Source organism: Serratia sp. PGPR-27 (genome assembly GCF_022678525.1).
GTDB lineage: Bacteria > Pseudomonadota > Gammaproteobacteria > Enterobacterales > Enterobacteriaceae > Serratia > Serratia nematodiphila.
The window spans coordinates 115344-170461 of record NZ_JALBYS010000001.1 but is presented as its reverse complement, the minus strand read 5'-3'; the positions used below and the strand labels follow the sequence as shown (position 1 = coordinate 170461).

At 61.9% G+C, this 55118-nt stretch carries 58 protein-coding genes and 1 pseudogene (2 of these 59 cut by a window edge); 20 read left to right on the top strand and 39 right to left on the bottom strand.

All coding sequences use genetic code 11. From position 1 onward, the window contains the following. The 6 genes in view from hpaH to MMS95_RS00815 are tightly spaced (at most 50 nt apart) and all read right to left on the bottom strand, a layout consistent with a single transcriptional unit that may run on beyond the window. A protein-coding gene (gene hpaH / locus MMS95_RS00840) for a 2-oxo-hept-4-ene-1,7-dioate hydratase (protein ID WP_004933170.1) crosses the window boundary here: on the bottom strand, positions 1 to 210 show its beginning. It extends 594 nt beyond the left edge of the window; 210 of the gene's 804 nt are visible here — the first part of the coding sequence; its start codon is at positions 208 to 210; its stop codon lies off the left edge, out of view. A gap of 14 nt (positions 211 to 224) precedes the next feature. After that, positions 225 to 611, bottom strand: coding sequence for a 5-carboxymethyl-2-hydroxymuconate Delta-isomerase (locus MMS95_RS00835; protein WP_004933172.1), 387 nt, complete (start codon positions 609 to 611; stop codon positions 225 to 227). Positions 612 to 661: 50 nt separating this feature from the next. Then, the gene (gene hpaD / locus MMS95_RS00830; protein ID WP_099032679.1) at positions 662 to 1735 is read right to left on the bottom strand and encodes a 3,4-dihydroxyphenylacetate 2,3-dioxygenase; all 1074 of its coding nucleotides are present in this window, start codon (positions 1733 to 1735) and stop codon (positions 662 to 664) included. Positions 1736 to 1772: 37 nt separating this feature from the next. After that, positions 1773 to 3227: a 5-carboxymethyl-2-hydroxymuconate semialdehyde dehydrogenase gene (gene hpaE, locus MMS95_RS00825; RefSeq protein WP_033631722.1), complete on the bottom strand. Its 1455-nt coding sequence runs from the start codon at positions 3225 to 3227 to the stop codon at positions 1773 to 1775. Beyond that, positions 3224 to 3988 carry a fumarylacetoacetate hydrolase family protein gene (locus MMS95_RS00820; protein WP_004933177.1) on the bottom strand — a complete coding sequence of 255 codons (765 nt, stop codon included), beginning with the start codon at positions 3986 to 3988 and terminating at the stop codon, positions 3224 to 3226. The genes hpaE and MMS95_RS00820 overlap by 4 nt, the downstream gene beginning before the upstream one ends. Then, entirely contained in the window at positions 3985 to 4617 is a 633-nt protein-coding gene (locus tag MMS95_RS00815; protein ID WP_154870154.1) for a fumarylacetoacetate hydrolase family protein, read from the bottom strand. The genes MMS95_RS00820 and MMS95_RS00815 overlap by 4 nt, the downstream gene beginning before the upstream one ends. A gap of 328 nt (positions 4618 to 4945) precedes the next feature. On the opposite strand from MMS95_RS00815, the gene hpaR reads away from it, so the two are divergent. Beyond that, entirely contained in the window at positions 4946 to 5398 is a 453-nt protein-coding gene (gene hpaR, locus MMS95_RS00810; protein ID WP_046898065.1) for a homoprotocatechuate degradation operon regulator HpaR, read from the top strand. Positions 5399 to 5491: 93 nt separating this feature from the next. On the opposite strand, the gene MMS95_RS00805 is transcribed toward hpaR, so the two are convergent. From MMS95_RS00805 to MMS95_RS00775, 7 genes are all read right to left on the bottom strand, one after another. Beyond that, on the bottom strand, positions 5492 to 6283 hold the full coding sequence (locus MMS95_RS00805; protein ID WP_242141308.1) for an SDR family oxidoreductase: 792 nt from the start codon (positions 6281 to 6283) through the stop codon (positions 5492 to 5494). A gap of 4 nt (positions 6284 to 6287) precedes the next feature. Then, on the bottom strand, positions 6288 to 7085 hold the full coding sequence (locus tag MMS95_RS00800) for a molybdenum cofactor biosynthesis F family protein (RefSeq protein ID WP_085337473.1): 798 nt from the start codon (positions 7083 to 7085) through the stop codon (positions 6288 to 6290). An 11-nt stretch (positions 7086 to 7096) separates the two neighbouring features. Further along, positions 7097 to 7879 (bottom strand): SDR family oxidoreductase, encoded by a 783-nt coding sequence (locus tag MMS95_RS00795; protein WP_033631717.1) that lies wholly within the window; start codon positions 7877 to 7879, stop codon positions 7097 to 7099. After that, positions 7872 to 8462 carry a DUF3156 family protein gene (locus tag MMS95_RS00790; RefSeq protein WP_021505405.1) on the bottom strand — a complete coding sequence of 197 codons (591 nt, stop codon included), beginning with the start codon at positions 8460 to 8462 and terminating at the stop codon, positions 7872 to 7874. The genes MMS95_RS00795 and MMS95_RS00790 overlap by 8 nt, the downstream gene beginning before the upstream one ends. After that, complete coding sequence (locus MMS95_RS00785) at positions 8437 to 9930, bottom strand: APC family permease (protein ID WP_015376523.1); 1494 nt, start codon at positions 9928 to 9930, stop codon at positions 8437 to 8439. The genes MMS95_RS00790 and MMS95_RS00785 overlap by 26 nt, the downstream gene beginning before the upstream one ends. 129 nt (positions 9931 to 10059) lie before the next feature. Beyond that, positions 10060 to 11244, bottom strand: a complete 1185-nt coding sequence (locus MMS95_RS00780) for an anaerobic sulfatase maturase (protein ID WP_242141307.1) — start codon at positions 11242 to 11244, stop codon at positions 10060 to 10062. Beyond that, positions 11241 to 12953 (bottom strand): arylsulfatase, encoded by a 1713-nt coding sequence (locus tag MMS95_RS00775; RefSeq protein WP_242141306.1) that lies wholly within the window; start codon positions 12951 to 12953, stop codon positions 11241 to 11243. The genes MMS95_RS00780 and MMS95_RS00775 overlap by 4 nt, the downstream gene beginning before the upstream one ends. Positions 12954 to 13436: 483 nt before the next feature. Between MMS95_RS00775 and MMS95_RS00770 the strand changes: the two genes are divergently transcribed. From MMS95_RS00770 to MMS95_RS00755, 4 genes are all read left to right on the top strand, one after another. Then, positions 13437 to 14084 (top strand): LuxR family transcriptional regulator, encoded by a 648-nt coding sequence (locus MMS95_RS00770; RefSeq protein WP_004933198.1) that lies wholly within the window; start codon positions 13437 to 13439, stop codon positions 14082 to 14084. Positions 14085 to 14223: 139 nt separating this feature from the next. After that, positions 14224 to 15411, top strand: coding sequence for an MFS transporter (locus MMS95_RS00765; protein WP_015376520.1), 1188 nt, complete (start codon positions 14224 to 14226; stop codon positions 15409 to 15411). Next, positions 15408 to 16520 (top strand): class II histone deacetylase, encoded by a 1113-nt coding sequence (locus MMS95_RS00760; protein WP_088381217.1) that lies wholly within the window; start codon positions 15408 to 15410, stop codon positions 16518 to 16520. The genes MMS95_RS00765 and MMS95_RS00760 overlap by 4 nt, the downstream gene beginning before the upstream one ends. Before the next feature lie 94 nt (positions 16521 to 16614). Then, positions 16615 to 17421 (top strand): alpha/beta hydrolase, encoded by an 807-nt coding sequence (locus tag MMS95_RS00755; RefSeq protein WP_021505267.1) that lies wholly within the window; start codon positions 16615 to 16617, stop codon positions 17419 to 17421. 46 nt (positions 17422 to 17467) lie between these two features. On the opposite strand, the gene MMS95_RS00750 is transcribed toward MMS95_RS00755, so the two are convergent. The 3 genes from MMS95_RS00750 to MMS95_RS00740 form a co-directional block, all read right to left on the bottom strand. Then, on the bottom strand, positions 17468 to 17833 hold the full coding sequence (locus MMS95_RS00750; RefSeq protein WP_242141305.1) for a cupin domain-containing protein: 366 nt from the start codon (positions 17831 to 17833) through the stop codon (positions 17468 to 17470). An 18-nt stretch (positions 17834 to 17851) separates the two neighbouring features. Continuing rightward, entirely contained in the window at positions 17852 to 19153 is a 1302-nt protein-coding gene (locus tag MMS95_RS00745; RefSeq protein ID WP_015376516.1) for an FAD-binding oxidoreductase, read from the bottom strand. A 101-nt stretch (positions 19154 to 19254) separates the two neighbouring features. Then, on the bottom strand, positions 19255 to 20013 hold the full coding sequence (locus MMS95_RS00740) for a helix-turn-helix transcriptional regulator (protein WP_015376515.1): 759 nt from the start codon (positions 20011 to 20013) through the stop codon (positions 19255 to 19257). Between the two features lie 229 nt (positions 20014 to 20242). On the opposite strand from MMS95_RS00740, the gene MMS95_RS00735 reads away from it, so the two are divergent. Next, a complete protein-coding gene (locus MMS95_RS00735; protein WP_021505269.1) occupies positions 20243 to 21370 on the top strand; it encodes an iron-containing alcohol dehydrogenase in 1128 nt (375 codons plus the stop codon). A 258-nt stretch (positions 21371 to 21628) separates the two neighbouring features. Here the strand turns inward: MMS95_RS00735 and MMS95_RS00730 are convergent, their stop codons facing one another. Next, entirely contained in the window at positions 21629 to 22558 is a 930-nt protein-coding gene (locus MMS95_RS00730; protein WP_021505270.1) for a LysR family transcriptional regulator, read from the bottom strand. A gap of 135 nt (positions 22559 to 22693) precedes the next feature. Between MMS95_RS00730 and MMS95_RS00725 the strand changes: the two genes are divergently transcribed. From MMS95_RS00725 to MMS95_RS00710, 4 genes are all read left to right on the top strand, one after another. Beyond that, positions 22694 to 24034, top strand: coding sequence for an aspartate aminotransferase family protein (locus MMS95_RS00725; RefSeq protein ID WP_088381214.1), 1341 nt, complete (start codon positions 22694 to 22696; stop codon positions 24032 to 24034). A gap of 10 nt (positions 24035 to 24044) precedes the next feature. After that, positions 24045 to 25553: a CoA-acylating methylmalonate-semialdehyde dehydrogenase gene (locus tag MMS95_RS00720; protein WP_277951769.1), complete on the top strand. Its 1509-nt coding sequence runs from the start codon at positions 24045 to 24047 to the stop codon at positions 25551 to 25553. A gap of 125 nt (positions 25554 to 25678) precedes the next feature. Further along, positions 25679 to 27055, top strand: coding sequence for an amino acid permease (locus MMS95_RS00715; RefSeq protein ID WP_015376511.1), 1377 nt, complete (start codon positions 25679 to 25681; stop codon positions 27053 to 27055). 2 nt (positions 27056 to 27057) lie between these two features. Then, positions 27058 to 28167 carry a P1 family peptidase gene (locus MMS95_RS00710; protein ID WP_242141304.1) on the top strand — a complete coding sequence of 370 codons (1110 nt, stop codon included), beginning with the start codon at positions 27058 to 27060 and terminating at the stop codon, positions 28165 to 28167. A gap of 36 nt (positions 28168 to 28203) precedes the next feature. Here MMS95_RS00710 and MMS95_RS00705 read toward each other — a convergent pair whose 3' ends face one another. The 5 genes from MMS95_RS00705 to MMS95_RS00685 are packed head-to-tail and all read right to left on the bottom strand — an operon-like array spanning position 28204 to position 33588. Then, positions 28204 to 29454 carry a phospholipase D-like domain-containing protein gene (locus tag MMS95_RS00705; protein ID WP_242141303.1) on the bottom strand — a complete coding sequence of 417 codons (1251 nt, stop codon included), beginning with the start codon at positions 29452 to 29454 and terminating at the stop codon, positions 28204 to 28206. Next, positions 29447 to 30097, bottom strand: a complete 651-nt coding sequence (locus tag MMS95_RS00700) for a MotA/TolQ/ExbB proton channel family protein (RefSeq protein ID WP_016929215.1) — start codon at positions 30095 to 30097, stop codon at positions 29447 to 29449. Before MMS95_RS00700 ends, MMS95_RS00705 begins: the two co-directional genes overlap by 8 nt. A 46-nt stretch (positions 30098 to 30143) precedes the next feature. Continuing rightward, positions 30144 to 32387, bottom strand: coding sequence for a TonB-dependent receptor (locus tag MMS95_RS00695; RefSeq protein ID WP_004933238.1), 2244 nt, complete (start codon positions 32385 to 32387; stop codon positions 30144 to 30146). 39 nt (positions 32388 to 32426) lie between these two features. Next, entirely contained in the window at positions 32427 to 33179 is a 753-nt protein-coding gene (locus tag MMS95_RS00690) for an energy transducer TonB (protein ID WP_164044950.1), read from the bottom strand. A 1-nt stretch (position 33180) separates the two neighbouring features. Next, entirely contained in the window at positions 33181 to 33588 is a 408-nt protein-coding gene (locus MMS95_RS00685) for a biopolymer transporter ExbD (RefSeq protein WP_004933244.1), read from the bottom strand. A 491-nt stretch (positions 33589 to 34079) separates the two neighbouring features. Between MMS95_RS00685 and MMS95_RS00680 the strand changes: the two genes are divergently transcribed. Next, positions 34080 to 34382 carry a hypothetical protein gene (locus MMS95_RS00680; RefSeq protein WP_004933246.1) on the top strand — a complete coding sequence of 101 codons (303 nt, stop codon included), beginning with the start codon at positions 34080 to 34082 and terminating at the stop codon, positions 34380 to 34382. A 37-nt stretch (positions 34383 to 34419) separates the two neighbouring features. Here MMS95_RS00680 and idi read toward each other — a convergent pair whose 3' ends face one another. Genes idi through MMS95_RS00660 form a run of 4 tightly spaced genes read right to left on the bottom strand, consistent with a single transcriptional unit; the run spans position 34420 to position 37328 of the window. Beyond that, positions 34420 to 35019, bottom strand: a complete 600-nt coding sequence (gene idi, locus MMS95_RS00675; protein WP_004933248.1) for an isopentenyl-diphosphate Delta-isomerase — start codon at positions 35017 to 35019, stop codon at positions 34420 to 34422. A 42-nt stretch (positions 35020 to 35061) separates the two neighbouring features. After that, complete coding sequence (locus MMS95_RS00670) at positions 35062 to 35289, bottom strand: non-oxidative hydroxyarylic acid decarboxylases subunit D (protein WP_004933250.1); 228 nt, start codon at positions 35287 to 35289, stop codon at positions 35062 to 35064. Between the two features lie 9 nt (positions 35290 to 35298). Continuing rightward, the gene (locus MMS95_RS00665) at positions 35299 to 36726 is read right to left on the bottom strand and encodes a non-oxidative hydroxyarylic acid decarboxylases subunit C (protein ID WP_015376505.1); all 1428 of its coding nucleotides are present in this window, start codon (positions 36724 to 36726) and stop codon (positions 35299 to 35301) included. 2 nt (positions 36727 to 36728) lie between these two features. After that, on the bottom strand, positions 36729 to 37328 hold the full coding sequence (locus MMS95_RS00660; RefSeq protein ID WP_048325974.1) for a non-oxidative hydroxyarylic acid decarboxylases subunit B: 600 nt from the start codon (positions 37326 to 37328) through the stop codon (positions 36729 to 36731). A 181-nt stretch (positions 37329 to 37509) separates the two neighbouring features. On the opposite strand from MMS95_RS00660, the gene MMS95_RS00655 reads away from it, so the two are divergent. After that, on the top strand, positions 37510 to 37926 hold the full coding sequence (locus MMS95_RS00655) for a MarR family winged helix-turn-helix transcriptional regulator (RefSeq protein ID WP_044029770.1): 417 nt from the start codon (positions 37510 to 37512) through the stop codon (positions 37924 to 37926). 91 nt (positions 37927 to 38017) lie between these two features. Here the strand turns inward: MMS95_RS00655 and MMS95_RS00650 are convergent. From MMS95_RS00650 to MMS95_RS00640, 3 genes and pseudogenes are all read right to left on the bottom strand, one after another. Next, positions 38018 to 38935: pseudogene (locus tag MMS95_RS00650) on the bottom strand (L,D-transpeptidase family protein); the annotation flags it as partial. 233 nt (positions 38936 to 39168) lie between these two features. Next, the gene (locus tag MMS95_RS00645; protein WP_033631697.1) at positions 39169 to 40044 is read right to left on the bottom strand and encodes a helix-turn-helix domain-containing protein; all 876 of its coding nucleotides are present in this window, start codon (positions 40042 to 40044) and stop codon (positions 39169 to 39171) included. Positions 40045 to 40054: 10 nt separating this feature from the next. Then, positions 40055 to 40432, bottom strand: a complete 378-nt coding sequence (locus tag MMS95_RS00640) for a hypothetical protein (RefSeq protein ID WP_015376502.1) — start codon at positions 40430 to 40432, stop codon at positions 40055 to 40057. 120 nt (positions 40433 to 40552) lie between these two features. Between MMS95_RS00640 and MMS95_RS00635 the strand changes: the two genes are divergently transcribed. Further along, entirely contained in the window at positions 40553 to 41374 is an 822-nt protein-coding gene (locus MMS95_RS00635) for a helix-turn-helix transcriptional regulator (protein ID WP_004933266.1), read from the top strand. Between the two features lie 38 nt (positions 41375 to 41412). Here MMS95_RS00635 and MMS95_RS00630 read toward each other — a convergent pair whose 3' ends face one another. The 7 genes from MMS95_RS00630 to MMS95_RS00600 form a co-directional block, all read right to left on the bottom strand. Next, positions 41413 to 42549, bottom strand: a complete 1137-nt coding sequence (locus tag MMS95_RS00630) for a porin (protein WP_031299792.1) — start codon at positions 42547 to 42549, stop codon at positions 41413 to 41415. Between the two features lie 369 nt (positions 42550 to 42918). Then, entirely contained in the window at positions 42919 to 43689 is a 771-nt protein-coding gene (locus MMS95_RS00625; RefSeq protein WP_088381204.1) for a 3-hydroxybutyrate dehydrogenase, read from the bottom strand. 12 nt (positions 43690 to 43701) lie between these two features. Beyond that, the gene (locus MMS95_RS00620) at positions 43702 to 45093 is read right to left on the bottom strand and encodes a GntP family permease (RefSeq protein WP_015376499.1); all 1392 of its coding nucleotides are present in this window, start codon (positions 45091 to 45093) and stop codon (positions 43702 to 43704) included. A 45-nt stretch (positions 45094 to 45138) separates the two neighbouring features. After that, positions 45139 to 46062 carry a 3-hydroxyacyl-CoA dehydrogenase family protein gene (locus MMS95_RS00615; protein WP_088381203.1) on the bottom strand — a complete coding sequence of 308 codons (924 nt, stop codon included), beginning with the start codon at positions 46060 to 46062 and terminating at the stop codon, positions 45139 to 45141. A gap of 18 nt (positions 46063 to 46080) precedes the next feature. Further along, a complete protein-coding gene (locus MMS95_RS00610; protein ID WP_242141302.1) occupies positions 46081 to 47265 on the bottom strand; it encodes an acetyl-CoA C-acetyltransferase in 1185 nt (394 codons plus the stop codon). A 14-nt stretch (positions 47266 to 47279) separates the two neighbouring features. Further along, on the bottom strand, positions 47280 to 47933 hold the full coding sequence (locus MMS95_RS00605; protein ID WP_088381201.1) for a CoA transferase subunit B: 654 nt from the start codon (positions 47931 to 47933) through the stop codon (positions 47280 to 47282). A gap of 11 nt (positions 47934 to 47944) precedes the next feature. After that, a complete protein-coding gene (locus MMS95_RS00600) occupies positions 47945 to 48643 on the bottom strand; it encodes a CoA transferase subunit A (RefSeq protein WP_004933280.1) in 699 nt (232 codons plus the stop codon). A 168-nt stretch (positions 48644 to 48811) separates the two neighbouring features. Between MMS95_RS00600 and MMS95_RS00595 the strand changes: the two genes are divergently transcribed. After that, complete coding sequence (locus MMS95_RS00595; protein ID WP_156866108.1) at positions 48812 to 49729, top strand: LysR family transcriptional regulator; 918 nt, start codon at positions 48812 to 48814, stop codon at positions 49727 to 49729. Here the strand turns inward: MMS95_RS00595 and MMS95_RS00590 are convergent. Continuing rightward, on the bottom strand, positions 49719 to 50018 hold the full coding sequence (locus MMS95_RS00590) for a helix-turn-helix domain-containing protein (protein WP_049300769.1): 300 nt from the start codon (positions 50016 to 50018) through the stop codon (positions 49719 to 49721). The two genes, MMS95_RS00595 and MMS95_RS00590, sit on opposite strands and share 11 nt — an antisense overlap. A 3-nt stretch (positions 50019 to 50021) precedes the next feature. Further along, entirely contained in the window at positions 50022 to 50372 is a 351-nt protein-coding gene (locus MMS95_RS00585; RefSeq protein ID WP_033645671.1) for a type II toxin-antitoxin system RelE/ParE family toxin, read from the bottom strand. 272 nt (positions 50373 to 50644) lie between these two features. Between MMS95_RS00585 and MMS95_RS00580 the strand changes: the two genes are divergently transcribed. The 4 genes from MMS95_RS00580 to MMS95_RS00565 are packed head-to-tail and all read left to right on the top strand — an operon-like array spanning position 50645 to position 52867. Continuing rightward, positions 50645 to 51649 (top strand): hypothetical protein, encoded by a 1005-nt coding sequence (locus MMS95_RS00580; RefSeq protein WP_242141301.1) that lies wholly within the window; start codon positions 50645 to 50647, stop codon positions 51647 to 51649. After that, positions 51649 to 52038: a hypothetical protein gene (locus MMS95_RS00575; RefSeq protein ID WP_021504189.1), complete on the top strand. Its 390-nt coding sequence runs from the start codon at positions 51649 to 51651 to the stop codon at positions 52036 to 52038. The genes MMS95_RS00580 and MMS95_RS00575 overlap by 1 nt, the downstream gene beginning before the upstream one ends. Positions 52039 to 52065: 27 nt before the next feature. Beyond that, a complete protein-coding gene (locus MMS95_RS00570) occupies positions 52066 to 52458 on the top strand; it encodes a hypothetical protein (protein WP_021504190.1) in 393 nt (130 codons plus the stop codon). Between the two features lie 13 nt (positions 52459 to 52471). Further along, entirely contained in the window at positions 52472 to 52867 is a 396-nt protein-coding gene (locus tag MMS95_RS00565; protein WP_118892478.1) for a hypothetical protein, read from the top strand. On the opposite strand, the gene MMS95_RS00560 is transcribed toward MMS95_RS00565, so the two are convergent. Continuing rightward, entirely contained in the window at positions 52858 to 53175 is a 318-nt protein-coding gene (locus MMS95_RS00560) for a hypothetical protein (protein ID WP_118892479.1), read from the bottom strand. The two genes, MMS95_RS00565 and MMS95_RS00560, sit on opposite strands and share 10 nt — an antisense overlap. 236 nt (positions 53176 to 53411) lie before the next feature. Here MMS95_RS00560 and MMS95_RS00555 point away from each other — a divergent pair, with 236 nt between their 5' ends. Together MMS95_RS00555 and MMS95_RS00550 are read left to right on the top strand one after the other, a co-directional pair. Further along, positions 53412 to 54782, top strand: a complete 1371-nt coding sequence (locus MMS95_RS00555) for a glutamine synthetase family protein (RefSeq protein ID WP_033641727.1) — start codon at positions 53412 to 53414, stop codon at positions 54780 to 54782. Positions 54783 to 54814: 32 nt separating this feature from the next. Next, positions 54815 to 55118: the 5' portion of a GNAT family N-acetyltransferase gene (locus MMS95_RS00550; RefSeq protein WP_131165159.1), read on the top strand. It continues 107 nt past the right edge of the window; the window shows 304 of its 411 coding nt (coding positions 1-304); its start codon is at positions 54815 to 54817; its stop codon lies beyond the right edge, outside the window.

Below are 55118 nucleotides of genomic sequence, written 5' to 3'. Positions count from 1 at the left end.
CTGCATGGCGCGCGAGGTCAGGCCGATCTTGTGGCCTTTGAGCGTGCGCCCCTCGGCGATCTTCAGTTCTACCCACTGCCGCTGAATGGCATAGGCGTCTTCAATGGTGATCTCGGGATGATCGAGCGACAGGGCACGGATCTGCTCACGGCTCTTTTCCGCCTGATGCAGACGCTGCACGGCGCGGTTAACCTGCTCTTTATCCAGCATTTACGACCCCTTATTCACGCCTTGTTGAACAGCGCGTGGACATTGTTCTGTTTGTAATTCAGCACCGGATCCAGCTCTTCCATGGTGAAAGAGAGCGCCAGGTAACGCTGCGCCATCAGCGCGGCGAAGTGTTCCTTGATCAGCGCAAACAGCATCTCGCCCACCTGCTGACGGCTTTCCAGACTGCGGCCGTGGCCGATCTTCAGCGTCATGTGCACGAAGGCGTAATCCTGCTTGCCGTCGGCCATTTGCCAGGTATCAAGCCAGATGGCGCGGCTGCGCACGCCGGCCAGCGGGAAGATGCCGGTCGCCGCCAGCGCCTCGTTGACCTTGGCGAACAGGGTGGGCAAATCCGCCTCGCGGCGGATGTTGTCGGTACATTCAGCGTAAAAATGGGGCATAGCGTTCTCCACACGGCGCATAGGCGCGGGCGAAGCCCGCGCAGCGGCATTTACAGCGTATTGCCAAGTTTGAAACCTTTTTCCGTATCGCCCTCGCGGGTATAGGAAAAACCGTCTGCGCCGATGGTGACGGCCATTTCGCTGGGCGCGCTGCGTTCGATCACCGGCTGCGGCTGCCCATCGAGATCCAACACCAGCGATCCTTCGGTGTACCAGCTCGGCACCACCGGATTGCCCCACCAGTCGCGGCGCTGGTTGTCATGCACGTCCCAGGTCACGGTCGGGTTGTCCGGATCGCCGGTGTAGTAATCCTGCGTGTAGATTTCCACCCGGTGGCCATCGGGATCGCGCAGGTAGAGATAGAACGCGTTGGAGACGCCGTGACGGCCAGGGCCGCGTTCGATCACATCGGATTTGCGCAGCGCGCCGAGCTTGTCGCAGATGGCCAAAATATTGTGTTTTTCATGGGTGGCGAAGGCGATGTGGTGCATGCGCGGCCCGGCGCCGCCGGTCATCGCGGTATCGTGCACCGTCGCCTTGCGGCGCATCCAGGCGGCGTAAACCACGCCGTCTTCATCGCGGATGTCTTCCGTCACGCGGAAACCCAGCCCCTGGATATATTCCACGGCGCGCGGCACATCAGGGGTGATTTGGTTAAAGTGGTCGAGGCGCACCAGCGCGCCCGGCGTATACAGATCGTAACGCCAGGCCAGACGCTCGACGTGCTGCACATCGTAGAAAAACTCATACGGGAAACCGAGCGGATCTTCTACCCGCACCGCATCGCCGATGCCTTTGGCGAACCCGTTCACCCGCCGCTCGGTGCGGCAGCCAAGCGCCTTGAAATACGCTTCGGCGCGATCGACGTCTTCCGGCGTGCGCACGCGGAAAGCAAACGCCGCCACGGCGGCGACCGGGCCTTCGCGCAGCACCAGGTTATGGTGAATGAACTCCTCCATCGAACGCAGGTAGAGGGTTTTGTCATCTTCGGCGGTCACGACCAGGCCGAGGATATCGACGTAAAATTCGCGTGCGGCTTTAAGGTTCGTGACCTGAATCTCCATGTAGGCACAGCGCACGACGTCGGGAGCAGGGACAGCATTAGTGGTCAGTTTTGTCGTCATTGTTCTCATCTCTTTCGTTATTATTGTGGCATGAGGCTCAGACGCCCCATTTCGGGATCGGGTGGTCGCCCATGGAAATGCACACGTTCTTCATTTCGGCGAACACTTCGAAGCTGTATTCGCCGCCTTCGCGGCCGGTGCCGGAGGCTTTCACGCCGCCGAACGGTTGGCGCAGATCGCGTACGTTTTGGGTGTTGACGAAAACCATGCCCGCTTCGATGCCGCGGGCCAGGCGCAGAACCTTGCTCACATCCTGCGTCCAGATGTACGACGCCAGGCCGTACTCCACGTCGTTGGCCATGCGCAGGCCGTCTTCTTCTGATTTGAACGGCAGCAGGCAGGCCACCGGCCCGAAGATCTCCTCCTGCGCCACGCGCATCCGGTTGTCGACATCCGCCAGCACCGTCGGGCGCAGGAAGTTGCCGTGGCTCAAGCCTGCCGGTTTATCCGGGCCGCCGGCCAGCAGGGTCGCCCCTTCCTCCACCCCGAGGCGGATATAGCCGGAGACTTTTTCCCAGTGCTGCGGGCTGATCAGCGCCCCCACCTGGGTGTTGGGATCTTGCGGATCGCCGACGCGCAGACGGTTGGCGCGCTCAGCGAAACGTTTGACGAATTCCGGGTAGATGCTCTCCTGAATGAAGATGCGCGAGCCGGCGGTGCAGCGTTCGCCGTTGATCGAGAAGATGGTGAACAGCGCGGCGTCGAGCGCCCGCTCGATGTCGGCGTCTTCAAAGATCAGCACCGGCGACTTGCCGCCGAGCTCCATGGAGAATTTCTTCAGCCCGGCGCTTTCGATGATGCGCCGGCCGGTGGCGGTGCCGCCGGTGAAAGAGACCGCGCGCACGTCTTTATGGCGCACCAATGCGTCGCCGGCGGTGGCGCCGTAGCCCTGCACCACGTTCAGCACCCCGGCCGGAATGCCGGCCTCCAGCGCCAGCTCGCCCAGGCGATCGGCGCTCAGCGGCGACAGTTCGGACATCTTCAGCACCGCCGTGTTGCCCAGCGCCAGGCAAGGCGCAGTTTTCCAGGTGGCGGTCATGAACGGCACGTTCCACGGCGACACCAGCGCGCAGACCCCCACCGGCTGCACCAGCGTGTAGTTGAGCATCTTGTCGTCCACCGGGTAGGTCTTGCCGTTCATCTGTTGGCACACCTCGGCGAAGAATTCGAAGTTGTGCGAGGCGCGCGGGATCAGCACGTTTTTGGTCTGATGGATAGGCAGACCGGTGTCGGCGGTTTCCATTTCGGCGATTTGCGGCACGTTCTGGTCGATCAGTTCACCCAAACGGCGCATCAGGCGCGCGCGCTCTTTCATCGGCGTATTCGCCCACTTGGGGAACGCCTCTTTCGCGGCCGCCACCGCCTGGTCGATCTCCAGCTGGCCGCCAGAGGCCACCTCCGCCAGCACCTCGCCGTTCGCCGGGTTGGTGGTGGTGAAATACTCTTTGCTGGCGACGTTCTTGCCGTTGATCCAGTGGTTGATGGTTTTCATCGCAGGCTCTCCTCGTAATCTTTTTCACTGATAATGTGGTTAACCAAACGGCCGATGCCTTCGATCTCCACCACCACTTCGTCGCCCGGCCGCACGTCGGCCAGCCCTTTCGGCGTGCCGGTGGCGATCATGTCGCCCGGCTGCAGCGTCATGAATTCGCTCAGGTAGGCGATCAGGAACGGAATGTCGAAAATCATGTCGGCGGTGCTGCCGCGCTGGCGCAGCTCACCGTTGACGTAGGTGCTGAGCGCCAGCCGGTGCGGATCGGCGACGTCGTCGCGATCGACGATGTACGGCCCGATCGGCGTCAGGGTATCTCGGCTCTTCACCCGCAGATTCGGCCGGTAGTAGTTTTCCAGGTAGTCGCGGATGGCGTAGTCGTTGCACAGGGTGTAACCCGCCACATACTCCATGGCGCGCTCACGGCTGACGTTGCGTGCGGTCTTGCCGATCACCGCCACCAGCTCGGCTTCGTAATGCATGTACTCCACGTCGGCCGGACGCACCGATACCTGACGATGGCCGGTCAGAGTGTTCGGCGCCTTGAGGAACACCAGCGGCTCTTCCGGCGCCTTGAATTCCAGCTCGCTGGCGTGGTCGGCATAGTTCAGCCCCAGGGCGAACACCGTGCCCTGCGCCGGCGGCAGCCATTCCACTTCGCGCTCCTGCAGCACCTCGCCGTTCGGCAACGTGACGCGCAGCTGGTCGTCCACCTGAACGTTGACGATCTGGCCATGATGGCGAATACGGGCATGTTTCATGATGCGGCTCCTGCCTGGGTGACGCGGTTGCTCAGAGTGGGCAGGCCGGCTGCGCGCACCGTCACCTCATCCCCCGGTTTGATCTCCACCCGCTGGTGCGGGGTGCCGATCAGCACCGCATCGCCCGGCTGCAGGGTGATGAAATCGCTGATGGCGGCGATCAGCTCCGGCACCGAGCGCACCAGATCGGCGGTGGACCAGCGATCCTGCTCCACGCCGTTGATCTCGGTGACGATCTCCAGCCGATCGGCATTCTCCAGTTGGCCCATCTCTCCCAGCGGGCAGAACCCGTCGCGGCATTTGGCCTTGATCGCCGGGCGATAGAAGCTGCTCTCCGGCAGGCTGACGTCGTTGGCCAACGCGTAACCGGCCAGATAACGGCTCACCTGCGCCGCCGGCACCTTGCGAACGGTGTCGCCGATGATCACCGCCAGCGTGCCGCCGCTCTGCACGGTTTCACCGGCCGGAAACGGGATCGCCCCGCCGTTGGCGAGGTGGGTATTGCGCGGTTTGATAAACCACACCGGGGTTTTGGGCGGGGTTTGATACGGCGGCTGGTGAAACGCCTGATCCCAGGCGTCCAGTTGGCTGCGGTGGTTCAGCGCAACGGAAAATACGGTGCCTTTCATGCGAACTCCTCCAATGGCAAAAACATGACAACCGGCATTCATTAATATATTAATGATTACTTTTATACGCTGTGCAGCTTTTACGCAACGCGCTTGGAGTGATTTGTGATCGTGATAACAAAATATTCACAAATTACGAACATTAGCGTGATTATTCAATACATTAACCATTTTTCACGCCATTTTTCACTGCGCCTCGCATTTTTGCTTTATCCCTACGGGTAACTTTGGCTACTATTAAGTTATTAACAAAATCGGGCTTTGCGGGGCAGGCGCCCCCATAACGAGCGCCGTAACAACGAACACCTTGATAGCTAAGGCCAAACTTATGCATGAATCGTTAACCATCGCCCTGCTGCAGGCGCGTGAAACCGCCATGGGGTTCTTCCGCCCGATCCTGAAAAGCCACAATCTCACCGAGCAGCAGTGGCGCATCATCCGCGTGCTGGCCAACAGCCGTTCGATCGAATTCCACGAACTGGCGGCGGAAACCTGCATCCTGCGTCCCAGCCTGACCGGCATTCTGTCGCGCATGGAGCGCGATAAGCTGATCTTCCGCCTTAAACCGGTCAACGATCAGCGCAAGCTGTACGTGTCGCTGACCCAGCAGGGTCAGGAGCTATATGAAGTGGCGCGCCATCAGGTGGAGCAAGGCTACGCCGAGATTGAAGCCGCCTTTTCGCGGCAAAAAATGGACCAGCTGATGACGTTGCTGGACGAGCTGATCACCCTGGGCGACAGCCTGCCCGCCAACGTCACCGCGCATCCCGCCAAGCAGTGATTTAACCCACCGGAATTCTCACATTAATTGGTGTTGCCAAGGCGTAAATCCCCAGTCGCTTACTCAAGTAAGCGACTGGGGTGCGCGGCTGCATCAAACAAGCGGAGCATTCGTTTCCGGCAACAGCGCGCCGCCGTCCACCACCAGCGTCTGGCCGGTGATATAGGCCGCCGCCGGCGAGGCGAGAAACACCATCGCCGCGGCGATGTCTTCCGGTTCCCCCAGCCGCCCGAGCGGCACCGCGGCGGCGATCGCCTGATTCACCTGCGCGTCGCCCAGGTTGGCCATCGCCGGCGTGCGGATCATCCCCGGCTCCACGCCGTTGACGCGAATGTTCTCCGCCGCCAGCTCCAGCGCCGCCGCACGAATAAACCCGTTCACCCCGGCCTTGGAAGCGGCGTAGTGCGCCAGCCCCGGGTAGGCCACCCGCGGGCCGGTCACCGACGAGGTCACCAGCAGGCTGCCGCCGCCGGCGCGGCGCATCCACGGCAGCGCCGCCTGCGCCAGAAAGAACGGCGCCATCAGATTGACGCTCAGCGTGCGTTGCAGCAGGGCCGCGTCGATGGCGGCGAACGGCGTCAGCGGAAAGTAAGCGGCGTTGTGGATCACCACGTCCAGCCGTTGATGCCGCTCACCCACCATCGCCACCAACTCGGCGACCGGCCCCGGCTCGGCCAGATCGCAAGCCAGCGCCTGCACGCTCAGCCCTTCGTCCCGCAGCATTTGCGCCGCCGCCTGCGCCTGCGGCAGCTGCACGTCCGCGATCGTCACCTCGGCGCCCAGCCGGGCGAAGGCGCTGACGATCGCCAGCCCGATGCCCTGCGCGCCGCCGGTCACCAGCACCGCCTGCCCGGCGAAGGCGTCGGCCGCATAGGTTGCGCTCATCGGCCTATCCTCGCGGGTGGCGCGTGGTGTTCAGCACCTGCGCGTGGGCGCCCACCGCAAAGTTGCTCAGCGCGCTGAAATCGCTGCCCTGATAACCGAGGATCTTGCCGTCGGTGCGCATGCCCTGCAGATCGATCATCACCACGCCCAGCGTCGGAATGATCTTCTCGCGCCAGACGAACAGATAAAGCTGCTCCGCCACCTTCACGTAGTGGCAGCGATCGACGTCCGCCAACCCCTTCTCCACCCCGTCCAGACACTGCCAGGCGTAGAAGTTGTCGTTCAGGTAGATGTGCTCGTAGCGCTCGGTCGGGCTGTAGGTGTACATGTTGCGCATGCCGATCAGCTCATCGGTAAAGCCCGGCGGCGCCGCGTCGGCGTCATCCAGCGTGCCGAAGCGGAATTCGGCCTCGACCGCGGTCAGCGGCAGCCCCTGCTCCACCCGGCTAAAGGCATCGAGCCGCGCCTGCGCTTCGTCCGGCAGCTGGCCGTATACCGCGGTAAAGTTGCCCTGATTGCGGTCGCATACCAGCGTAATGCTGGCGTTGGCGCGGGCGGGATCGAGAAAATCGATGAACAGCACGCCGGGGCGAATGCTGGTGGCGCGATAGGCGATACCGCGCCGCTCCCCCCACTCCAGCGTCTGCGCGTCGCTGAACCGGCAACGTTGCGTCGCGCCGTCGCTGAAACGCAGCGTCAGCGTGGTGCCCGCCAGACCGTGCTGGCGTTCCAGCGTATTGCTGTGCGGCGCAAAGCCTTCCGCCAGCGCGCCAACCTGAATGAATACCGCTTCTGAACTCATGGAAATGCTCCTTACAGGGAAGTGAAAGCCAATGTCGGCACATCGACGATGGTAGAGCCGCCGTCGGCCACCAGCGCAGCGCCGGTAATGATTGAAGCCTCGCTGGAACAGAGGAAACGACAGATACGGGCGATTTCCTCGGCGCTGGCCGGCCGCCGCAGCGGCACGTCACGGCAGACCATCTGGTAGGCCTGCTCCAGCGAGATCTGATGGGCGTCCATCAGCAGCTGCATCTCTTCGTCCGCCATCGGCGTGGTCACCCAGCCGGGGCACACCGCGTTGGCGCGCACGCCCAGCGGGCCATAGTCGCGGGCGATGGAGCGCATCAGCCCGATCAGCGCGTGCTTGGCAGTGACATAACCGCAGACCTCCGGCCCGGCGGCCAGCGAGGCGATCGAGGCGACGAACAGCAGATTGCCGCCGCTCTTGATCAGCTCCGGCAAGCAGGCGCGCGCGCTGGCGAAAGCGCTGTTGAGGTTGCTGTCCATCGCCCCTTGCCACTGCTCGTCGGTCATCTCGGTAATGCGCTTGAAGCCCATGCCACCGGCGCTGCCGATCAGGCAGTCGATGCGCCCGGCGTCGCGCAGAATGGCCGGCAGCAACGTGTGGGCCCAGCTCTCGCCGCTGGCGGCGTCGCCCACCAGCGCCTGCGCGCCGATCTCATGCGCCAGCGCCGCCAGCGGTTCCGGGCGGCGGCCAATGATGAACACCCGATCGCCCTGCGCCGCCAGCAGACGGGCGCAGGCGGCGCCGACGCCGGTGCCGCCGCCGGTAATCACAACCACTCTATTCATGATTCAGCTTCTCCATCAGTTGGCCGATCATCAGCAGGCTGCTCAACAGCAGCCGCCGCTGTTCGGCGTCCAGCCGCAGATAGCGGCGGCCGGCCGGCAAACGGCTGACCACCTCCGACGCGGCGAAATGCTCGATATCCACCTGCCAGCGCCCGTCGTTCACCGTCAGCCGCACGCGGCGAAAATCCAGCTGCGCCAGCGTCTCGCCGATCTGCGGGTAGCGCAGCAGGCCAGCCAGCACCCGCTGCGCGGCCGCATGGCGCTGGCGCAGCAGATAGCGCACGCCGCGCCGCCGCAGCCAGCCGCCGGTCACCACGTCCAGCGTCAGCGGGGGCTGTGCTGCGCACGCGCCCTGTAACCGAAAGCGGTGGCTGACGATATGCGCCATAAACAGCCCCTGCACCTGTTCGCTGACCTCGATCTGCGGCCCCTGCGGCAGCGTCAGCCGCAGCAGGCCCGGCGCCAGGCGTTCGCACGCGTAGGGTTCCAGGTTGCGCGCCAGACGATCCAGCGCGGCGCCCGGCCGATAGCCCGACGGCGCTCGCCGCCAGGCGCGATTAAGTGAGGGAAGTAAGCCGATCAAACTGCGCCTCCTCGTTTTCGCCCTTGGCGAACGCGTTCTCCAGCACCTGCTCGACCGGCACCGGCTTGAACGGATTCACTTTCTGCACGCACAGCGTCCAGAACAGCGCATAGGCGGCGGTCAGGCCGATCATCCAGCCGAAGGGAATGTAGACGTCGCGCGGGTTCATCCCCGGCGGCGTGATGTAGACGATGGCCAGCACGATGCCGACGCTGGAGACGATCTGCGGCAGCGGGAACCACGGCGATTTATAGGCGCGCGGCAGATCGGGGCGGCGCAGGCGCAGGATCACCACCGAGCAGGTCACCAGCAGGTAGGCCACGCCCCAGGCGCACACCGCCGCCAGCACCAGCGGAATGATCCTATCGAGGTTGCCCTGAATGGCGAAGGCATGTACGCAGGGGATCAAGACCGCCACCAGAATGCCGACCACCGGCGTCTTAAAGCGCGGATGCAGATAGGCGAACATGCGCGGCAGCGCGCCATCCAGCGCCATGCCGTACAGAATGCGCGGCACCGCCGCCATCAGCGTATTGATGGTCGCCGCGCCCGCCAGCAGCAGGCCGACGCCCAGCCAGTATTTGCCGAACTGGCCCATCACCTGGCCGGCGAACGCCGGGATGGCCATCGGCGTTTCCAGCAGACGCGTGCCGCTGGCGGCGTCGATCACCACGTTTTCCACCTGGTGGCTGAGCGCCGCGCCGTACAGCGCCATGCACACCGCCACGCCGCACAGCCCGAGCGCCATCGCCCGCGGGATCACCCGATCGCAGCGTTTGATCTCCGGCGCCATCGGCGTCACCAGCTCACAGCCGACGAACATGAACATCGCCATACCGATCAGGCTGAATACCGCGAAGGGATCGTTCAGATCGAGCGTGCTGCCGAACCAGCCCTCGAGCGGCACCGCATGCGGCGACAGCAGCCCGACGATGCCGAAAATCACCAGCGTGCTCCACATGGCGAAGGTCAGCACGATCTCCGCCTTGCCGAAGGCCTCGATGCCGAACGCGTTGAGCAGGCCGAACACGACGACCAGCCCGACGCCGACCATCCAGGAGGCGTTATGGCTTTCCATCAGGGTGTTGAGATGCTCGAAGTTCACCAGCGCCATGATGCCGGAGAGAATGGTCTCGGCGGTGCCGGCGAAGATGTGCACGATCAGGTAGGCCGACAGCGCGCCGGTGATGGCGAAAAAGCGCCCCATGCCGCAGGAGATGTAGTCGTAAACCGAACCGGAGGTCGGCAGCAGCGCCGCCGCTTCGGAGAAAGTGGTGAGCTGCGCCTGCATCATGATGAAGGCGATCAGCATCGCCAGCGCGAAGGTGTCGCCGCCGATGCCGAAGCCGCTGGTGACCGTCAGGATCACCGGGCTGGCCATGATCACCCCGACCGAACTGGCCAGGGTGGTGGGAAAGCCGACCTTGCCTCGAGCCAGGTGGGCGTGCAACCGCGACGACAGGTTCATGGTTATTTCCTCTTATAGTTTTGGCCTGATGCATGCAGGTGCTTGCAGGTTTTTCACCGCCAGCGGCGGTCATCTCACTATAGAGAGGAAAGGAAAATGCTGACTATCGTCCTTAAGGACGAGACGCTTTCAACCTGCGGCGGCGCTCACGGCGGCGCGCCACTGCATCGCTCCCTGCGGGCTGCGCGGGTAGACGAGCAGCGGCGCCAACAGCGCGGAAAAGAAGGCGTAATAGCCGGCGCACAACCGGTTGTAGCGATCTTCGCCCACATGCGCCGGGCAGCCGCCCTGACAGACGCTTTTCACGCTGCAGCGTTGGCACTCGCGGCGCAGGCTTTTGTTCTTGCCGAACGGCATCTCCGCCGCCCTTGCCGCCAGGGTGGCGAGCGGCGTGTGGCGATCGGCATGGCCGAGCAGGTGCTGCGCATTGATCAGGTGATCGCAGGCGTAGAGGCGACCGTCCGGCTCCATCACCAGATTGCCGCCGCAGCGTTCGGCGTGCACGCAGCTGGGGCTGACGTGGGTGAAATACTGCGCGTAGACCTGTTCGATGTTCATCACAAACACCTGACCGACGTGCCCGCGACTGCGCCAGCGGCGGTACACCGCCAGCATGAAACGCCCCCAGTTGGCGGCGCTCAGCCCATAGCCGGCGGCGGGCGCATCCCCTCCCAGCATCAGCGGCTGAAACTGCAGATAGCGCGCCCCGATCGCCACCGCATGATCGTAGATCGCCTCGGCGCGATCCGCGACGCCGTCGTGCACCACCATCAGCAGGTTGAAGTCGATCTGATGGCGCTGCAGCAGCGCGATGCCGCGCAGCGCGGCGTCATAGCTGGCGCCGCCGCGCTTGTCCGGCCGATGGGCGTCCTGCACCTCGCGATCGCCGTCCAGGCTGACGCCGATGATGAATTGATGCTGCCGGAACAGCCGGCACCAGGCGTCGTTCAGCAGGGTGCCGTTGGTCTGCAGGCTGTTGCTGATCCGCACGCCCGGCGGCGCAAAGCGGCGCTGCAACGCCAGCGCCCGCTTGTAAAAACCGATCCCCGCCAACAGCGGCTCTCCACCCTGCCAGACGAAGTTGATCTCGCGGCTATAGCGCGGCTGGGCGGCGATGTAGCCGCGGATAAACTCCGCCAGCAGGTCGTCGTCCATCTTGCGCGTCCGCTCTTGCTGGCGCTGCGGATAGTAGCAGTAGCGGCACCCCAGGTTGCAACCGGCGCCGATCGGCTTCACCAGCAAATGAAAAGGCGCCGCCGCGCGCGGTTCGCTCTCTACCGGGATCTGCTGCGCGCGCAGCTGGGCCAGGTTCATGGCGCCGCCTGCGGCAACGGTTTGTGGGTCTGCGGATCCAGGCCGATGTAGTCGCCGGTGCTGGCGTCGACGCCGAGATAGTCGATCGCTGCACCTTTGGCTTCAATAACCATGCTCTGCTGCGCAAAGCGGCGATACGCCTCGCTCAGCCGTTTGACCCGTTCCGGGTCGGCGGCGGCCAGATCGCGCGTTTCCAGCGGATCGTCATGCAGGTTGAACAGCCCCCACGGCGCCATCTGCGCCGTCGGCCCGGCCTTCACCAACCGCCGCAGCTTCCAGATGCCGTCTACATAGGCGGCCTGGTTATGCAGCTCCACGCCGTAGGTCGCGCGCGGCACACCGTCGGCCTCGCCGCTGAAATAGCGCTTGAAGCTGACGCCGACCATCGGCAGCGTCGGTTTGGCCTTCAGCGGTTTGCTGGCGTCGATGCCGGCATAGTCATACAGCGTCGGCGCGATGTCATACACCGCCATCGGCGTGCGATCGATACCGCCGCGGCCCTTCAACCCCGGCGCGGAGATGATGAAATCGGTGTTGATACCGCCCTGCGCGCTGGTGGTTTTGTGGTAGTTGGCGTATGGCGCGTTGCTGACGTTGGCCCAGTGCGGCCCGTAGGAGATGAACGATCCCTTGCGGCCGAGGTTGGCGTAGCTGTTGTCGAACTGCCGCCAATACTCCGGCTTCGAGCCGTAGTAGAAGCCGCTGGCCGGGTTGGCGCCGTTGTCGGTGGCGAACACGATCACCGTATTTTGGTCGCGGCCGGTCTGCTTCAGGGTGTTCAACACCGCGCCGACCTGATCGTCCATGTAAGCGATCATCGCCGCGTACACCTGCATGGTCTTGGCTTCATATTTTTGCTGTTCCGGCGTCAGCGCGTTCCAAGCCTTATCCAGCGCCAGCGTCGGCATCGGCGTGCGATCGGAAATCAATCCCAGCGCTTTCAGGCGCTGAATGCGCTGCTGATAGGCCTGCTGATAGCCGGCGTCGTATTTGCCGTCGAATTTGGCGATCCAGTCATCCGGCGCCTGCAGCGGATCGTGCGGCGCGGTAAACGCCAGATAGGCGAAGACGGGTTTATTCTGCGGAGTATCACGGATCCACTGTTCCAGCTGGTCGGCATAGGCCTTGCTGGAATAAAAATCTTTGGGCAGCGACACGCGCTTGCCATTCAGGGTGTAGAAGGTATGGAACGCCTCCACGGTGCCCAGCGGTTTCGCGTCGTCGAAATGGCTGGTGCCGCCGCCCATAAAGGCGAAGGCGCGCTCGAAGCCGCGATCGGTCGGTTTGGCGCCATCAACATAGCCCAGGTGCCATTTGCCCGCCATCATGGTGGCGTAACCCGCGTCGCGAAAACGCTCCGGCAGCGTGATCACGCGGTCGGTCAGGCGCATTTCATACCCCGGCTGCGCGGCGGTGCTCTCATACCACCACATGCCGCCCATGCCGGCCTGCTGGTTGGTGTTGCCGGTCATCAACATCGACCGCGCCGGCGCCGACATCGGCGAGGTGTAGTACTGGCTCATGCGCACGCCCCGTTCGGCCAGCGCCTGCAGGTTGGGCGTCGGTATCTCGCCGCCGAACGGGCTGATGTCGGAGTAGCCCATGTCGTCCACCAGAATGATCAGCACATTGGGGCGATCGGCGTCCGCCCCCTGAGCCAGGCCCGATAAGGCGCCGCTCAACGCCACCGCCAACGTTTTTTTCTGCATCGTCCGTCCCCTGTATGGTCATGCGGACTGAACAACCCGACGCTTCAGCCCGAGAAAGGTCATCATTTTTTCGTCTTATACGTTTGGCGCCGCCTGGCGCTATCTTCAATTCGCAGTGTAGGAAGCGGCGGAAAAGCCTGGCTATCGTTCTTAAGAACGAGGGACGGCGGCCGGCAGCGGCGGCTGTAGCACGCGCAGGGCGGCGAAAGCTTCACCCGAGCAAGCATTGAAAAGCGCTGTAAATTCAGCGGGAAAAGCGGTGAATTATTTCATTAACCTATTAATGAAAATCGCGATAAATCCGAATGAAAAAGCCCTAATTAACGCAGTGTCATCTTGTTATTTATGTGTTTTATTGCAATCGGCCTCACGTTGTTAATATGTTTTTATTGTGTTGCCAAATTGCTACAACTATGCTTGTATCGTTCATATATTGACCGCCAACCTTCTCCAGATTGAACGATAAAGGGAGGAACACGAATCATGCACAGCACCGCATCCGATGCCTTTATCAACAGCTGTTTGGCGACCATTACGCACCTAATCCCGGTGTCTGCCGGGGTGTTTTATCTGGTCGATCGCGACCTGCGGCCGGATCACTACATCCTGCACGGCATGCCCGATAAAACGCATCAGCAGTACCTGAACCACTTCCAGCAAATTGACCCGCTGCAGCCGGCCAACTTCCACCGGCAAGACATCACCATGGTCGGCATGAGCCCGGCGGCGATCGCCGGCAACCGCCGCTATTACCACGACTTTATGCTGCCGAACGACATGCGCGACATGACGGAGATTTTTATTCGCCAGCGTAAGCGCATCGTTGCCGGGGTATCGTTGATCCGCGATACGCCGTTTACCGAAGTGGAGCGCGGCCGCCTGCGCGCGGTACTGCCGCTGATCGAGCTGGCGACGCGCGATCTGCTGCCCGACAGCGAGGCGCAGCTGCTGACCGCCAAAGAGCAAGAGATCGTCAACATGGTGCGCGAAGGCGCCAGCAATAAGCGCATCGCCCTGAAGCTGGGCATTTCGCTGTCTACGGTGAAAACCCATATGCGCAATATTTTCGCCAAAACCGACGTGGTGAACCGCACCGAACTGGTCGCCGGCGGTTTTCTCGCTCACGGTTAACGCCCGATAACGGCCGCCGCTGCCGGCGGCCGGAAAATAACGCCAGAACGTATTCGCCATTTATGGCGCGGCTTCCCCCTGCCCGCAATCGGGCCGGGCGGGATATTTCATCGTCACTCAACGCTTGGGGAAAAGGTTTATGTCCAGTGATTCGGTTTCCGCGCCCGCCGTCGGCGCGGCGCTCCCCTGCCCACCGCGGCTGCTGACCGCCATTATCGTCTTCGCCGCCATTGCGCCGGGCATTCTGATGACCGCCCCCGCCGTGGCCGCCCAGCTCGCGACTCAGTGGCAACTCGGCCCGGCGCAGATCGGCCACCTGTTCTCCACCGAACTCGGCGCCATGAGCCTGGCCACGCTGCCGGCGTGGTGGTGGATCGGGCGCATCAACTGGCGGCGGGTCGCTACGCTGTCGGCGCTGGTGTTTATCGCCGGCAACCTGGCTTCGGCGCTGGTGCAGGATTTCACCCTGCTGCTGCCGCTGCGCTTTATCGCCTCGCTGGCGGGCGGCACCCTGATGATCCTGTGCATCACCTGCGCCGCCGGCACCGCCAACCCCAGCCGGGTGTATGCCTTCTGGGTGCTCGGCCAGCTGGTGCTGGGCGCGGTCGGGCTGCTGGTGCTGCCGCCGCTGTTCGCGCACTTCGGTCTGATGGCGGTCTACCTGATTTTGGCGGCCATCATGCTGTGCTGCCTGCCGCTCATCCCGGCGTTCCCCAACGGTTTTACCGCCGCCCGCGCCGCCCGCAGCGGCCCCGCCGCCTCGCTGGCGCGCAAGCTGTGCGCCGTGCTGGCGGTGCTGACCTTTTACATCAGCCTGAGCGCGGTCTGGACCTTTATCGGCGGCATCGCCGCCGGCGCCGGGCTGTCGCCGGCCCACAGCGGCCAGGTGCTGGCCGTCGCCACCTTGCTCGGCATCGTCGGCGCCGGCGCCGCGGCGCTGATCGGCGCGCGCTTCAGCGGCGGGCGCCTGATCGTACTGGGGTACGCCCTGCTGCTGGCCAGCGTGGCGCTGCTGACAGGCCAACCCCTGCTGCTGCGCTTCGCCCTGGCGGCCCTGCTGTTCAAATTCACCTGGACCTTCGTGCTGCCATTCATTCTGGCGCGGGTCGCCGGGCTGGATAACGACGGCAAGCTGATGAACGGCATCAACTTGGTGATCGGCGGCGGTATGGCCATCGGCCCGACGCTGGCCGGCTCTTTAATCGAATATTCCGGCGGTTTCAACGCCTTGCTGTTCGGCGCGCTGGGCTGCGCGCTGCTGTCGCTGCTGTTGATTTCGCTGGCTTCACCGCGCGCACCGCGCCGTATAACAGGAGGAGAAAGGTGAAAAGAACAACCGGTTTCTTGTTTGATGAACGCTGTTTCTGGCACAGCACCGGCCTGCACGCCACCACCCTGCCGGTCGGCGGCTGGGTGCAACCGCCTTCGGGCGCCGGCCACGCCGAATCGCCGGAAACCAAGCGGCGCATGAAGAATCTGATGGACGTGTCCGGCCTGTCGCGCCAACTCACCCTGCTGAGCGCCGAACCGGCGACGGAAGAAGACCTGCTGCGCATCCATCCCGCCCACTACCTGCAGCGCTTCAAACAGGTGAGCGACAGCGGCGGCGGCCTGCTGGGGGAGGAGGCGCCGCTGGGGCCGGGCAGCTATGAAATCGCCAAACTCTCCGCCGGACTGGCCTGCGCGGCGGTGGAGGCGGTGCTGCAGGGCGAGCTGGATAACGCCTATGCGCTGTCACGCCCGCCGGGCCACCACTGCCTGCCGGATCAATCGATGGGCTTCTGTTTCCTGGCCAATATTCCCATCGCCATCGAGCGCGCCAAGGCCCGCTACGGTCTGGGCAAGGTGGCGGTGCTCGACTGGGACGTGCACCACGGCAACGGCACCCAGCATATCTATTGGCAGCGCGGCGACGTGCTGACGCTGTCGCTGCATCAGGACGGTTGCTTCCCGGCGGGCTATTCCGGCGAACAGGATCGCGGCGAAGGCGCCGGGGCAGGCTGCAATGTCAACGTGCCGATGCTGGCCGGCGCCGGCGACGACGGCTACCTGCACGCCATGCGGCGCATCATTATCCCGGCGCTGGAAAAATTCGAGCCGGAGCTGATCATCGTCGCCTGCGGTTACGACGCCAACGCGCTCGATCCGCTGGCGCGCATGCAGCTGCACAGCGACAGCTTCCGCGCCATGACCGCGCTGGTGCAAGACGCCGCCGACCGGCTGTGCGGCGGCAAGCTGGTGATGGTGCATGAAGGCGGCTACGCCGAATCCTACGTGCCGTTCTGCGGGCTGGCGGTGATGGAGCAGCTGAGCGGCGTGCGCACGGAAGTGCAGGATCCGCTGCTAGAGTTCATCCAGCAACAGCAGCCGCGCGACGCGTTCAACCGCTTCCAGCGCGAAGCGCTCGACGAACTGGCGCGCCAGTTCGGCCTGTAATCCCCTCTCTGCGGGCGCCGCATCCGGCGCCCCTGACAAGCTCGCCGCCAGCCGCTACGCTGAAGGGCAACCCTACCACCATGAGAACAATAATATGTCCGAACAAACCGTCAGCTTTATCAAAGGCCGTCACGGCGACATCGCCGTGCACGACTGGGGAAACGACAAGCCGCGCTATCTGGCGCTGCTGGTACACGGCTACGGCGAGCATCTCGGCCGCTATCAATACGTGGCGCGCACGCTACAGGCACAGGGGGCGCGGGTATTCGGCCCCGATCATCTGGGCCACGGCCTGTCGCAGGGCGAGCGCGTGCTGATCGAGGATTATGACGCCATCGTCGACGACGTTCAGCGCGTGGTCGAGCATCTTCGCCAACAGTATCCGACGCTGCCGCTGGTGGTGATCGGCCATTCGATGGGCGGCATGATCGCCACCCGCTACGTGCAGCGTTATGGCGAGGAGGTGCGCGCATTGGTGCTGTCCGGCCCGCTGCTCGGCGACAGAACGGCGATTTCCGATCTGGCCGAGCTGCCGACGATCCCCGACGCGCCGCTGGATACCGCCACCCTGGCGCGCGATCCGGCGGTTGGCGCGGCCTATCAGGAGGATCCGCTGGTGTGGCACGGGCCGTTCAAGCGCCCCACCCTGCGCGCCATGCAGCGGATCCTCGCCGCCATCAACGCCGGGCCGGGGTTCGGCGCGCTGCCTACGCTGTGGATCCACGGCGACGACGACCGGCTGGTACTGATGAGCGAAACGCAAACCGCGCTCGATCGTCTGCAGGGCGACGATTTCGAACGGATGATCAACACGGGCGGGCGGCACGAGAGCTTTAACGAAACCAATAAGGATCAGATCCTCAAGCGGGTAACCGACTTTATTGCGCGGGCGTTAGGTTAAGGTGCTCCCCCTCGGCATTCAGCCTGCTGAGGGGGGCATGACGGCGTCAGCCCTCGACGATGGCGAGGTAGTGTTTGACGAAGCGATCCGAGGTGATGTCCCAGCGCACCGGGGTGCCCTTCTCGACGAACCAGGAATCGCCGGCCTGATACTGCACCGATTCGCCGGTGCGTTCGTTGGTCAGGGTGGCGCTACCTTCCCACACCGTGGCGTGCTCGGCGAACGGGTACTCCATCACGAAGCTGCCGCAGGTGCAGCTGAACACGCCGCAGTTCAGGTTGTCGGTCGGTTCGCCGAAGATGCTGGCCACGCCGACGTTTGGCGTGCCGGCGATCACCGTGGCGCCCAGGTTGCTGACGCTGCCGATCTCCAGCAGTTCCGGCAGCGGTTGTTTAAGCAGTAACGGTTTCATGTCATTCTCCTCTGAGGGTTAACGGCGGCCTTTCCAGTAGCCGGATGTCTGGTGCCAAACCTTACCGGCGGTGGTCATCACTCGCCGCAGCTTGTCTTTGCCGAAGATGTTGACGTGCGGGATCGAGCTCATCAGATCGTAGCGATCGGATCCTTCGCTCATGCCCTCCGCCAGCACCTTGCACACGATGTGGCTCGGCGTCACGCCGAAGCCGGAGTAGCCCTGCACGTAAAACACGTTGTCGCGATCCGGCAGCGTGCCGATCTGCGGGAACAGGTTGGCGCTGCAGCACAGCGGGCCGCCCCAGGCCAGATCGATCTTCACGTCTTTCAGGTACGGGAACACCTTCAGCATCAGGTTGCGGTTCCAGGCCTTGAGATCCGACGGGAAATATTCGATCAGGCGGGTGGCGCTGCCGAACAGCAGCCGGTTCTCATTGGTCACCCGGTAATAGTCGATCACCGGGCGGATGTCGCTGTAGGCGCCGCGGATCGGGCTGATCTGACGGATCAGATCGTCAGACAGCGGCTCGGTGGCCAGCTGGAAGGCGTAGGTGTTGATGGTCTTGCGGTAGATCTGCGGTTCCATGCCGTTGAGAAAGCCGTTGCAGGCCCACAGCATCTTGTTGGCGCGCACCGAGCCCATGGCGGTGCGCACCGTGATGCGCGGCCCGTACTCCACGTTGAGCACGCTGCTGTTCTCGAAGATTTTCACCCCGTAGCCGCTCAGCGCCTTGGCCTCGCCCAGCAACAGGTTGAGCGAATGCACGTGGCCGCCGCCCATGTGTTTCAGCGCGCAGGTGTAGGCGTCGGAGCCCACCACCTGCTTCACCTCCGCCCCGGTGTAAAGCTCGATCTCCTCTTCCGGCGCCACCGCCCTGAACTCCTTCAGCCAGCCGCGCAGGGTCTTCTCCTGACGCGCGTTGCTGCCGAGATAGCCGTAGCCGAAGCAGAAGTCGGCGTCGATGTCATATTTCTTGATGCGCTCGCGGATAATGCCGGCGCCGAGGTTGCTGATCTTGAAGATGGTTTCCAGCCCGGCCGGGCCGACGTGGCGTTTGATCTTCTCCAGATCGTGGCCGATGCCGGCCATCACCTGGCCGCCGTTGCGTCCGGTGCCGCCGTAGCCCAGATAGCGGCCTTCGAGGATGGCGATGTTGGTGATGCCCTTCTCCGCCAGCTCCAGCGCGGTGTTGATGCCGGAGAAGCCGCCGCCGATGATCACCACGTCGACGTCCAGATCCTCTTCCAGCGTCGGGAAGCGCAGATCGTATTTTTTGGTCGCCGCGTAGTAGGTTAAGGACTCGATTTCGTTGTTCACTGCCGCACTCCCGATTGCCTATGCCATGACATCGGATTATCGGGAGCCGTGGGATTGTCCGCTATGTCCCCTTAGGGACATTCGCTACAAAAAATTAACATTCACGCGCTGCGCCGCTGCGGGGCGGTCAGCAGCAGACTGAACAGTTCGGCCTGCGAGCCGATGTTCAGCTTGCCGTAGATGTTCTTGCGGTGATTTTTTACCGTGCCGAGGCTGATGAACAGCCGGTCGGCGATCTGCTGCGAACCGCAGCCGGCGAGGATCAGATCGACGATCTCGCGCTCGCGCGGCGTCAACAGATAGCGCGCCTGCGCGCCGTCGTGGTTCTCCGTGTCGGCCTCGGCCGGTGCCGCCACCACTTCGCCGTGCAGCCGCGCCACGCTTTTTACCAGCGTCAGCGCGCTGCGCAGATCCGCCCGCTGCGGGTAACGCACCGCCACCGTGCGGCGCGCCGAGCCGAAAAATACCCCCAGCCCGCGCTCCGGCGTCAATTGCAGCAGCACGCCGGCCTCGTCGTGCCAGCCGGTCTTGCGATAAAAGTTACGGTAATAGTCGCTGTGATAAAACCCGCAGGGCGCCAGCTGGCGCAGCGTCAGCACCTCGCCTTCGCCGCCGTCGTTCAGCGCGCGGTAAAACGGATCCTGCAGGTAGGCGCCCTGTTGGTAGATCTGGTTGACCGCATCGCTGTTTTCCCGCTCGGTTTTGATCAGGCAGCGCGGCGGCCGGCCGCGTTCGAAGGCATAGACGATGGCGTTGTCGAAGGCGAAAAACCCTTCCAGCCAATTCAACAGGCTGGGATAAAAGCGCGGGCTGGCCACCGCATCGATCACCGCAGACAAGCGTTCAACCTGAATATCCATACCCGCCTCGCCATTATTAATACATTAACAATCTACCGATTTCGGATGGGGTTGGCCGCACGACGGCCGGTACTGTTAAAAAAAGCATCCGGCGCGCCGAAATGCAAGAACGAGATCGTTTACATGTTAAACAACTCACAGGTTGCCGCAGCGGGGAAAGCGGTGGCCGCTCCGCGCCCGCTGGCTTATGCTGTGGCATCGCGCCCCGCAACGCCGTCAAGGAGACCTCATGTCCGTCAGCCATATCATCGCCAACCGCCAGACCTGGTTCGGCCACGGCAGCATCCAGCAGCTGCCGCCGCTGCTGCTGGCCGATCCGCAGCCGACGCTGCTGTTCAGCTGCCGCTCTTTTCTCAACGGCCCGGTGTACGCCGGCCTGCGCGAAGCGCTGACGCCGCTGCTCATCGGCACTGAGATCGTCAGCCACGAGGCGTCGCCGCAGGAAATAGACGCCTGGGTGGCGCGCTGGCGCGGCCAGGCGCGGCGCGTGGTGGCCATCGGCGGCGGCAGCGTGCTGGACGCCGCCAAGGCGTTCTCCGCGCTGGTGGAGCACCCGCTGCCAACGCTGCGCTATATGGAAAAAGTGGGCGACAGCAAAATCAGCGGCGCCACCCTGCCGCTGATCGCCATTCCCACCACCGCCGGCACCGGCAGCGAGGTGACGCAGAACGCGGTGATCACCGATACCCAGGTCAGCAAAGTGAAAGCCTCGCTGCGCCATAATAACTTCGTGCCGCACACCGCCATTCTCGATCCGCAGCTGCTGGCCGGCGCGCCGGACAAGGTGCTGGCCTACTGCGCCATCGACGCCTTCACCCACCTGTTCGAGGCCTATCTGTCGAAAACCGCCGGCGCCATGACGCGCGATATGTCGCTGAGCGGCATCCGCCACTTCCTCGCCGCCTGGCCGGCGCTCAACCGCAGCGACGCGGCGCGCGAAGCGATTATGCAGGCTTCCTACCTCGGGGGGCTGACGCTGAGCGCCGCCGGGCTGGGGGTCATTCACGGCATCGCCGGCGAGATCGGCGCGCTGCGCGACTACCATCACGGCCAGGTCTGCGGCCGCCTGCTGCTGCCGTTCCTCACCCTGCTGGAAAGCAGCGAACAGCCGCAGCAGCGCGCGCTGATGGCCGAGCTGGCCGCGCGCCTGTACCCGCACTGGCAGGGCAGCCCGGAGAGCTACCTGACCGATTTCATCACCCGCCACGCCATCGCGCCGTTCTGGCAGGACGATTTGCCGATTTCCGGCCAGGAATTGGCGGTGGCGCTGGAGAAATCCAACAGCAAGAATTCCTGGATCGACTATGCGCCGGCGCAGCGGCAACGGATGATCGAAGAGGCGTTTCGCGTCGAATGATGATATCTACCCTAAATAGTTGGAGCTGCATCCCGGCGGCAAGAGGCGGCTCGCCAGGAGCTTACTCAAGTAAGTGACTGGCGTACGCACTCGCAGCCAACACAGATGCAGTTTCAAGTATGACGGGTATAATCAGACCAACGCACTAGCAGGAGTAAGGAAATGGGCATCATCGGCTGGATCTTCGCCGGCATCGCGGTCGGCATCCTGGTCGGCGCGCTGATCAGAATCTTCGGCAAGAAGAAAGAGCAGTAAGCGTCACGCTGTTCCGTGGGCCGCCAGCAGGCACTCATGGAACAGCTTCACCACCCGCTGCGGCACCGGCGAGCGGCGCAGCACGCTGGAGTATTCGCAGTGGTAGCGGAACAGCGCCGGTTTGATCGCCCGCATCAGGTTCTGCGCCACAAAAAACGCCGCGTAGTGATCCGGCAGAAAGCCGACGTATTTGCCGGACAGAATTAACGTCGCTATCGACTCCTGCGCAAACCCCGTCGCCTTGCGATGCAAATGTTGCTGCAGGCTCAGTTCCATATTCGGCGAATGATAGCCTAATCCGGCGAAGGCATAATTGTGCAGCAGATCCCAATTTAATGTTTCATGGGGGCCGGAAAATAATTCATGCTGCGCGCCGCAATATAAGAACATCCTCTCACTGAATAACGAATGATAAGATAAACTTTCCGCGCTGCGGTGCATGGGAATAACCCCAACCTGAAATTGCCCGTCAATAACGCCGCGTTCAATGGTATTAATCGGCTCCACATACATTTGCAAAGAAACCTCCGGCGCGCGCTCGCTGAATAACGCGATGGCCCGGCCGATCTGCGCCTGCGGATTGCTGACCGTATGGTCGAATATCGCCACGTGCAGCTGCCCGCCCATGCGCTGGTGCACCTCGTCCACTCCGCGACGGAAGGCCTCGGTGGCCGCCAGCAGGTTGACCGTTTCCTGGTAGATCAACAGCCCCTCATCGGTGACCGCAAAGCCCTCGCGCCCGCGCTGGCACAGCGTCAGGCCCAGCCGCTGTTCCAGATCCTTGATGTGCTTGCTGATGGTCGACAGGCTGATGTTCAGCTCCAGTTCGGCGGCGCTCATGCCGCCGCAGTCGACCACGGCCTTGAATACCCGCAGCAAACGCAGATCCATATCCGACAATTGTCCCAGCAACGCGCGCTTTTTTACTTGCATAAAACCTTAAGTAAGTTTCGACATATGATTATTCACAGTAGAGAACAAGCGGTACATAGTCAATTTCGCACAACAATTCGTTAACAACTCATTTTATTTAATTAATCGCACTTATTTTCCTGCCCGGAGGAAAACATGGCCGCTGAAAATTATTCGCTTAATCGTCTCGATGCCGCAGGGTTAGAAGCCCATTGGATGCCTTTTACCGGCAACCGCAATTTTAAAGCGCAGCCGCGCATCATTACTCAGGCCGCAGGGGCGTATTACACCAGCCACGACGGCAGAAAGATTTTCGATGGCCTGTCCGGATTGTGGTGCTGCGGATTGGGGCACGGCCGGCAGGAAATCACCGACGCCGCCCAGCGCCAGCTGGCGACGCTGGATTACTCGCCGGCGTTTCAGTTCGGCCACCCGCTGTCGTTCGAGCTGGCCAACCAGATCAAGGCGCTGACGCCAGCGGGGCTGGATTACGTATTCTTCACCGGCTCCGGCTCGGAAGCGGCGGACACCTCGCTGAAAATGGCGCGCGCTTACTGGCGCGCCAAAGGCCAGGCGGGCAAAACCTGCTTTATCGGCCGGGAAAAGGGCTACCACGGCGTTAACTTCGGCGGCATCTCGGTCGGCGGCATCGCCGGCAACCGCAAGGCGTTCGGCGCCGGCGCCGAGGCGGATCACCTGCCGCACACCCTGCTGGCCGGCAACGCCTTTTCGCGCGGCATGCCGCAACAGGGGGTGGAGCTGGCGGATGAGCTCAGCCGCATCATCGCGCTGCGCGACGCCTCGACGATCGCCGCGGTGATCGTCGAACCGTTCTCCGGCTCCGCCGGGGTGATCGTGCCGCCGGTCGGCTATCTGCAGCGCCTGCGCGAGATCTGCACCCAGCATGACATTCTGCTGATCTTCGACGAAGTGATCACCGCCTTCGGCCGCTGCGGCGCGATGACCGGCGCCGAGGCGTTCGGCGTCACGCCGGACATCATGAACATCGCCAAACAGGTGACCAACGGCGCGCAGCCGATGGGCGCGGTGGTGGTGCGGCCGGAGATTTACCACACCTTCATGAACGGCGGCGAGCCGGACTACCAGCTCGAATTCCCGCACGGCTACACCTACTCCGCCCATCCGGTCAGCTGCGCGGTCGCGCTGGCGACGCTGGACATCCTGCAGCGCGAACAGATGGTGGAGCGCGTACAGGCGCTGGCGCCCTACTTCGAGCGCGCGGTGCACAGCCTGCAGGGGGCCAAACACGTCACCGACATTCGCAATATCGGCCTGGCGGCCGGCATCACGCTGGCGGTGCGGCCCGGCGAACCGGCGCGGCGGCCCTTTGAAGCGGCGATGCGCTGCTGGGAAAGCGGGTTTTACGTGCGCTACGGCGGCGACACCCTGCAACTGGCGCCGCCGTTCATCAGCAGCGAAGCGCAGATCGATGCGCTGATCAACGCCGTCGGCGATGCCCTCAACGCCACCGAATAAGGAGAGAATCATGACCATTACCCATTGGATCAACGGCGAGCCCGCCGCCGGGGGCGAACGCAGCCAGCCGGTTTACGACCCGGCCACCGGCCAATCGGCGCAGGAGGTGCAGCTGGCCGACCGCGCCACGGTGGAGCGCGCCATCGCCGCCGCCGAACAGGCCTATCCCGCCTGGCGCGATACCCCGCCGCTGAAACGCGCGCGCATCATGATGAAGCTCAAGGATCTGCTGGAGCAGCATGCCGACGCCGTCTGCCAATTGATCACCGCCGAGCACGGCAAAGTGCTCAGCGACGCCCTGGGCGAACTGCAGCGCGGCATCGAGAATATCGAATACGCCGGCTATGTGCCGGAACTACTGAAAGGCGAACACAGCAAAGAGGCGGGCCCGGGCATCGACAGCTGGAGCGAGTTTCAACCGCTGGGAGTGGTGGCGGGCATCACGCCGTTCAACTTCCCGGCGATGGTGCCGCTGTGGATGTGGCCAATGGCGGTCGCCTGCGGCAACACCTTCGTGCTGAAGCCTTCCGAGCGCGTCCCTTCCGCCGCGCTGTATATCGCGCGGCTGGCGGCGGAAGCCGGGCTGCCGCCGGGGGTGCTCAACGTGGTCAACGGCGATCGCGAAGCGGTGGAGACGCTGCTGCATGACGGACGCGTCAAAGCAATCAGCTTCGTCGGTTCGACGCCGGTGGCGGAGCACATCTATCACACCGGCTGCGCGCAGAACAAACGGGTGCAGGCGCTGGGCGGCGCCAAGAACCATGCAGTGGTGCTGCCGGACGCCGATATCCCCGGCGCGGTCGGCGCGCTGATGGGCGCGGCGTTCGGCTCCTGCGGCCAGCGCTGCATGGCCATCCCGCTGGTGGTGGCGGTGGGCGACGGCACCGCCGACGCGCTGATCGCCGGGCTGAGGCAACAGATGGCCGCCATGCGCGTCGGCCCCGGCAGCGATAACCGCAACGACATGGGGCCGCTGGTGACCCGGCAGCATTATCAGAAGGTGAAAGGCTATATCGATCAGGGCGTGGCCGAAGGCGCCGAGCTGCTGGTGGACGGCCGCGAACTGCGCGTGATCGGCGCCGACGGCCGCCCCAGCCAGGGGTACTTCCTCGGCCCGACGCTGTTCGATCGCGTGACGCCCGGCATGCGCATCTATCAGGAAGAGATCTTCGGCCCGGTGCTTGGCGTGGTGCGCGCGGCGTCGCTGCAGGAGGCGATGGCCTTGATCGACGCCCACGAATACGGCAACGGCACCTGCCTGTTCACCCGCGACGGCGAAGCGGCGCGCTACTTCTCCAGCCGCATTCAGGTCGGCATGGTGGGGATCAACGTGGCGCTGCCGGTGCCTGTGGCCTACCACTCGTTCGGCGGCTGGAAGCGCTCGCTGTTTGGCGATCTGCACGCCTACGGCCCGGACGCTGTCAGGTTCTACACCAAACGCAAAACCGTGACCCAGCGCTGGCCGGCCTCCGGCGACGCCCGGCGCGCCAGCTTCAGCTTCCCGTCGGGGCAGGGGTAACACATAAGAACAATAAACTTCCGGGGAGCAACGCTCCCCGGCATTTCGCGCGCTCCATTTGATTTCTGCGTACAGCCTGTGCAGCAAAACAATTACTCACTCACACGTTAATGGAGTCGTTAACCATGCAAGAGTCCGCCCCTGAACACACTTTCAAAGGCAATCTCAGCGTCCTCGACGTGGTGATGATTACCGCGTCCGGCGTGACGCCGGCCAGTTCGATCTTCGTCATCGCGCCGCTGGCGATCGCCAGCGCCGGCAGCGGCGCCTTTCTGTCATTTCTGATCGCCGCCTGCGTCGCCGCCACCATCGCGCTGTGCTATGCCGAGCTCGGCGCCGCGCACCCCAGCGCCGGCGGCGAATACAGCATCATCAAACGCCTGTTCGGCACCCTGTGCGGGTTGCAGACCTATCTGTTTATTCTCAGCGCCGCGCTGTTCGTGCCGGCGGTGCTGGCCACCGGCGCCGTGCCCTATCTGAATACCGCACTGGGCACCTCATTCGACGCCTCCACCGCCGGCATGATCACCGTGCTGATCGGCGGCGCCTGCGCCATTTTCAACATCAAGGCCAACGCCCTGCTGACCGGCGCCTTTCTGGTGGTGGAAGTGGCGGTGCTAGCGCTGATCGCCTGGCTCGGTTTCAGCCATCCGCATCAAAGCGCAGAGATCCTCACCGCGCCGGTGATGCTGGACGCGCAAGGCAGCCTGGCGCCGGTTTCGCTGCCGCTGATCGTCGCCATGGTCGGGGTCGCTCTGTTCTCCTACAACGGCTACGGCGCAGCGGTGTACATGGCGGAAGACATGCGCGAACAGGGCAAACCGATGGCGGTCGCGATCATGCTGACGCTGGTCATCGTGGTGCTGGTGGAGCTGGTGCCGTTCACCGCCCTGCTGATCGGCTCGCCGTCGCTGGCGGAGATGGCCAAACAGGCCGACCCGGTCGGCTATGTGGTCACCCAGCTCGGCGGCCCGACGCTGGCGCGGGTGGTGAGCGGCGCGATTTATCTGTCGGTGTTCAACGCCATTATCGCCATCGTGGCGCAGTTCAGCCGCATGATGTTCGCCAGCGGGCGCGACGGCTTCTGGCTGCCGGCGTTCAACCGCGCGCTGAAAATCATCCACCCGCGTTTCGGCACCCCCTGGATCGCCACCCTGCTGTTCGGCGTGCCCTCGGCGCTGCTGGCGTTTTGCTCCGATCTCGAATCGCTGACCTCGTTCACCGTGATCCTGCTGCTGCTGGTGTACATCATCATGGCGGTGGCGGCGCTGATCAGCCGCCGTCGCCGCCACTTCCATCACCCGTACCTGATGCCGCTGTGGCCGCTGCCGGTGCTGGCGGCGCTGCTGTGCTGCCTGTACGTGCTGTGGACGATTTTGATCGCCAGCAGCCTGAAAGACTTTATTATCATTGCCGGCATCATCGGCTTCGGGCTGGCGCTGAACCATCTGCGCGGCCGCCAGACGGCGCCCCTCGCCGCCCCCTCAATAGAAGGAGAATAACCATGACGCAGCGCGCTCAGGATCTGGGCATCACCATCGGCCAGGGCACGCCCGGCCCGCTGAACGCCATCACCGACGTGCCCGGCGTGCGCGTCGGCCATGCCAGCCTTCATGCCGATTTGGCGGACGGGCGCAGCGTGCGCACCGGCGTGACGGTGATCGAACCGCGCCCCGGCTCCGCCCGCCACGCCCCCTGCTTTGCCGGCGTGCACGTGCTGAACGGCAACGGCGACGCCACCGGCCTGGAATGGGTGCGTGAAGCGGGGCTGCTGACCAGCCCGATCGCCTTCACCAACACCCACAGCGTGGGGGTAGTGCGCGATGCGCTGATCGCGCTGGAACGCGAAGCGCTGCCCGCGAGCGACAACGCGGTGTACTGGAATATGCCGGTGGTGATGGAAACCTTCGATGGCCTGCTCAACGACATCAACGGCTTTCACGTCAAGGCCGAGCACGTGCGCCAGGCGCAGCAGTCGGCCCGAGGCGGCTTGCCGCAGGAAGGCGCGGTCGGCGGCGGCAGCGGCATGATCTGTCATGAGTTCAAGGGCGGCAGCGGCACCGCATCGCGCCGCTTGCCCGCCGATCAAGGCGGCTGGACGGTGGGCGCCATCGTGCAGGCCAACCACGGCAAACGCGAGTCGCTGCTGGTCGGCGGTTACCCGGTGGGCCGCCACCTGGGGCATATCCCCTCGCCGTTCACGCCGCAGTTGCCGCATCCCGGCATGGGCTCCATCGTGGTGGCGCTGGCGACCGACGCACCGCTGCTGCCGCACCAGTGCGCGCGGCTGGCGCAGCGCGCCAGCATCGGCATCGCCCGCACCGGCGGCGGCACCGAGGATTCGAGCGGCGATATCTTTATCGCCTTCGCCACCGGCAACGACGGCCTGCCGCCCGCCGACTACGCCAATAAAGGCGATTTCACCACGCCGCTGCGCATGGTGAACAACGACTACATTTCGGCGCTGTTCGCGGCGGCGGCGGAAGCGGTGGAAGAGGCGATCGTCAATGCGCTGCTGGCGGCCAATAGCGTCAGTGGCAACGGCCATCGGGCGGAAGGGCTGAGCGCCGAGCAGCTGGTGACGGCGCTGGAGAAGGCCGGCTGGCGGCGGTAAACAACGCGGGGCGCGGGGGTAACCACGCCCTGATAATCAGGATCCGCCGCCCGGCTTGGGCGTCGGGTAATCGTAATCCAGTTTCAAGGGTTCGGCATAGACGCTGTTCCACAGCTGTTGGTACAGCTGGTCCAACCGCCCGCTCATCGCCGCGCTGTGCAGCACCAGTTCCAGATTGCGCGAGTTGTCCAGATAGCCGCCGGTCCAGTTGCTGGTGCCCACCCAGGCAATCTCATCATCGATGGTCATCAGCTTGCTGTGGATCACGCGGGCAAACGGGATGAAGCCGCTGCTGGCCGGCGGAATGGTCACCACCTTGATCTGCACGTTCGGCACCAGCGCCAGGCTCTTCAGCCAGGCGATATCCGGCTTTTTGGTGTTCCAGTTGGCTACCATCAACTCGATCTGCACGCCGCGCGCCGCCGCGCTGCGCAGCGCATTGTCGATCACCGCGTAGAAGGGGCGGCTGCGCTCCGGGCCAAACGACAGCGGCGCGTAGTCCATCACCTGCACCCGCACCCGCCGTTTGGCGTCGGCCAGCAGGCGCGGCAGCTCGGCCTGCGAATCGAGCACGCCCGCCGGATTGTAGGCGCGCGGGCTGGCCACCAGATAGTTGTCCTGCGGGGGCGCGGTCGGCGGCGAATCGGGCAGCGCCGGCACCGGCTTATCCTGCGCCAGCAGCGCCTGCGCCTGCCAGTCCTGTTCGAAGATCGCCTGAATTTGCCCCACCACCTTGGCGTCGCTGATGCGCAGCCCGGTTTCGTGAATATGCTCCAGCGCGCGCCAGTCGAAGTTCTGGCTGCCGACAAACGCCTGTTCGCCGTCCACCAGCAGATACTTGGCGTGCAGGATGCCGCCGCTCAGCTTCTGGTAAGGAATGATGCGCAGCTCCAGATTGGGGATCGCCTTCAGCTGTTCCAGCGTCTCGGCGGTGGAGTTGCGGATGCCTTTCTCCTCCATCAGGAAACGGATTTTCACCCCGCGCTCACCGGCCGCCTTCAGGCGCTGCAGCACGCCGTCCAGCAAGGAGCCGTCCTGATTCGCCACGTAAAACTGCCCCAGATCGATGCGGGTTTTCGCCGCGTCGAACATCTCGCGCCACACCTCGGCGGTGTTGCGCAGGTCGTCGGCCTGCAGCGCAGTTTCTACCGGTGCGGTATACACCAGCTCGTAACCGGGAATCGCAAAACGCGCCGCAGCGCTCTGGCTCAACATCAACAAACAACCGCCCCACAATGCCGTATAAAGGCGGCCGAACGGCCGCCGTGTTGGATGGCCATTAGGCATAGCGCGGCGCCCCGCTGTCAACCCATTGTTCGCCGCTGCCGCTCTCCGGGCGGCTGGCCGGCTGACCGGCGCGGATCAGCAGCACCTTCAGCAGCTCGTTGATCCGCTCCATGCGGCTCTGCAGGAAGTTGTTGGCCACCAGGCACAGCAGCGCGATGGCGATGCCGAGGCCAGTAGCGTACAGCGCGGTGCCCATCCCGGCCGACACCAGGCTCGGCTCGGAGACGCCCGAAGCGGCCAGCGCCTTGAAGGTTTCGATGATCCCCATCACCGTGCCCAGCAGCCCCAGCAACGGCGCAGCGGTGACCACGGTTTCCAGCAGCCACAGGCCGCGCGCCATCGGTGGCTTGCTCAGCAAGTACTGGGCGTCGATCAGATCGCCGATCGCCTCGCGATCGCCGGCGCGGTGTTTCTGCGCCAGCACCGGCGCGATCACCGCCATCGGCAGGCTGTTGCGCTGGGTCAGCGCGTCCGGCAGATCGGCCGCGCGGCGCACCTCCGGCGTCAGCGCCTGCTCCAGCCGGCGCGCCTGGCGCTGGGTATAGGCGAAGTACAGCGTGCGTTCGATGATGATCACCAGCGCGATCGCCAGCGCGGCGTACATCACGTAGAAAATAATGTCGTGCAACAGATTGGCGTCCATACAGGGTTCCTCTTCCCCGCCGCCCGGCAGGCAGCGGGGCGTTCAGTTAAAAGGTGGCTTCCAGCGAGACGCTGAAGGTGCGTTCTTCGCCGACGTTGTAATACGGGGTGCTGGCCTTCACGCCGCCGTAGGGCGCCGCGTTGAAGGTGGTGGTGCGCACCGAGGTCAGGTATTCCTTGTCAAACAGGTTGCTGATGCCAAAACGCAGCGCGGCGCTTTTGACGATTTTCTTGTCCACCGGCAGATGCACCCCCGCCGCCAGATCGAACACCGTGCGGCCGCCGATCTTCTCGTCGTTGGTCAAGTCGCCGTAGAATGCGCTGACGTACTTGCCGCTGACGCTGCCGTAATACAGCCCGTCGTCATAACCCAACGTCATGTTCAGCAGGTTTTTCGGCACGTTCGGCACCTCTTTGCCGGAGGTCGGCAGCGGCTGCCCGCCGTTGCTGACGATGTCGTTCTTCTGCTTCGATTGGGTATAGGTATAAGAGGTGTAGTAGTTGAAGTTATGCGGCAGTTGGCCGCTCCACTCCAGCTCCAGCCCTTTGTTCTCCACGTTGCCGATGTTCATCATCTCGTAGTCGCCGGCCGCGTTGGTGGTGGAGATTTGGCGATCGCTGTAGCGCATGTAGAACAGCGTGGCGCTCAGCAGCATGTCCTCTTGCTGGAAACGCCAGCCCAGTTCGTGGTTCCAGCTCAGCTCCGGCTTGGTGCTGAGCGAGTCGCCGACGTTGTACAGCACGTAGTTGGGCGGCGTGCGCATGTTGCGCGTCAGGTTGTAGAACACCTGGTTTTCCTGGTTCACCTTATAGCTGGCGCTAAAGTTCGGCAGGAATTCGTGATAGGTGGCTTTGCGCTTCTCCGGCACGTTGTACAGGCTGCCGCGGTTGTCCCCTTTACGCTCCACATACTGATAGGCCAGGCCGCCGACGAAGGTCCAGTCCGGCGTGGCAAACCAGGTGTCCTGCAGCCACACTTTCTGTGCCGGGGTGATGGTGTACTGGTTGCGCCCCTGCACGGTGTTGCCGTTGGCGTCCTTCACCTGATCGGAACCGCCGGGTTTCCCCCAAATCTGTGACGGGTTGCCGTCGCCCTTGATGCTGATGAACGGCTGAGTCTGCAGTTGGCGCGCGCGTTCATACCAGTAGCCGATATCCAGGCTGTGCTGATCGTTAATGTCCCACTTCAGCTTGGTGGTGATGCCCGGCCGCCAGGTTTGGGTCCACGACGGGCGGTAATAGGTGTTGGACTGCAGGTTGCTGAGGTCATACTGCCCGGCTCTGTCCGACGTGCTGGACAATACCGACGCCGTCTGGCCGTTGAAGCTGCCGCCGTTGCCCCAGTAGTAATACGGCTGCAGGGTCAGCGACAGGTTGTCGCGCAGCTGCAGTTTCTGGGTGAACGACAGCGTAAAGTTCTCGAACGGGTTGCGTTCAATCTTGTAATACTTGTTCAACTGCCCTTTGCTGTTGTACTCCGGCGAGGTGACATAATCGGTGTCACGGCCGTCGTTTTGGAACTGCGCCTTGCTCAGGGTGTTGTAGTTGGTGTTGTTCTGGCGGTTGTACTTCATCACCAGATTGCTGCTGTTGCCGTTGCCGTCTTCATACAGCGAATTCATCTCGAACTTGTCGGAGTACAGCCGCCCCTCGCCGCGCCATTTCTTCGCCTCGGTGTGCGAATAGGAGAGCCAGTTGCTGAAGCCGTTGTACTCGCCGGTCTCCAGGCGGGCGAAGGTTTTGCTCAGGCTGTTGCTGCCCAGCGTCTGCTTGACGAAACCGCCGAAGTCTTTCGCCGGGCGGCGCGTCACCAGGCCGATGTTGCCGCCGCTGGAGCCGATGTGCGGGCCGTCCGCTTCGGAAGATCCCTGGGTGACGAACACCTCCTCCAGGTTTTCCGCGTCGCCCAGCAGGTTCGGGTAGACCGCGTAGTTGCCGGAGTCGTTGATCGGGATGCCGTCCATCGACAGGCCGATCTGATCCGAGTTCATGCCGCGCATGGTGTAGTCCACGCCGCTCAGGCCGCTGGCGTCGTTGCTGTTGACGTTCAGGCCCGGCGTGTATTTCAGTTTATCGATGGCGTTGGCCGCCGACGGCATTTTGTCCATCGCCTCTTTGGTGACGGTGGAGCGCGCCTTGGCGCTGTCGTCCTGCACCATCATGCCGCCGCCGAGCGACTGCCCCTTGACGCTGATGGTGCCGACATCGGTGGCGTCGGCCGCCAGCGCGGCGCCCGGCAGCATCGCCGACATCACCGCCAGATAGATCCCAGAACGATTAAACGATTTCATTGTGTGCATCCCATAAAAATCAAACGATTAACCCTTGCGCTAAGGCGCCTGATAATTGAACGTCGCGGTAAATCTTTTGGTTGTTTGCCCGGCGAACGCCTCGCTCGGGAACGGCTTCACTGAACTGATGCTTTGCAGGCTGCTCATCGCCGCGCGATTCAGCAGCATGCTGGCGGCCTTGTTGGCGATGCCGGAAGAGAGCACCCGCCCGCTGCGATCGACCTCCAGCCACACCTCGACGTTGCCCTGCGGGCGCTCGAGCGAGGCCTGCCGCCCGCTCGGGTAGCGCTTGCGCTGTTCCAGCTCACGGCGCAAGGCCAGCAGGTAGCCGTTTTCTATCGCCTGCGCGTTCACCTTCGGTGCCGCGGGGGCGGCCGGTGCGGGCTGCGCCGCCGGTTTGCTGACCAGCGCGCGCGGTGCGGCGGGCGCCGGCGTCGGTTTAGGTTTCTCTACCGGTTTGGCTTTCTCTTTCACCGGTTTGGGCTTTGGCTGTGGCTTTGGCTGTGGCTTCGGCACCGGCTTGGCTTCCACGATCGGTTCCGGCGCCGACACCACCGGTTCGGGGAGCGGCTCCGGCTCGGGCGGCGGCGGTTCGGGCTGAGGCTCCGGCGGCGTTTCCGGTTGGGGTTCCGGCGCCGGTTCAGGTTCCACCAGCGCCAGTTCAATGGCGGTTTCGTCGTAGCGCGGCTGGATCTTCAGCGCCGCCTGTTGGCTGGCGAACAGCAGGCAACCGGCGACAATCAGCGCCGGCAACCAGCTGAAAAGATGACGTGAGCGATAGAGCAGATACATGTCACAGCTTCCGTGTCGCGATGGAGACGGAGAAGAAGCCGCCCTGGCGCAGGTTGTCCATGACCGCCACCAGCCGCTCGACCGCCACGCCTTTATCGCTGTTGACGATGATGGTGGTGGTCTGGTTGGCCTGCTGCTGTTGCTTCAGCGTGTTGACCAACGCGTCGAGCGCGATCGGCTGGCCATCCAGCTGCAGCTGTTCGTCGGCCCCCAGCGTGATGATCGCTTTCTTCTGCGGTTTCAGCTGTTGCGCGCTGCCGGCAGACGGCAACTGCGTTTTCAGCCCGAGCGCCGGAATGACGTTCAGGCTGATCAAGACGAAAAACACCAATAAAAACATCATCACGTCGATCATCGGGATCAGTTCGATGTGCGCTTTGTTCTTTTTCGGTTCGTTCCAGTTACGCATGACACTCCCTCCAAAAGCGAAGCAGCCAATATAGGAGGGGTTTGTTTACCTTTTGTTACGCTTGTGTGATCTTATTTTCACAGCGGAGATTTTTTGCGAGAATTTTTTCAATGGCGGGCAATAAATGCGGAGATATAACTCATTAATTAGCGATAGTTTTTAATGGAATAATTGCAATGTGGGCCTAACGCCGTGCGGATGACGAGACAATAAATGTGAAAATAGTGACAAGCTGCGCCAACCGGTGGCGGCTTTGCCTCTCACCTCCCAGCGATATCTGCTATTTTTCCCAAGAAAATTCCCAATCCCCCTCTTTAAAACACTCGCCAAAAATAAATGCGACTATATTTAACCAAATAACACCCTTCATTGAATGGAATATTGCCAATCAAATGGCAGTCGTTATATTTTTAAAGTGAAATAGCGCTACGGCATTATTTTAGAATTTAATTAAACCCACTAAGTTACCCTTTTATTTATAAGGATTGTATATGAAAGTACTTAGTCAATATGAAGAACAGTACGTTAGCGGTGGCGATCTGAACGCGGCCTGGGATGGGCTGTTGGACGGCGCCATGACCGGCGCGCTGATTGCAGGTAAATCCGCAGGCGCAGGCGGCTTTATTGCCGGTGCGGTCGGCCAATTGGTCGGCACCATCATCGGCGGCGTTGCAGGCGGTGTGGGGCTGGGTCTTTATGGCCTGACGCATACGCAGCAGGAAGTGGCCGACTACGCGAAACATTTCCGCGAGACTATCGGCTCCACCTCGACCTCGGTCGGCGGCAGCCTGTAAACATGAATGAATAAATAGTCACCCTTACGGTGACTATTTATTTTATTACAGCACCGTCCCTAATGTCGCGCGCAGCGCTCTTTATGGTTATGGCATCCCTGTATTTTTTCAAACCTGATGTTATCGCACCGGTATTCAATTGAGAAACCATCCACGGGCTGAAAGCGAATGGCGTTAATTTTACAGCCGCCATTAAGTTATTGAGATCGACCCACGCATAATCCGCCACTTCATCCGGATTAGCACAGAGAGCGCCTTTACAATACGCGGCAAATACCGGGCAAACCTCATTCTCCATGATGCCGGACACGTCGGTCGCCTGATAACTGAAGGCGTCGCTCAGCAGCGTTATCTGCTCGACTTCCGTGCCCAATTCAACCTGAGCGCGACGTATAACGGCCTGCGCCAGCGCCTCTTGCGGCAGGGGATGCCCACAAAAAGAATTGGTCCAGACCCCCGGCCAGGCGGTTTTGCTCAACGCGCGCCGGGTGACCAACACTGCACCCTCGACAGTAAACAGGTAGCATGAAAAAGCCAGATGCAGCGGCGTATGCCGCGTGTGGACCTGATCTTTGGGCGTCGTCCCGCAGGGCTGCCAGGCGGCGTCAAGCAGAACGACGTCTTCATTTTTCATCATTGTTATTTCCATGAAAAGGCGGGCTTTTCCCCGCCTGCGGTTTCATTTCCTCAGAAGAGGAGGAATGGTCGGCACTTCCGGCGCATTATCGATATCCTGCTGAGTCATGCGAAACTCGGGCGGATAATGCTCCCGTTCCGTTCTGCGAGCAGGTTCGGTATTACGCCAGGTATAAAGGCAGTGTTGACACTGGTATACCGTCCACACGCCCTTGACCGGTGAATGCGCCATGACGTCTATCTGTTTATCGGCACAACGAGGACAAATCATAGGAACTCCTTAATGACGGTTAGCCAGCATGGCGGTTAATTTATCCACCCACAGGGCAGTTTCGGGTAAATCCTTGACCGGCTGGCTGTAGTGGCCGCGCGTATCCGGAGCCACCGGCGTGGTCGCGTCAATGATGAGTTTGTCCGTGATCCCCGCCGGGCTGGAGCCGGGATCCAACTCCAGCACCGACATATTCGGCAATTGTACCAAATCGCCGGCCGGATTGACCTTGGCGGACAGCGCCCACATAACCTGCGGCAGGTTGAAGGGATCGACATCCTCATCGACCATGATCACCATTTTCACATAGCCCAGCCCATGCGGCGTGGTCATCGCCCGCATCCCCACCGCGCGCGCGAAACCGCCGTAACGCTTTTTAGTGGAAATGATGACGAGCAACCCGTGGGTATACATCGCATTAACCGCCTGCACTTCCGGAAACTCGGCTTTCAACTGCTGATACAGCGGCACACAGGTGGCCGGCCCCATCAGGTAGTCGATTTCTGTCCAGGGCATGCCCAGATACAGGGATTCAAAAATCGGCCGCGAGCGGTAAGAAACCTTATCGATGCGCACCACCGTCATGTTGCGGCCGCCGGAATAGTGCCCCGTAAATTCGCCGAACGGGCCTTCAATCTCGCGCTTGCGGCCTTCAATCACCCCTTCAATGATGACTTCGGAACCCCAGGGCACATCAAAGCCGGTCAAGGGGGCCGTCGCTATCGGGTACGGGCTTTCACGCAGGGCGCCGGCCATTTCATACTCCGACTGATCGTATTTGAGCGGCGTCGCCCCCATCAGCGTAATGATCGGGTCATTGCCCAGCGTAATGGCGATAGGCAGATCCTCGCCGCGCTCTTCTGCTTTATGCAGATGCAGCGCGATGTCGTGCATCGGCACGGGCTGCAGGCCCAGCTTACGCTTGCCCTTCACCTCCATGCGATAAATGCCGACGTTTTGCTTGCCGAAGTGGGTCGGATCTTCAGGATCGCGGGAAACCACGCAGGCCTTATCCAGGTAGAATCCACCGTCGCCGTCGTTTAAGCGAAACAGCGGCAGGATCTCAAACAGATTAATCTCCTCACCGTTGACCTCGTTCTCGGCCCAGGGCGGATTATCGCGACGTTCCGCAGAGACGGGAAAATGATCCCAGCGGCGAATATACTCATCGATTTGCTGCTTCACCGGCGTGGCCGGCGGGAGCCCCAGGGCTATGGCGTGATTCTGCCATGACCCGATGGTGTTCATGACCACATGCGCGTGTTCAAAGCCTTTAATGTTCCTGAATGCAATGGCGGGGGCGCCCTCACCCATTCTGCCTGTGGCGTTGGCTGCCGCGGCGATATCCGGTTCCGCCTGAACCTCCTCGGTAATATCGAGTAATTGTCCGGCCTCATCCAGCGCCGCTAAATAACTTCGCAGATCGTCATAAGCCATATTTAACCTTCCTCGGTGTCAGTGGTTTTTTTGCTATTTTCTTTTAGTCCTGCCCAGCGCTTTGCCCGGCGATGATCAAGACCAAATTGATCCAGCACGCGTGCGACAATATGATCGGTAACGTCATCAATATGAGTGGGGTGGTTATAATAAGCGGGCATGGGGGGAACCAATGACACCCCCAATTTCGAGAGCGCGAGCATATTTTCCAAGTGAATAGTGCTCAACGGCGTTTCTCTGGGAACCAACACCAACTTCCGCCCTTCTTTGATAATCACATCCGCCGCTCTGCCAATAAGCCCTTCTGCATAACCGGCTCGAATACCCGCCAACGTTTTCATACTGCAGGGAATAATGATCATGCCGTCCGTATGAAAAGAACCTGAAGAGATCGTGGCGGCCTGATCGGCAGAACCGTGCGTCACGTCGGCCATCGCCATCACGTCATGCACGGTGAGATTTGTTTCGAGTTCAATGGTCGTTTTGGCCCACTTACTCAAGATCAAATGCGTCTCTATGCCCTCCATGTCTTTTAGCGCCTGAAGCAACGCAGTACCCAGCGGCGCCCCGGTCGCGCCCGTCATCGCGATCACTAATCTCATACAATACCTCACAAAGTTCGCATACGAACGATTTGTCAAATCTAGTCCCGAGATAGCGATAAAACAAGTGGGCAATATGTAACCGTTCGTAAACGAACAACTTTCCGGGCAGGTATCCCTTATCGGCTTATTTTGTTATATTGATATTATTGTTAGCTTTTTTCCTTTCAGGGAATAATGTATGAACAGAACGCTGGCCAATACTTTTTTCCACCTCATTCGCGAACTGCTTCAGGATCATAGTGCTCAATGGCAAAAATCGCTTCCTGAACTCAGCAAACAACAATATTCCATTCTGGCCACCGTTTCAGAAACGCCGGGCATTGAACAAATCGAATTAATGGAAGCGGCGATCAGCAGTAAAGCCGCGCTGGCCGAATTGCTAGGCCGCATGGAAGGAAAAGGTCTATTAAAACGGGAAGCCGGCGAGCATGATAGGCGCCGCCGATTTATTTACCTGACGCCTGCTGGGCAGGCGCTGTTCGAAGCCAGCCGCCCCATCGCCGACGCGATTGATAATATGTATCTCGAACGAGTCAATAAAGACCAACATGAGTCGGCGCTTTTCGTTTTAAAGACGATGATAGGGAAGCAATAAAGTCACCGCGCCAACAGCGGAAGCTGAAAGCATAAAAAAAGACGCCCGCAGGCGTCTTTTTTATCGCGTTAACTGAAGCTCTGGGCAATCAGTTCACTTTCACCGGCATGCCGGAACGGGCCTTGATCGCCGCGTCCACTTCGCTCTGGTTGACGCCGGCGTCCATCAGCACTTTGCCGACCGGCGCGGAGATGGTCAACGGCACCGGATCCTTGGATTGCAACTGCTCTTCGTTGGCCGACAGCGGGTTGTGCACTTCCACGTAGCGCGAGCCGTCCGGTTCGACGGTGGCCTTCATCGGTTCGTTGATGAACTGCACGCGGGTGCCTACTGGCACGTTCTGGAACAGGTACTTGATGTCGTCGGCGCGCAGACGCACGCAGCCGTGGCTCACGCGCAGGCCGATGCCGAAGTTGGCGTTGGTGCCGTGAATGGCATACAGACGGCCGACATACAGCGCATACAACCCCATCGGGTTATCCGGGCCGGCCGGGAACACCGCAGGCAGGATCTCGCCGTCAGCCGCGTATTCGGCGCGCATTTTGGCGGTCGGCGTCCAGGTTGGGCCGTCTTTCTTGCGCTGCACGGTGGTGGTCCAGTTCAGCGGGGTGTCTTTACCCAGCTGGCCGATGCCGATCGGCAGCACCACCACGGTGTTGGAGCCTTTCGGGTAATAGTACAGACGCATTTCGGCGCTGTTGATGATGATGCCTTCACGCGGCGCGTCCGGCAGGATCAGCTGCTGCGGGATAGTCAGGGTGCTGCCGGCCTTCGGCAGGAACGGATCCACGCCCGGGTTGGCCTCCAGCATGTTGCTCAGCCCCATCTGATACTGGGCGGCGAAGCTTTCCAGCGGCAGTTTGCTGTCTTCCGGTACGGTGATTTGGATATTTTCGCCCACCAAACGGCTGTCTTTTGGCGGCAGCGGGTAAACGACGGCGAAGGCAGCCTGGCTGAATGCAACCAGTGCCGTAAACAGGGTTAATAACGCGCGAATGCTCATTTTCATCTTCGTGTTGGTCAAGGCCACTGGCGATTATGGGTATTGGTTTCTACGGCCACTTTGCCCCGTTGAATTTCAGCCGGCAGCTGACGGCGCTGCGGCCTGAAAAACCAGGGGGGATTTGACCGGATGCGCATTATATGTGCACATCAATCAAAGTGTGAACCATTACCGATGTAATATCGCAATTTTTTGTAACCTGACGCGCCACGCCGGCGATTTTTTGCGAGAACCGCCGCCTAGCTGGCGGCGGCCAACGCTTCCTCCCGCCGTATCGGAATCAGATATTCACAGCGGATCGCCGCGCCGCCGAGCGGGCAACTGCCCTCCTGCGCCGGGTAGAAACGCTCGATATCCTGCCCTGGCCGGCGAATGGCGTTCATCTGCGGCATGGCGGTGTCATACAGCCGGACAATAAAGTTTTGTAACCCTTCCGCCTGTCCCTGGTAGGTGAAACGGGCATACTCGCCCTGCTCGATAGTCACCCGTTCTCCCGGCGCCCCTTCGTCCGGCAGAGCGGCGGTGTAGGCCATGCGCGGGCTGCCCCGGCGGCGCCGGTCAACTTCCAGACTGGTGAGACCGTATACCACCTCCGGCAGCGCCTGCGGCTGCAGCAACTGCCGCCAGGCGTGGCGGCGCAGCTCACACTTGGAGGCCGCCAGTTGCCCCAGCGTAAAACTGCGGCGCTGGGTATGGCCCACCAACTGCATGGCGGGCAGCGTCACGATATCGGCCTGCGGCAATGGCGCTTCGGTCAGGCGCAGCGGCGGCTGCAGCCCATAGCTCGACCAATCCTGGCTGCGACGATAGCTGGCCGGCGGCAGACCGAACTGCTTGCGGAAGCAACGGGTGAAGGTCTGCTGCGAATCGAACTGGTAAGTATCGGCGATGCAGGCCACGCTGGTGCCGGTCAGGCGCAGTTCACGCGCGGCGGCGGTCAGCCTTCTGCGGCGCGCGTAGGTGCCGAGAATATGGCCGGTATGCTGCTTGAACATCCGCTGCAAATGCCATTTGGAGTAGCCGGACTTGGCGGCGATGTCGTCCAGCGTCAGCGGCTGATCCAGGCTCTGCTCGATCCAGGCCAGCAGCTGTTCAATCACCTGTTGCTGGTGCATGGTATTCCCCTTATTTTAACAATAACGTCTGCGCCAATACCCGGCCTGCGGCTTCATCGGCGGCCACCAGTACCGGATAGCCCCAGAATTTGGCGCCGTATTCGGCGAATGCTTCCGCCGCCGCGCGTTTGGCGTCGTCCGGCTCCAGCATGATCATGCCTTTCACCCACCGCTTCAGCGCCTCGCGGTTATCACGTTTCCACAGCGCCACCTGGGTGCGAGCATCGCGGTCATGTTCTTGTTCTTCATCGCCGACGCTGCGGTCGGTGAGCAGAACAAAAGGCTCGGCGCGCGCCAGCAGCGCGCTGAATTCGGCCAGCTCGGCCTGGGTATCGCGTCCGTTTCGGCGCATCCACACCAGCGGAAAGTCGGCGGTATCCAATGACATAATCAGTTTCCTCGCGAAAGGGTTTAGAACTGGCGCTTACTTTATCGGCACCGGCGCTAGACCGCATTGCGCAATCAGGACATAATACTTTTCAATTCCGCCAAATTGAGAACTATTCTCATGAAAGTACAGATCCCCCGCCACTGTCTGGATATCGATCAGGTGCCGCGCCCGCTGTTTGCCCTGCAAGGTTCGACTCTCGAGCAGGATTGGGAAGTCGAGCCGCACCGCCACCGGAAGGCGCAACTGATCTACACCGTGCGCGGCATGATCCGCTGCGAAGTGGAAAACGGGCTGTGGCTGGTGCCGCCGCAGTGCGCGCTGTGGATGCCGGGCAACGTGTTGCACAACGCCCAGGGCGCCGGCTCCACCGAGGCCTACTGCCTGTTCGTCGATCAACATGCCGCCGCCGGCCTGCCGCAAAGCTGCTGCACGCTGTCGGTCTCGCCGCTGCTGCGCGAGCTGCTGCTGCAGGCCAGCACCTTCGAGCCGCTTTACGACGAACAGGGCGCCGAGGGGCGTCTGACGGCGGTATTGCTGGATCAGTTGGCGGCCGCGCCGATCGAGAATCTGCATCTGCCGGTGTCCGACGACGCGCGCATCCGGCAGTTGACCGAAGGCATGCTGAGCAGCCCGGCGGACAAATCCACCCTCGGGCAGTGGGCGCAGCGCATCGGCATGAGCGAACGCTCCCTCAGCCGCACCTTGCAACAGCAGATGGGCATGAGCTTCGGCCACTGGCGGCGCCAGCTGCACGTAATGCTGGCGCTGCAGCGCTTGACGCAGGGCGAGAGCGTACAGACGGTGGCGCTGGATTTGGGCTACGAGAGCGCCAGCGGCTTCGTCACCATGTTCAGAAAGGCGGTGGGCAAACCGCCGGCGCGCTATCTGGCGGAGCGCAACGCCTCTGGAGAGACCCTGGGCGGTGCGATCACCATGTAAAAAAGCCGGCGCAGGCGCCGGCTTGGAGCAGGTGAAAATCAGAAGTCGTAGAACACCGTTATCCAGGTGGAATCCGGCTCGTTGTCGCTGCTGTTGGCCAGCGTGCGCTCCACATACACCGACAGACCGTAACCGATGGTGGTGCCCGCGCCAAGATAGACGTGGTTGGCGTGATACGCCTCGTCTCCCTTCAGCCGCAGCGAGTCCGCCGCCACATAAGGCTGGACGGATTTGAGAAACGGCTTGTCGATATTGAAGGTGTAACCGACGAAGCCTTCCAGCCCGTAGCCGTCACCGGCGAAGAAGTGCGACAGCGTGCGCTGGCGGGTGCTCGGCACATAATCTTTGTAGTAGCTGGCGGTACCGACGATATACCAGTTGTTCGGCTGCCAGGTTAACGCGGTGCCGGACAGCTGCTGGTGATAATCTTTTTCGCTGTACAGATTATCTTTGATCTTCGCATCGGTATAACTGTAGGCGGCGCTGAAGGTGAAGTCTTTCGTCACCTTGTAATCGAAGCCCAGCCCGCCGCCGCCTTTGCGACGATAAATCAGGTTATCCGCGGTGTGCAGATCGTCTTCCGGCAATAAATAGTTGGCGTACAGCGTGACCGGCCCGAAATCATTGGTGTATTTGATGCTGTTTTTCGGTTTATTGCCGCCGTCATAGTCGCCGGAAATACCGATGCCGGTGCCGCCCGCATGGCCATCGTTATCCCAGACGTCGCTTTTGATGCCGACCACCGAATAATAGATGCCGTATTGATGGCCATAGGTCAGGGTGCCGTAACGATCGTCTTTGAAGCCAGCGTACAGCTGGCGCTGATAGTCGCGCTTGCCGTCTTCGTTATAGTGCCCGTCCCAGCTGAGCGCGTGCGCCAGATCGACGCCCCACTCGTAATAGCCGATGATCGAGGTGTCCTGCGTCAGCGCATAATCGCCGCTGAAGCGAAAACGCGTGCCGCCGTCGTGGCCGTTTTTGTCATAGCCCGGCTCCGGGCCGTTATTGAAGATCCACTCGGGGCGAATGCTGCCGCCCACCTTTAAACTGAGCGGCGCCAGCAACACATTGCTCTGCGGGTTTTTATCCAGAATGGTGATCTCGGCCTGCGCGCCGGCGGAAATCGCCGACAGCAAGACGCCGCCAATGAATATTGGCGTTGTATTTTTTCTCATTATTACCCCTGCCCGAAAAAATTATTGTTATAAACGCGGTGGTCTTAAGCCACGCAGAAATAATTAACCGATGTGAACAGCGCACGCAAGATATAAAAACTCACGCCATAACCTGCCATTATTTCAGGTTGGATTTAATTTCAGCAAAAACGTGTTCACCTGTAACACGAAGAAAAATAATGTAATAACCGCAGCACGAAATAAACCAATCCGCACGTTTCACCCAAAATAACCCTTCGTGATTATCTGGGAATAATGATAGCAAATAACAAAAAAATATTATTGCCGCAGGTAAACCGTCACGCGAGGGAATTAATTAAAGGCGGGAAATAACGACGGAGCGCATTGCGCGCTCCGGGGAAGATCTCACTACTGCGCCAGCCAGCCGCCGTCCATGTTCCAGGCGGCGCCACGCACCTGCGCCGCCGCATCGCTGCACAGGAACAGCGCCAGCTCACCGAGTTGCTCCGGCGTGACGAACTCTTGCGAAGGCTGCTTCTCCGCCAACAGCTCATCGCGCGCCCGCTGCGGATCGGTACCGGCGGCGATGCGTTTGTCGATCTGCTGCTGCACCAGCGGCGTCAGAACCCAGCCGGGGCAGATGGCGTTGCAGGTGACGGGCGTGCGGGCGGTCTCCAGCGCCAGCGTCTTGGTCAGCCCCACCACACCGTGCTTGGCCGCCACATAGGCCGACTTGTCTTTCGACGCCACCAGCCCGTGCACCGACGCCACGTTGATGATGCGCCCCCAGTGGCGCTCGCGCATCCCCGGCAGCGCCAATCGGCAGGTATGGAACACCGCCGACAGGTTGATGGCGAGGATGGCGTTCCATTTCTCCACCGGGAACTGATCCAGCGGCGCCACGTGCTGAATGCCGGCGTTGTTCACCAGAATATCCACGCCGCCGAACTCCCGTTCGGCATAGTGCATCATGTCCGCTATCTGGGCCGCATCGCCGAGATCGGCGCCGTGATACCCCGGCGCGGCACCCAGCCGGGCGACCTGCGCTTGCGCCTGCTCCACCTCGCCGAAGCCGTTGAGGATCACGCGCGCGCCGGCAGCGGCCAGCACGGACGCTATTCCGAGGCCGATGCCGCTGGTCGAGCCGGTCACCAGCGCGGTCTTGCCTTGTACATTCATGGTATCGCTCCTTTAAACAATGCCGGTCAGGTAGAACACGCCGATCACGAACAGCACCGCGGCGCTTTTGATCAGGGTGATGGCGAAGATGCCGCCATAGGCCTGCCGGTGGCTTAGGCCGGTGATCGCCAGCAGGGTGATCACCGCGCCGTTGTGCGGCAAGGTGTCCATGCCGCCGCTGGCCATCGAGGCCACCCGGTGCAGTACTTCCAGCGGGATATGCGCGGCGTGGGCGGCGGCCACGAAGTTATCGGCCATCGCCGCCAGCGCGATGCTCATGCCGCCGGAGGCCGAGCCGGTGATGCCGGCCAGCAGGGTGACGCTGATCGCTTCGTTCAGCAGCGGATTGGGGATCGCCGACAGCGCCTGCGACAGCACCAAAAAGCCCGGCAGCGCGGCGATCACCGCGCCGAAGCCGTATTCGGAGGCGGTGTTCATCGCAGCCAGAATTGCGCCGCCGACCGCCGTCTTGCTGCCTTCCGCCAGCCGGCCGCGAATATTGCCAAAGCCGAACGCCACCACCAGCAAAATGCCCGACACCAACGCCGCTTCCACCGCCCAGATGGCGGTGATCTTCGCCACATCGGTGGTGATGGGCTTGGCCAGCCCCGGCAGCGTCAGATCGTGGCTGGCGCCGTACCACTGAGGGATCCAATGGGTGAAGGCAAGGTTGAATACCCCGACCAAAATCAACGGCAGGATGGCGATCAGCGGATTCGGCAGGTTGATGTCGTCCGGGGTTTCCGGTTCGTTCAGCAGCTCGGTGCCGTACCCTTCGCCTTTCAGCTGCGCCTTGCGCCGCTGGCGTTCAAGATACAGCAGGCCGACCGCGATGATGAACAGCGAGCCGATCAGCCCCAGCCAGGGCGCGGCCCAGGCATTGGTGCCGAAGAAGCTGGTCGGGATGATGTTTTGGATCTGCGGCGTGCCGGGCAAGGCGTCCATGGTGAAGGAGAAGGCGCCGAGCGCCACGGTGGCCGGGATCAGCCGCTTGGGGATGCCGCTCTGGCGGAACAGCTCGGCGGCGAACGGATAAACCGCGAACGCCACCACGAACAGCGACACCCCGCCGTAGGTCAGCAGCGCGCACACCAGCACGATCACCGGAATGGCGTGGCGCCGGCCGAGAATGCGGATCGCCGCCGCGACGATCGAACGGGAAAAACCGGACAGTTCGATCAGCTTGCCGAATACCGCCCCCAGCAGGAACACCGGGAAATAAAGCTTCACGAAGCCGACCATCTTCTCCATAAACAGCCCGGTGAAGGTCGGCGCCACCGCGCCGGGGTCGGTCAACAGCACCGCGCCCAGCGCGGCGATCGGGGCGAACAAAATCACGCTGTAGCCGCGGTAGGCGGCCAGCATCAGTAATCCCAGTGCTGCCAGGGCAATCAAAACGCTCATCGGACACCTCGCTATCGTTGTTATTGTCAGGTACGGAGTGCGAAATTACGGTTTCAGCGCAAAGCGCAGCTGATGCGCCCGTCGCCGTTGAATGCGTTCCCTGCGCGCTTCATCCCAAAGATAAAATCCCTGGCCGCTGCGCTGGCCGCTATCGCCGCGCTGCAGCCGCTGTTCCACCAGCGCCATCATCTCGTCGCCGGTCGCCAGTTCCGGGAACAGGTGGCGGGCGATGTCCGCCACCGTCGCCAACCCGGTCATGTCGGCGGCTTCGAGCGGGCCGACCATGGCGTAGCGCCGCCCCAGCGAGGCGCGCATCACCTGATCCACCACCTCGGCGCTGGCGATGCCGCTGTGTACGATGTGCAGCGCCTCGCGCAGCACCGCAAACTGCAGCCGGTTGCCGACAAACCCCGGCGCGGCGCGCTCCAGCAGCACCGCCTCAAGATCCATCTCGCCGAGCAGCGCCTGCACCGCCGCCAGATGACGCGGTTCGGTGGCGCTGCCAGGCACGATCTCCACCAGCGGGATCAGGTGCGGCGGATGCCAAAAGTGGGCGATCAGCAGGCGCTGCGGATGGGTCATGCGCGCCGCCAGCTCGTCCGGCGGCAGGCCGCTGGTGTTGCTGGCAATCACCGCGTCGTCGGCGATCAGCCCTTCCAGCTGCTCATACAGCGCATGCTTCAGCTCGAGCCGTTCCGGGATCGCCTCGATAAGCAGCCGGGCGCGCGCCACCTCGTTCAGATCGCCGGTCACGCGCAGCCGCGCCAGCGCCGCGTCGCGCTCATCGTTATCAAACTGCCCGACGTCGCTTAGCTCGGCCAGAATGCCGCTCGCCACCGCCGGCGCTTCCGCCAGGCGCTGCGGATCCGGGTCATACAGCAGCACCTCATGGCCGTGGCGAATAAAGTGGGTGGCGATGCCCCCCCCCATCAGCCCGGCGCCCAGTACCGCATAGTCAGATGACTGCATGGTGCCCTCCTCGGTTGTTTACGGGCGCTCTACCGCCAGCGCCACCCCCTGCCCGCCGCCGATGCACAGCATCGCCAGCCCCTTGTTCACCCCGCGGCGCTGCATTTCGAACAGCAGCGACACCAAAATGCGACAGCCGGACGCGCCGATCGGATGCCCCAGCGCGATCGCTCCGCCGTTGACGTTGACCCGCTCCGCCTCCCAGCCCAGTTCTTTACCCACCGCCAGCGCCTGCGCGGCGAAGGCTTCGTTGGCTTCGATCAGATCGACCTCCTCCAACCGCCAACCGGCTTTTTCCAGGCAGCGGTGCGTGGCCGGCGCCGGACCGATGCCCATGATCGCCGGTTCGACGCCCGACGAGGCGTAACCAGCGATGCGCGCCAGCACCGGAAAACGCAGCGCGGCGGCTTTTTCCGCGCTCATCAGCAGCACCACGGCGGCGCCGTCGTTGAGCGACGAGGCGTTGCCGGCGGTCACCGTGCCCTCTTTGCGAAACGCCGGGCGCAGCCGCGCCAGCGCCTCCAGGCTGGTGTCGCGCGGCTGTTGGTCGCGCTCGACCCGCAGCGCCTCGCCCTTCGGCTGCGGCACCGTCACCGGCGTGATCTCCTGCGCGAAACGCCCGGCCTGCTGCGCCGCCTGCGCCTTCTGCTGCGAGCGCAGCGCGAACCTGTCTTGTTCTTCTCTGCTGATGGCGTATTTCTCCGCCAGGTTCTCGGCGGTGATGCCCATGTGGTAGTCGTTGAACGCGTCCCACAGGCCATCGTGGATCACGCTGTCCACCACCTGCGCGTGACCGAGGCGCAGACCGGCGCGCGCGCCGGCCATCAGGTAAGGCGACTGGCTCATGCTCTCCTGGCCGCCGGCGATCACCGCCTCGGCATCACCGCTGCGGATCGCCTGCACCGCCAGATGCACCGCCTTCAAACCGGAGCCGCACACCTTGTTGATGGTCAGCGCCGGCGTCGTAACGGGCAGCCCGGCGTTGAGCGCGGTCTGGCGCGCCGGATTCTGCCCGCAGCCGGCGGTCAGCACCTGGCCGAGGATCACTTCATCGATCTGCTGCGGCGGCACGCCGCTTTGCGCCAGCAGCCCTTGTACCGCCGCCGTGCCCAGTTCCACTGCCGTCAGCGGCGCCAGCGCGCCGTGAAAACTGCCGACCGGCGTGCGCGTCGCCGCCACGATCACCACTTCACGTTGTTGCACATTCACCTCCCGTCTCAGAAACGCATTTCCGGCACTTGCTCCGGCACAATCAGCCGGCCGGCGGTTTTGGCGACAATCTCCGCCACGCTGACGCCCGGCGCGCGTTCGCGCAGCACGAAGGCGCCGTCTTCAATTTCCAGATAGGCCAGATCGGTCAATACCTTGCGGATGCAGCGGGCGCCGGTCAGCGGCAGCGTGCAGCGCGGCAGCAGCTTGGACTCGCCGCCCTTCGCGGCGTGGGTCATCACCACGATGATGTTCTCCGCCCCCGCCACCAGATCCATCGCGCCGCCCATGCCCTTGACCATCTTGCCGGGGATCATCCACGAGGCGATGTTGCCCTCGACGTCCACTTCAAACGCCCCCAGCACGGTCAGATCGACATGGCCGCCGCGGATCATGGCGAACGACTGCGCCGAATCGAAAATAGACGCGCCGAGGCGCGCGGTGACCGTCTGCTTGCCGGCGTTGATCATGTCGGCGTCCAGCTGCTGCTCGGTCGGGAACTCGCCCATCCCCAGCAGGCCGTTTTCCGACTGCAGCATCACGTCCATGCCCGCCGGCACGTAGTTGGCCACCAGCGTCGGGATGCCGATGCCCAGGTTGACGTAGTAACCGTCTCTCAGCTCTTGCGCCACGCGCCGCGCCATTTGTTCACGGGTAAGCATGCGAATTCTCCTTATGCCCGCAGGGTGCGTTGTTCGATACGCTTTTCGAAGGTGCCCTGGATCAGCCGATCGACGTAGATGCCGGGGGTGTGGATCGCCGCCGGATCCAGCTCGCCCGGCGCGACGATCTCTTCCACTTCCACCACCGTGATGCGCCCGGCGGTCGCCATCAGCGGATTGAAGTTCTGCGCGGTGTGACGGTAGATGACGTTGCCGAAGTGATCGGCCTTCCAGCCTTTCACGATGGCGAAATCGCCGGTGATGGCGGTTTCCATGATGTAGGGGCGGCCGTTGAACTCGCGCACCTCTTTGCCTTCGGCGATCGGCGTGCCGTAACCGGTGGCGGTGAAGAATGCCGGGATGCCGGCGCCGCCGGCGCGGATCTTCTCCGCCAGCGTGCCCTGCGGCGTGAGATCCACCTCCAGCTCGCCGCTGAGCGCCTGCTGCTCGAACAGCGCGTTTTCGCCGACGTACGATCCCACCACCTTGCGGATCTGATGGGTCTCCAGCAGCCGCCCGAGGCCGAACCCGTCGACGCCGCAGTTGTTGGAGACCACCGTCAACCCGCGCACACCGCGCCGGCGGATCTCTTCGATCAGGTTTTCCGGGATGCCGCACAGGCCAAAGCCGCCCGCCAGCACCGTCATGTTGTCCGTCAGGCCTGCCAGCGCTTCCTGGTAGCTGCCGACGCGTTTGTCGAGCCCTGCCATATCGTTGCCCCTGCATGTTGCGGCGCAGGGCGAAATGCCCTGGCTTGCGTGAGGGCATCTTCAGGTCACAAAAATGATTTGTTAATTTTGTTTTTATGCCGCATTCATTTAGAATTTTTATTAATCACCCGTTAACCGACAATTAACAAAGAGTTAACGCCGACCAAAATGAAAATGAGCATCAAACAGTTACGCGCGTTTTTAGCGGTAGCTCACACTCTGAATTTCGCCCAGGCCAGCGAGCGGCTGAATATTTCTCAGCCGGCGCTCAGCCTGGCGATCCGTGGGCTGGAAGACGCGCTGGGCGGGCCGCTGCTGCTGCGCACCACCCGCCGGGTGACGCTGACGCCGGAAGGAGAAACCTTCTTCCCGATGGCGCGCCAGCTGCTGGCGGATTGGGATAACGCGGAAGAGGCGATGCGCCAGCGCTTTACCCTGCAGATGGGCAAGGTGGCGATCGCCGCCATGCCGTCGTTCGCCGGCAACCCGCTGCCGCCGATCCTCAAGGCGTTTCGCGATCGTTACGCCGGCATCAACGTGGCGGTGCACGACGTCATCAACGAGCAGGTGTTTGAAATGATCCGCGAAGGCCGGGTGGAGATGGGCATCGCCTTCGAGCCGGAGCCGAGCGACACCCTGCACTTCACCCCGCTGTGCCGCGATCGCTTTCTGGCGGTGGTGCCGAAGGATTCGGCGCTGGCGCGCAGGGCGCAGGTGAGCTGGAAGGAGCTGCTGACGCTGGATTTCATCACCCTGCAGCGGCCATCGGCGGTGCGGCTGCTGCTGGAGCAGGAGCTGGCCCGCAGCGGGCGAACGCTGGAGGTGGCGTTTGAGAGCCACCAGCTGGTGACGGTCGGGCGCATGGTGGCCAACGGCCTCGGCGCCAGCGCGGTGCCGGCGCTGTGCGAGCGACAGATGGATGAGCTGGGGGCGGTGTGCGTGCCGCTGATCGGCCCGATCATCGAACGGCGCGTGGGCCTGATCCGCCTGGCGCAGCATCAGCTCTCTTCCGCCGCGCAGGCGCTGGCGACGGTAATCGAACGGGAGATGGCGGGAAGTGGCGCAGAACCTGCGCTTAAACCGTAAACCCGACGTGCTTGCCACCCGGCAGTTCAATGTCCAGACGCAGCGTGCCGCCCATCGCTTCCACGTAGCGTTTCAGGGTCGAAATCTTCAGCTCATTGCCGCGCCCTTCGATGGCCGCGACCGAAGGCTGGGAAATGCCCAGCGTTTTCGCCAGTTCCTGTTGGGAAATATTCAGCGCTTCCCGCAGCTGGTGCAGGTGCGCTTCAAACAGCATCTCTTCGGCCATTTCCTCGATGCGCCGGCGGCTCTCCGGGGTGCGGGAGGCCAGCAGTTGCTTTAGGGTGCTCATGGGTTACTCCTTGAAATAACACATCAAATATTGGGTGAACTGCGCATCTGCGATGGGCAGCATCACTTTATAAAACCGTTTCTCATTACCCGTTTTGTCGCCAGCACACAGCACAATCGCCTGCCGCGCCGGATCGAAGGCGAAAAAAGCGCGAATCGGCCGCCCTTTGTGCTGAATACGCAGCTCTTTCATGTTGGGATGCAACGAGCCTTTCAGTACGTCGACAAAAGGCCGCCGGAGAGAAGGCCCGGCACGCTCGAGCATCACCAGCGCGGCCAACACCTTTTCCTGCGTCGATTCATCCTGCTCACAGAGCCACCGATCAAACTCTTCCGTTGTCATTACCGTCCACATGGCATCTCCTGATTATAGAGTACAATCTATGACAAGACGATAGACTGAAATATATAATTTTCTCCAGAGCGCCGTTGGCGTTTTGCTTGACGGCTCGCAAAAGAAACCGATAGGACCATCGCCTATTAGTTCAATCAAATAGAGGGAAGGAGAGGCAAATTTAGCGAAATGCCGATGTTTTCAGATGATTCTCCGATCGAGAGCGTGAGCCAGAACCTGTTACCACCCTGTAGAAAATGTTAAGTTTCCTAAAAATAAGGAGGCTTTTCGACATGGAACAGAAGTCCAGCAGCATCGCACCGGGCTATTGCATCGCCCAACAAACCGGCCCGCTCGCCTTCCACGCCAACTACCTGTTCGGTGGCAGGCCATCGGAAGCGGCACGTTTTTTTATGCAGCTCAATGCCGATACGCCGCTGGTTCAACCGGGGCAAATGCTGATCGTCGCCGATCCGCGCAATCATAATCAATCTACGCAGATCGCCGCCCTGATGCAGGCCAAGAGCCGCACCAGCAAAGCGGTGAAAGCCGGTGACAGCGATTTCTCCACCTTCTTGCACCGCAATTACGCCGCTATCGCCGCCTTCACCAGCTATGGGGAAACGGTCGTCGGGCTGGCTTCGGATGCCGGAGAACGCTACTTCAGCCAGATCAAGAATATCCTGGTTGAGATTGAAAAAACCTACCAAAATCAGTTCCGCACGAGTGGCGCGTTGATTGGCACCCAGTTTCAGGTGGAACGAGCGCGGCTGTTCGGTACATTAAAACCGTTACTGAATCGCCTTACTCGTGCTCAACTCAATATGAAAGAGTATGCGCAAATCAAACACGCGCTAGGGCTCTCCAGTAAATCGCTGGTGCATGAATGGAGCACCGCCGGCGTCGGCGCCATCAAGGGTTATTCGAACTACGTCGACAGCGCCAGCCGGGCGGCCAAGTTTATGAAAGCCGGCGGCTGGATCGGCATCGGATTGAGTGGGCTGAATACCACCAACGACGTCTACAACGCCTGCACCACCGGCCGCGAACAGGAGTGCGCCAAGATCGCGGTGAAGGGATACAGTCATTTTGCGGCAAGTACTGCGGCGGGGATTTTGGGGGGTGAAGGCGGTGCAATGTTAGCAATGACGGCTTGCAGTATCGTCTTAGGCGCCTCCACGTTTGGTACCGGTATTTTAGCTTGTGGTATAGCAGGCGCTGCTCTGGGTGGCGCAGCTGGCAGTTGGGGTGGCGGTGTAGCCGCCGACAGCATTACTGGTTTCATTTTTGGTGAATAATGAAAATCGCTATCGTCCTATTCTTCACTCTGACATTGATTAGCGCCCTGGTTCAGTACCTTTACTATCGGCGCTATAAAGACGAATTTGCAGAATTCTATCAACGTTATGTGCAAAGCGCTCACCCCTTGCCTCCATTTGTCATCTTCGCGGATAACCTTGGTTTGCTTGGTGTATCTATCAAAGCACAATGGTTCCGTTGGATATTGAATGGCAGAAAAATAAAGATAGGGAAAAACGCTTTTCTGGGCCCAAAAACCTACGAATTCGTGAATGAAAACACATCTCAACATCTGAAGAGCTGGATTCGGAAAGACTTCATCTTAAGCGTGCTGAAAATGGGGTGTTTGGCGTTGATGTGTATTTTTGTTTTTTTGAGTAAGGCATAACGCCCCTTGAACCTTAGCCGGTGGCTTATGAAAACAGCATCACTTATTGCAGCCGTGCTGCTCTTACTTTGTTGGCTTGCTCAATATATTTACTCTCGTCGCTATAAACGCGAGTTCGATGTTTTTTATCAACGCTATACCCAACAGGGCCACTTTGTGCCTGCTCACCTCGCAATTGCCGATGGCCTTGGCTCTTTAGGTACTTCCATCAAAGTCCAATGGTTCAGATGGACCCTTTGCGGCAAGAAAATCAAGGTGAAGGAAAACCAATATCTTCCCGCCAAGACCTATGAATTTGTTCGTCTTTCATCATCTGAGCGCTTGCAGACCTGGATGAAAAACAACGGCACGCTTTTGGCGCTGGAAGGACTGCTCTTCATCATGGCATTGATCTTTATGTTGATAGCGAGAATGTCGTGATTCAGGCTGCTCGATGAAAACCCTTGTCATATTATGCTTAACGCTGCTGGTTTTAAGCGCCTTCATCCAATTCATTGGCTACCGTCGCCATAAAAAAGAGTTTGACGCGTTCTATCAACGTTACGCCGGCAGCGGACATTTTATTCCGCCCTACGTCGCCTTTGCCGATAGCTTCGGCATGCTTGGAACCTCATTGAAAGCACAGTGGTTTCTTTGGATTCTGAAAAGGAAAAAAATAAAAATAAGGGATCAAGTTTGGCTCGATGCGAAAACCTACGATTTCGTGCAAAAAACCGCCTCTCCTGAGCTACAGAAGTGGCTGGCGATGGACTTTATACTTTTGCTCGTAGAGGCCATGATTACCACCGTGGGCTGTATTTTTATTTATCTCATCAAACATCAAAGTTGAGCAGACGCACTGCTCCCCTCCACCGCCTGCACCGCCGCCTTCTGCGTGGCACGCTGATATAAGCACAGCTCCCTGCCCGGCTGGTTTTTCATAAACGGCTGCGGGTAGCGCCCGCCGATAAACAGCGCCGAATAGCCGACGTCATCACCGTAGTGAATAATCTCCCCTTCCACCCTGGCGTTTTTTAGCCCGCTGGCTTTCAGGCAGGCGGCGCGCATCGCCCGTTCGCTCTCGGCCCACGCCTGTGGGGAAGACGCGGTGGCGTGGAACGCGGCCAGCGCGGCGATAAGCAGCCCTATTCTCTTCATCGTTATCTCTCCTTCTACGGCCCATCTCGCCAGTATAGACCGTGCCGACCCGGCCAACCCGCCGCGCTCTTTACGGCATTTTTATTCCGCACCCCGTTAACGTTACGGCGTTTTTACAGACAGTTTTTGCCGCCGCAGATACCCTTTTCACATCGCCGCTATGGCCTCACAAGAGAGTTGTCTCATGCGTTTATCCCTGCCTCTGGCCGTGACCGGTCTTCGTTCTGGAGCGCGCCATGCATTCTAATATCATCGGGTTCAATCCTCTGCTGGCGGAGCTGCCCGCATCGCCGACGCGCACCTTCCGCAAAGAGCTGGAACACTACCTGCAGCGCTATCCGGATACCGAACAGCTGGATATTTATCTGCACGATCTGAACGGCCAGCTGCGCGGCAAGCGCCTGCCGATCGCCGAAGCCTTTGGCCTGGAAAAAGGCTGCTACTTCCCGCTGTCGATCTACGCCCTGGATCTGCACGGCCGGGTGATAGAAGAAAGCGGGCTGGGGCAGCGGGCGGGCGAGCCGGATCGGCTGTGCCTGCCGGTGCCCGGCACGCTGCGCCCCTGCGCGCGCGATCCCGAACGCCACGCCCAGCTGCTGCTGACGATGCAAAACGCCGACGGCGACGCCTGCGAGCTGGAGCCGCGCGTGGTGCTGCAACGGGTGCTGAAGCGCCTGCACGAGCGCAACTGCTTCCCGGTGGTGGCGGCCGAACTGGAGTTCTACCTGCAGGATCCGCAGCGCCCCGCCGAGGCGGAAGCCTGCCCGACGCAGAGCTTCGCGGTGGATGCGCCCGAGCGCCACCATGCGCTGCTGAGCGACATCGAACGGCACGCGCGGCTGCAAAGCCTGCCGCTGACCGGCGTGGTGGCCGAAGCCGCTTCCGGCCAGTACGAGCTGAACCTGCATCACAGCCGGCGCGTGCTGGAAGCCTGCGACCAGATCATGGCACTGAAACGCCTGACGCGGCAGATTGCCGAGCAACATCACCAGCACGCCTGCTTTATGGCCAAGCCCTGCGCCCATGCCGCCGGCAGCGGGCTGCATTTTCACATCAGCCTGCAGAACGAGCACGGCGAGAACCTGCTGACCGGCGCGCCGGGTGAACTGAGCGACAACATGCAGCAGGCGATGGCGGGCATGCTGGCGCTGATGCCGGCATCGATGGCGATCCTGGCGCCCAACATCAACGCGTTTCGCCGCTTCCGCCCCGGCATGCACGTGCCGCTGCGCGCCTCCTGGGGCCACAACAATCGCACGGTGGCGCTGCGCCTGCCCTGCGCCGACAGCGCCAATCAGCGCATCGAATACCGCCTGGCCGGCGCCGACGCCAACCCCTATCTGGCGCTGGCGGTGATGCTCGGCGGCCTGCTGCACGGCCTGGAACACCCACTGCCGCTGCCGCCCGCCGCCAACGGCTGCGAAAGCGACAACGCCGCCCCCTTGCCGCTCGGCCAGCAGGAGGCGCTGGCGCTGTTCCGCCACAGCGATCCGCTGCGCGAGCTGCTCGGCCCGGCGTTCTGCACCCTGTGGCACACCTGCAAAAGCGCCGAACTGCGCCGCTTCGAGGAACAGGTCACCGCCGCCGAACTCGGCTGGATGCTGTAACCATCCACTGATTCGTTAACCTAAGGATAATCATGAACATGCAACCGCAATTGGCCCCCGTACAGCCGCTGCTCTGCTGGCGCAAAGGCGTTTTTCATATCAGCACCGATCGGCAGTTATTGGATATCGAGGCGATCCAGCGTTTCCTCAGCCTGCAGGATCGAGCGGCGGCGGAGCGCCTGGCGCGCCACGGCCTGTGCTTTGGCCTGTACCGCAAACGCCACCAGCTCGGCTTCGCCCGTATGGTGACCGATTACGCCACCTTCGCCTCGGTGAGCGAGCTGTTCGTCAGCGCCGAATACCGCGGCGTCGGGCTGGGAAGCTGGCTGACGCGCT

Coding starts and splice junctions, on each gene's coding strand:
- MMS95_RS00835 (WP_004933172.1), bottom strand. CDS start 611: ATGCCCCATTTTTACGCTGAATGTACCGACAACATCCGCCGCGAGGCG.
- hpaD (WP_099032679.1), bottom strand. CDS start 1,735: ATGACGACAAAACTGACCACTAATGCTGTCCCTGCTCCCGACGTCGTG.
- hpaE (WP_033631722.1), bottom strand. CDS start 3,227: ATGAAAACCATCAACCACTGGATCAACGGCAAGAACGTCGCCAGCAAA.
- MMS95_RS00820 (WP_004933177.1), bottom strand. CDS start 3,988: ATGAAACATGCCCGTATTCGCCATCATGGCCAGATCGTCAACGTTCAG.
- MMS95_RS00815 (WP_154870154.1), bottom strand. CDS start 4,617: ATGAAAGGCACCGTATTTTCCGTTGCGCTGAACCACCGCAGCCAACTG.
- hpaR (WP_046898065.1), top strand. CDS start 4,946: ATGCATGAATCGTTAACCATCGCCCTGCTGCAGGCGCGTGAAACCGCC.
- MMS95_RS00805 (WP_242141308.1), bottom strand. CDS start 6,283: ATGAGCGCAACCTATGCGGCCGACGCCTTCGCCGGGCAGGCGGTGCTG.
- MMS95_RS00800 (WP_085337473.1), bottom strand. CDS start 7,085: ATGAGTTCAGAAGCGGTATTCATTCAGGTTGGCGCGCTGGCGGAAGGC.
- MMS95_RS00795 (WP_033631717.1), bottom strand. CDS start 7,879: ATGAATAGAGTGGTTGTGATTACCGGCGGCGGCACCGGCGTCGGCGCC.
- MMS95_RS00785 (WP_015376523.1), bottom strand. CDS start 9,930: ATGAACCTGTCGTCGCGGTTGCACGCCCACCTGGCTCGAGGCAAGGTC.
- MMS95_RS00780 (WP_242141307.1), bottom strand. CDS start 11,244: ATGAACCTGGCCCAGCTGCGCGCGCAGCAGATCCCGGTAGAGAGCGAA.
- MMS95_RS00775 (WP_242141306.1), bottom strand. CDS start 12,953: ATGCAGAAAAAAACGTTGGCGGTGGCGTTGAGCGGCGCCTTATCGGGC.
- MMS95_RS00770 (WP_004933198.1), top strand. CDS start 13,437: ATGCACAGCACCGCATCCGATGCCTTTATCAACAGCTGTTTGGCGACC.
- MMS95_RS00765 (WP_015376520.1), top strand. CDS start 14,224: ATGTCCAGTGATTCGGTTTCCGCGCCCGCCGTCGGCGCGGCGCTCCCC.
- MMS95_RS00755 (WP_021505267.1), top strand. CDS start 16,615: ATGTCCGAACAAACCGTCAGCTTTATCAAAGGCCGTCACGGCGACATC.
- MMS95_RS00750 (WP_242141305.1), bottom strand. CDS start 17,833: ATGAAACCGTTACTGCTTAAACAACCGCTGCCGGAACTGCTGGAGATC.
- MMS95_RS00740 (WP_015376515.1), bottom strand. CDS start 20,013: ATGGATATTCAGGTTGAACGCTTGTCTGCGGTGATCGATGCGGTGGCC.
- MMS95_RS00735 (WP_021505269.1), top strand. CDS start 20,243: ATGTCCGTCAGCCATATCATCGCCAACCGCCAGACCTGGTTCGGCCAC.
- MMS95_RS00730 (WP_021505270.1), bottom strand. CDS start 22,558: ATGCAAGTAAAAAAGCGCGCGTTGCTGGGACAATTGTCGGATATGGAT.
- MMS95_RS00725 (WP_088381214.1), top strand. CDS start 22,694: ATGGCCGCTGAAAATTATTCGCTTAATCGTCTCGATGCCGCAGGGTTA.
- MMS95_RS00720 (WP_277951769.1), top strand. CDS start 24,045: ATGACCATTACCCATTGGATCAACGGCGAGCCCGCCGCCGGGGGCGAA.
- MMS95_RS00715 (WP_015376511.1), top strand. CDS start 25,679: ATGCAAGAGTCCGCCCCTGAACACACTTTCAAAGGCAATCTCAGCGTC.
- MMS95_RS00710 (WP_242141304.1), top strand. CDS start 27,058: ATGACGCAGCGCGCTCAGGATCTGGGCATCACCATCGGCCAGGGCACG.
- MMS95_RS00705 (WP_242141303.1), bottom strand. CDS start 29,454: ATGCCTAATGGCCATCCAACACGGCGGCCGTTCGGCCGCCTTTATACG.
- MMS95_RS00700 (WP_016929215.1), bottom strand. CDS start 30,097: ATGGACGCCAATCTGTTGCACGACATTATTTTCTACGTGATGTACGCC.
- MMS95_RS00695 (WP_004933238.1), bottom strand. CDS start 32,387: ATGAAATCGTTTAATCGTTCTGGGATCTATCTGGCGGTGATGTCGGCG.
- MMS95_RS00690 (WP_164044950.1), bottom strand. CDS start 33,179: ATGTATCTGCTCTATCGCTCACGTCATCTTTTCAGCTGGTTGCCGGCG.
- MMS95_RS00685 (WP_004933244.1), bottom strand. CDS start 33,588: ATGCGTAACTGGAACGAACCGAAAAAGAACAAAGCGCACATCGAACTG.
- MMS95_RS00680 (WP_004933246.1), top strand. CDS start 34,080: ATGAAAGTACTTAGTCAATATGAAGAACAGTACGTTAGCGGTGGCGAT.
- idi (WP_004933248.1), bottom strand. CDS start 35,019: ATGATGAAAAATGAAGACGTCGTTCTGCTTGACGCCGCCTGGCAGCCC.
- MMS95_RS00670 (WP_004933250.1), bottom strand. CDS start 35,289: ATGATTTGTCCTCGTTGTGCCGATAAACAGATAGACGTCATGGCGCAT.
- MMS95_RS00665 (WP_015376505.1), bottom strand. CDS start 36,726: ATGGCTTATGACGATCTGCGAAGTTATTTAGCGGCGCTGGATGAGGCC.
- MMS95_RS00660 (WP_048325974.1), bottom strand. CDS start 37,328: ATGAGATTAGTGATCGCGATGACGGGCGCGACCGGGGCGCCGCTGGGT.
- MMS95_RS00655 (WP_044029770.1), top strand. CDS start 37,510: ATGAACAGAACGCTGGCCAATACTTTTTTCCACCTCATTCGCGAACTG.
- MMS95_RS00645 (WP_033631697.1), bottom strand. CDS start 40,044: ATGCACCAGCAACAGGTGATTGAACAGCTGCTGGCCTGGATCGAGCAG.
- MMS95_RS00640 (WP_015376502.1), bottom strand. CDS start 40,432: ATGTCATTGGATACCGCCGACTTTCCGCTGGTGTGGATGCGCCGAAAC.
- MMS95_RS00635 (WP_004933266.1), top strand. CDS start 40,553: ATGAAAGTACAGATCCCCCGCCACTGTCTGGATATCGATCAGGTGCCG.
- MMS95_RS00630 (WP_031299792.1), bottom strand. CDS start 42,549: ATGAGAAAAAATACAACGCCAATATTCATTGGCGGCGTCTTGCTGTCG.
- MMS95_RS00625 (WP_088381204.1), bottom strand. CDS start 43,689: ATGAATGTACAAGGCAAGACCGCGCTGGTGACCGGCTCGACCAGCGGC.
- MMS95_RS00620 (WP_015376499.1), bottom strand. CDS start 45,093: ATGAGCGTTTTGATTGCCCTGGCAGCACTGGGATTACTGATGCTGGCC.
- MMS95_RS00615 (WP_088381203.1), bottom strand. CDS start 46,062: ATGCAGTCATCTGACTATGCGGTACTGGGCGCCGGGCTGATGGGGGGG.
- MMS95_RS00605 (WP_088381201.1), bottom strand. CDS start 47,933: ATGCTTACCCGTGAACAAATGGCGCGGCGCGTGGCGCAAGAGCTGAGA.
- MMS95_RS00600 (WP_004933280.1), bottom strand. CDS start 48,643: ATGGCAGGGCTCGACAAACGCGTCGGCAGCTACCAGGAAGCGCTGGCA.
- MMS95_RS00595 (WP_156866108.1), top strand. CDS start 48,812: ATGAAAATGAGCATCAAACAGTTACGCGCGTTTTTAGCGGTAGCTCAC.
- MMS95_RS00590 (WP_049300769.1), bottom strand. CDS start 50,018: ATGAGCACCCTAAAGCAACTGCTGGCCTCCCGCACCCCGGAGAGCCGC.
- MMS95_RS00585 (WP_033645671.1), bottom strand. CDS start 50,372: ATGTGGACGGTAATGACAACGGAAGAGTTTGATCGGTGGCTCTGTGAG.
- MMS95_RS00580 (WP_242141301.1), top strand. CDS start 50,645: ATGGAACAGAAGTCCAGCAGCATCGCACCGGGCTATTGCATCGCCCAA.
- MMS95_RS00575 (WP_021504189.1), top strand. CDS start 51,649: ATGAAAATCGCTATCGTCCTATTCTTCACTCTGACATTGATTAGCGCC.
- MMS95_RS00570 (WP_021504190.1), top strand. CDS start 52,066: ATGAAAACAGCATCACTTATTGCAGCCGTGCTGCTCTTACTTTGTTGG.
- MMS95_RS00565 (WP_118892478.1), top strand. CDS start 52,472: ATGAAAACCCTTGTCATATTATGCTTAACGCTGCTGGTTTTAAGCGCC.
- MMS95_RS00560 (WP_118892479.1), bottom strand. CDS start 53,175: ATGAAGAGAATAGGGCTGCTTATCGCCGCGCTGGCCGCGTTCCACGCC.
- MMS95_RS00555 (WP_033641727.1), top strand. CDS start 53,412: ATGCATTCTAATATCATCGGGTTCAATCCTCTGCTGGCGGAGCTGCCC.